Origin of the sequence: Catelliglobosispora koreensis DSM 44566 (assembly GCF_000379685.1) — a bacterium.
GTDB lineage: Bacteria > Actinomycetota > Actinomycetes > Mycobacteriales > Micromonosporaceae > Catelliglobosispora > Catelliglobosispora koreensis.
In genome coordinates, this window is record NZ_KB903251.1 from 230687 (window position 1) to 286698 (window position 56012).

Sequence of the window (56012 nt, forward strand, 5' to 3'; positions counted from 1 at the left end):
GGGCCGACCCGGACCACGGTCGCCGTCCACCAGCTGCCGCACCCGCATCTGCTGATCGAGATGCAGGCGGTGGCCGTAGTGAGGGAGAACTGATGGACAACCCGATCAATTTCCCGCAATGGCTTGGCGAGAACCAGCATTTGCTCAAGCCGCCGGTGGGCAATAAGCAAATGTTCCCGACCGGTGATGACTTCATCGTGATGATCGTAGGCGGGCCCAACGCGCGCACCGACTATCACGTTGACCCCTACGAGGAATACTTCTACCAAATCAAAGGCAACATGCACGTCAAGGTGATGACGCCGGATGGCCCGCAAGACGTGCACATCAACGAAGGTTCCATGTGGGTGCTGCCCCGCAACACCCCTCACTCGCCACAGCGCCCCGAGGCCGGATCGGTCGGCCTGGTCGTGGAGCGCGTACGGGCCGAGGGGACGCTGGAGAAATTCCAGTGGTACTGCCCGGAATGCAACGCCCTCGTCCACGAGGTTGAGCTGCAAGTGCGCTCCATTGTGGATGACCTTCCGCCGCTGTTTCAGGCGTTCTATGACGACGAGAACGCCCGCACCTGCGCCAACTGCGGCCATCTGCACCCGGGCAAAGGCTGATGCCGAAAGTCATCGACGTTCACACGCACATCGTGCCCAAGGGCTGGCCCCGCATGGACGGTGTGCCGTGGTTGCGGATCGACTCGGAACGCGAAGCCATGATCATGGTGGGCGAGACCGAGTTCCGGGCGATCACCGCGCAGTGCTGGGACGCCTATACGCGTGTCACAGACATGAGAGACGACGCGGTCGACGTGCAGGTCGTCTCACCCACGCCGGTGTTCTTCGGCTACGACAAGCCAGCCAGGGCCGCCGCCAACGTAGCGGCGATCTTCAATGACCTGACGCTGTCGATCACGCAAGGTGCGCCGGAGCAGTTCATCCCGTTCTGCCAAGTGCCCTTGCAGGACGCCGATCTGGCGTGCGAGGAGCTCGACCGGTGCCGAGCCAACGGTCACGTGGGGGTCGAGATCGGCAACCATGTGGGTGACCGCGATCTCGACGATGCCGGCGTCGTGCAGTTCCTCCAGCATTGCGCGGCAACGAATACGCCGGTTTTCGTGCACCCGTGGGACATGCAGACCGGCCCGCGCCTCAATCGCTGGATGGCCCAGTGGCTGACCGGCATGCCGGGGGAGACGCACCTGTCGATCCTGGCGCTGATCCTTGGCGGCGCGTTCGACCGGCTGCCAAGTGACCTGAAGATCTGCTTCGCTCACGGGGGCGGCAGCTTCCCGTTCTGGCTCGGCCGCGCCGACAACGCCTGGCACATGCGCAACGATGTGGTACGCGGTAAGTCTGAGAACCCGCCAAGCCATTACGTGGACCGGTTCTATGTGGACAGTGTCGTGTTCACCGAACCGTCGCTGCGGCTGCTGACCGACGTCATGGGCGAAGACCGGGTCATGCTCGGCAGCGACTACCCCTACCCGCTGGGCGAGCGGCCCGCCGGGAAAGTCGTCCGGGACGCGGGTTTCCTCAGCGAGGCCCAGCGCGAGAAACTGCTCGGCGGCAACGCGACAACGTTCTTAGGACTGTGATGGAAGACCGCTCTGTGCTCGAACGCGCCGCCCGGCCAGCGGACGCTGAGATGTATTTCGGCGACCCCCGGCGGCCCGTGATCGCCCTCATCCACGGTGGGTTCTGGCGCCCCGAATACGACCTGACACACCTGCGGCCGATGGCCTCAGCCCTGGCTGATCTCGGCTGGCCGGTGGCGCTGCTCGAATACACCCGCATCCCGGGACGGCCCGACCTCATGGTGGCCGACATCAAGCGCGCCATGGACAGCCTGCCCGACGACATCATCGTGATGGGACACTCCGCCGGCGGCCACCTTGCGCTGTGGGCCGCCGGTTACCGCGCCGGCCTGCACGGCGACAACACCAGCGGCCCGGCGACAGACGGCTCGGCGGCCGGCACTGTGACGAGCGGCCCGCCGGGCGGCAGTGCGGCAGCCGGTGAAGCGGTTGCGACTGGTGCAGCGGGAATGGCGGGCGGTCACGCGATGGGCGCCTCGGCGGCCGGGAATGAGGCAAGCGGCGAAGCGGGATCGGGTGCTGCGCAAACGGCGGCGGGCCGTGAGGCGATGGCGAGGCAGTCCGAAGGACCGCAGGTGCCGGTGATCGCGCTGGCGCCGGTGGCCGATCTTGAGCTGGCCCGTGAGCTGAATCTCGACGAGGGCGCTGTGCAGGACTTTCTCGGCGACCACAGCCCCGAGCCCTATCAGCCGGCCGTTTCCCGCGCGACGATCATCCATGGCGACGATGACGTCATCGTGCCGGTCAGCGTGTCGGAACGGTATTTGAGCCGTCATGTCGAGGGCCGGCTCATCCGTGTACCAGCGGCTGGGCATTTTGCTCTTATCGATCCGCACTCGGAAGCTTGGCCCGTCGTGATCGACGAACTCAACCGGCTGCTAGCGTGAAGACGTGTTTGAAGAACCTCAAGATTGGCTGATCTTCGCGGGGATTCCACTCGCGGTGATCGCGATCATCTTCGCGCTTGTTTACGCGGCGGGCGCGCGCGACGCCAAGAGGTACCGGCCGGGCCGCAACTACGCCTACGCGCCGGTCTGGTTCCTGGCTAAGCCGGGCACCGATGGCCCGCAGGCCGGTCGCGAGATCGAAGCCGCAGCCGGGGTGCAACACCCGGGTCTGACAGGAGGCGCAAGTGACCGCTGGTGATCTGTTGCCGACGACGGCCAACGCCGAGGTGCTGGACGGTCCGTTTACGACTCGCCAGCTCCTGCGCATCGATGAGGCACTACGCGCGGCGGACAGCAACACTGGCCTGACCTTCAGCGTCTTCGTCGGCACGATCGACGACCCGCTGCGGGAAAACGCCGAGAAGCTGCACGCTCAGCTGGCCGACCCGGCCAAGTCGGTGCTGCTCGCGATCGACCCGGACCGGCGTCAGCTGGAGATCGTTACCGGCTCCGTCGCCCGCAAGCGCCTGGCCGACCGTGACTGCAAGCTCGCGGCGCTGTCCATGGCAGCCGCTTTCAGCGGTGGCGACCTAGCCGGCGGCATCGTCAGCGGGCTGGCTCAGCTAGCCGACCACGCGGGCCGAAGCTAAAAGACGGCCGCCAATTGGCCCCTGGCTGCGTTGCTCCGGTCCTTGTGTACCAAGTGCGTACACGGAGGACCGGTGCGCCTTGCCAGATGACCAATTGGCGGCCGTTTTCTAAGAACCGGTGAGGAGACCGTCGAGTTCGAGTGCGGCTTGAACGGTTACGGTCTCCATGCCGCGCAAGTAGCGCTCCATCGCCTCTGGCGCCAGGACTTCGGTGTCCGCGAAGAGACACAATTCGATCGCCTGGGGCGCGGCGTTGATGTGCAAGAAGTAGCGCGCGCCATATTTCTCTAGCGGCGGGTCCCAGTGAAATGTGGTGGCGGGCAAGGCGTCTCGCACCTCTTGCGGCGACGTTTCGGTCACAGGACTTTGGCTGTCAAAGCGGCGGTCGTTGTAAGAGCACGACAAGTCCACGCCTAGCCGGTCGATCAGACTGTCTAAAGCCGACGGATCATACTGCGAATGCACATAGGCGTTCATCGACGCACGCATCGCCCGGCTCACGACTTCGGGAAAACTGCTCTCCCCAACGTGTACGACACACAGCCCGTCCTGCGCGGCCGGGCAAACCGCGTCGGCATATCCGCTGCGGAACCGGTTGCCCACAATGACTTGCACGACACTTTCCGCGCGGTCCGTCAGCTTGGTGAGCACGAAGCTCGCGGCGGCCAGCAAGACGGCCGCGCTGCTAACCCGTTGCCGGGCGGCGATCAGGCTGACCGCCTTGTCCATAGCGGGTGAGTTCAGGATCGCGTTCCAATAGCGGGGCTCTTGCGCCGCCACGACCGAGCCGAACCGTTGCGTGGGCACGTCTTGGAGCTGACGTTCCCAGTACCGCAAAGCTTTCTCGCTTTGCCGGAGCCCCGCTGCCGAGCCCTGATAGGCCGCCTGGTCCAGTGGCTGCGCGGCATCCAAGGGCGGCAACGGTTTTCCGGCCAGGGCGAGCAGCACGTCGCGCACGAGCGGGTTGAGGCCGCCGCGGTCGGTGGCCAGATGACAGACGATGAACACGGCATGCGTGATGTAGCCACCGCAGCGCACCGCTCCCACACGCAATGGCAACTCGGTGGCGTAGCTGAAACCTGGTTCCAGCAACCGTTCCTTCAGCGCGGCGGCCGCTTCGGCGGCGTTTTCCCTTGGCACATCAACGATGTCGATCGCGACTTCACCGGAGCGCCGCAGCACTTGATAGGGCTCACCCGCGTCGTCAAAACCCACGACCGTACGCAGTGATTCGTGCCGCGTCACGATGCTGTGGACTGTCTCGATCAGACGGTCGATCGTGGTGTTGACCCCGATGCCCTCGTCTTCGATCGCGGTGATCCAGCCCATGTTGAGCGCGTTGTCCCGGGGCACGAGCCGTTGGATGGCACCCCAGATCGCTCGCTGGCCCCAGCTGAGCGGAGCCTGACCATCCCGTGATCCATTGAAATATACGAAGGCCCCAGCCATGGGCACGACAATGGCAAAGTTTCTTAACAAGTGTCAAGCGGCCCACCGGATAGTGGGCCGCTTGATCAGTTCGCTATTACGCCGAGGCGTCTTTCAACCGGGCCTTGAGCGCACGCTTGACGCGGTCGTTGCCCTCGGCGACAAGGCGCCGCAGCGGGCCGGGGTGACCCTCTTCGGCCAGCCAGGCCTCGCCAGCGTCCAACGTCTCCTGCGACACCTGGTACACGGGGTAGTTGTAAGACACGAACTCCTGCGCGGGCTCGCTGTCGCGCAACTTCCACACGCTGGCCACATCGGCGAAGAACCGCGGCATGTACGGCTTGGTCAGCTCGACCTGGGCCGGGTGCTGGAAGCCGAAGATGTAAGCGCGGTTGAGCGAGTTGACCAGCTCAGCGTTGGTCGTCATCTCCTGCCACGCAAACTCCTTGGCTTCCGGCGTCGGAATGAGTGCCGTGGCCATGGTCGACCCGATCTGCCCAGCGGCCGTCTGGTCGGCGGCATACTCGGCGTCGATGTCGTCCTTGCCCAACTGGCCGAGCGCGGTCAGCGCCTGCACCAGCTGCCAGCGCAGCTCACCTTCGATGGTCAGGCCGGCCGGAACGTCCACTCCGGACAGCCAGTCCTTCATGCGTGCCAGGTCCTCGGCCGACCGGGCTGACGCGATGTAGGTGCGGGCCCACTGGAGCTGGAAACCACTGCCCGGCTCGGCCGCGTCCATGGCGCCGCGGGCGGTGCTGTTCAGCAGTGCCCAGCCCGTCGGTGTCCAAGCGGGATCGGCATATTGCGCGAGCACCAGCGAAGCCTGCCGCAAGGTCGTCGTCACCAGGTTGATGTCGGTTTCCTTCGGCAGCGACTTCGACACCAGCGTGACATAGTCACGGCCGGCCATCTCCGCGTCGCGCACCATGTCCCAGGCGGCGGCCCAGCACAGCGCACGGGTCAGCGACGACTCGAAAGTCGCGAGGTGACCCACCACAGTGGACAGTGACCGGTCGTCGAGACGCAGCTTGGCATAGCTCAGGTCTTCGTCGTTGAGCAGCAGCACGTCCGGCGCGCGTACGCCGGCGAGGGCGTGGATCGTCGTCGACGGCCCCGCGACGTCGGCCTCGATCCGGTCACGCAACTTCAGCGTGCCGTCAACAAGGTCATAGAGCCCGATCCCGATGCGGTGTGGCCTTAGCGTGGGGTATTCCTCCGGCGCCTCCTGCAGCACTTCAACTTCGGTGTACGTCCCGTCCGGGCCGACCGTGACGTCAGGGCGCAGTGTGTTGACCTGAGCGGTCTCCAGCCACGCCGCGGCGAACGCGTCGAGCTTGCGGCCAGAGGCGGCCTCCAGAGCGTTGAGCAGATCCGTGAAGGTGGCGTTGCCCCAGGCGTGATCGGCGAAGTATTGCCGCAAGCCAACGAGGAACGGCTCTAGCCCGACATAGGCGACCAGTTGCTTGATGACACTGGCACCCTTGGCATAGGTGATGCCGTCGAAGTTGACTTCCACCGCGCCCACGTCGGGCATCTCGCAGTAGACCGGGTGCGTGCTCGACAGCTGATCCTGGCCGTAGCCCCAGTTCTTGCGCAGCGACAGGAATGTCGTCCACGCGTCGGAGAAGCGGGTCGCCTCGGCGTTGCACCAGTGCGAGGCCCACTCGGCGAAGGACTCGTTGAGCCACAGGTCATCCCACCACCGCATGGTGACGAGGTCGCCGAACCACATGTGCGCCAGCTCGTGTGTAATCGTGTTGGCCCGCTGCTCGCGCTCGAAGTCGGTCACGGCCGAGCGGAAGATGTAGGAAGCGTCAGCGTGGGTCACACAGCCGAAGTTCTCCATCGCGCCGGAGTTGAACTCCGGGACCCAAAGCTGGTCGTACTTGGGGAGCGGATAACGCACCCCGAACTGATCGTGGAAGAAGTCGAACGCCTGCGACGTGATCTCGAACAGCTCGTCGCTGTCGAGGTGCGGCGCGTTCGAGGCCCGGCAGAACAGGCCGAGATCGATGCCGTCGTGCACCCGGCGCACCTCGTGATAGGGGCCCGCGCATAGCGCTGTCACGTAAGTTGACATCCGCACCGATGGTGCGAAGTGGACGGTCTTGTCGATGACACCGTCGTCGGTGGTGTCCACGACGGCGTTGGAGACGACCTTCCAATTATTCGGGACCCGGGCGTGCCACGTGTAGACCGCCTTGAGGTCAGGCTGGTCGAAACAGGCGAACACCCGCTGGGCATCGTTGGTCTCGAACTGGCTGTAGAGGTAAACCTCTTTGTCAGCCGGGTCGACCGCACGGTGCAGGCCCTGACCGGAGGAAGAAAACGGGAAGGTGGCCTCGACGACAAGGGTGTTGTCGGCCGCGAGATCGGGCAGCGGCAAGCCATCGTCTGCCGACCAGGTGCTCACGTCCAGCTCGGTGCCATTGAGCACGGCTCTCTGCACGGACTGGGCGGCGAGCTCTATGAAGGTCGACGTTCCCGGCTGGCGGGAACGGAAGCTGACTGTAGTGACGCTCCTGAATGCATTGACCCCGGGATTGCCTGAGCCATCAGTCAGGTCGAGGGCAATGTCATAAGCCGTCACCTCGATCAGGGCGGAGCGCTGGGTGGCCTCCGCCTGGGTGAGGTTGTGTATTCCGGTCACAAGAAGCAATCCTTTCACATCCTCGCGTCACTTCACGAACCCCTGTGGAGTTGGGTGTGCGTGGCAGAAAACAATGAGGCCCCGTGGCGGATGGAAGTCCCCGCCGAGGTGGTCGCGGAGAACCTAAGCGCCTTTTATGTCTGGTTTGACGACGAAGCTGTCGTGGTCGAGCCCGCCATGCCCGAACTCGTGGGGGCCCAGTAGCGTTACCGGGCGTGACAGTCGTGCACCCGATCGCCTCCGCTTGGCTCACCACCGGCCGCACCGGCGCGCAGAACTATGACGAGTTCGCCGACGATGCCGAGATCACCGAAATCATCGCCGCCAACCCGCTGAGCGCGCTGGCCGTCGAGATGCCACACAGGGCACCAGACAGCCTCGGCAAGTCGTTCACGCAATCGCTTCCAGACGCGGTGCGGCGTCTTTCCGATGCTCGCGACAGTGGCGCGTATCAGTCCTTTACCGACGTCGCGGTGCTTTACCGCATCAGTGCGGGCGGACAGGACGCCTACGGTCTGTGGTGCATGGCCGATACCTCGGAGATCTCGACCAGTGCCGACGAGCCGGGCCTGATCATCCGCAACGAGGACGTCTTCATCGAGAAGGTCCGCGAACGGGTAGCCCTGTTCCAGGCGCTGGGAACGCTGCTGTCGCCGGTGCTCTTGATGCAGACCGGCCGCGGCGATGAACTGCATGCCGCTCTTGCCAAGGCCTGCGCGGAAGCTGGTGAGCCGTTCGCCACCGACATGGACCCCTCGGGCCGTGTCCACTCGATCTGGCCGCTCACGGATGCTTCCTCGCTGTTGGAGATCGCCGGCGGTGGAGAGCTGGTCGTCGCCGATGGCAACCACCGCAGCCTGGCCGCGCAAACCGGTGGGCTGCCGCGCTTCCTGGCCGTCGTGACCACACCCGCGTCGGTCACCATCCAGCCCTACAACCGCCTGGTCCGCGACGTTTCTTTCGCTGGTACGCAGTCAGGCGGCCACATCCGGGTATACACCCGTGAGCACGGGTTGCGTGCGATCGCACTGGAACCAGACCCAGGACTGGGGTTCGTGGACAACATGGATCACGCGCTCGTCGAACGCGTCCTGTTCAAAGAACAGCTGGACTTGGACCCAGGCGACAAGCGCATCACTTACGTCGGCGGGGATTATCCCGAGTCGTGGCTGATTGGTGAGGTGGACGCTGGCCGGGCCGACCTCGCTGTCCTCATCGATCCGGTGACCGTGCCCGACTTCGTGGAAGTCAACCTCGCCCGGCAGAAGATGCCGCGCAAGAGCACCTGGTTCACCCCGAAAGCCCGGGCCGGACTGGTCCTAGCGGAGATAGGCTAACGATCATGCGCGTATATCTTGGCGCCGACCACGCAGGTTTCGAGCTGAAGAATCACCTCGTGGAAGCGTTGTCCAGCAAGGGTTTCGACGTTGTGGACGTGGGGCCGGCGGCCTACGACGCCGACGATGACTACCCGGTCTTCTGCTTCCACACGGGGGCGCGGGTCGTGGCCGACTCGGGCAGCCTCGGTGTCGTGATCGGAGGGTCCGGCAACGGCGAGCAGATCGCGGCCAACAAGGTGCCCGGAGTGCGGGCCGCCCTGGCTTGGAACCTGAACACCGCGACCCTGGCCCGTGAACACAACGACGCCAACGTGGTCGGCATCGGCGCCCGGCAGCACTCGACGGAAGAAGCGACCGAGATCGTGCTGACGTTCCTCAACACGCCATTCTCAGGCAATCCCCGCCACGCCAGGCGGATTAGCCAGGTCACGTTCTACGAGGACACGCACACCCTGCCTGACTTGCCGTAGCAGGGCTTCAATGATCCTGTGCGCGCGCCTGCTCGCGCGCCTTTCGTGATCCACATCCTTCGGGGCGTGATCAAACCGCCTGTTGATCACGTCTGGTGGGATGTGGATCAGTGTGCGGGCTGTGGATCACGATGAAGTCCACGGCGGTCCGGTAGCGTGTTCGGCATGCACGAGCGGCATGGCGACGATCACGACATTGAGCGTGGGCTGCGCGGCCTGATTGGGCCGGGCGCCTCGCAGGTCAGCATCTCGGCGGCGATGCGCGCACGCGACGCGGCCCGCCCGACGGACGAGGATCTGGCTCGTGCTGAAGCCGAGCTGGAAATCGTCCGCCGGGGCTGGCAGCCGCGCGATCCGTTGCGCTAGAACATCTCCAGGCCCACGGGCGTGACCGGCCAAGTGAACGCGCGGTGAGCGGCGGCGAGCGCGCCTGGCCGCCGCTCCTCGATCCGCCCAGCGGCTGCTAGCGCGCCAGCCGAACCGCCGCCGAGGTAAAGCCCACTCAACGTGGCGATATCCAGCGACAGGTCCGCAGCGTCCTGCGTCGGTGAGCCGTCGAGCCGGAAGCGGCCATTGTTTTCCGGGAACAGGTGATCGCTGACGTCGAGCACGACGTCGTCGTCACCTGAGTAGGAGCGGGCCGCCAGTGCTGACGGGATGTCCACGATGCGCAGCCATAGTCCGTCAAACAGTTGCGCACCAAGCCTTCTGGGCTCGTTCACCAGGTCGAAAACGGGCTCGTCGACGGCGGCGAAATCGACGCTGACTTTCCGTGTTAGGTCGATGTTGAGCAGGTAGCGCCACATTTCCAGGTATCCGGCCGGGGTGCTCGCCACGAGATGCCGCACCATGACCTCGCCGGTTGGCCCGGCGGTTTCCCAGTCTTGCCGCACCCGGAACAGGGCATAACTTTCCGCTCCGGAGGATCCGGAGTAGACAGCCACGCGCAGTGGGCCAGCGCCATGCCGGCGCACCTTCGGATCGCTGAGCAGAAAGTCCCACCATTTCTCGTCGCGGCTGGCGTAGCCGGGGCGCTCACGGCGTACCGACTCATAGATGGCGGCTAAGTCTTTGCGGAAGTCGTCTGGCCGGCCGGCCTTGATCGTTCCTCCCGCTGGCGGACGGTTGAGGCGAATCTCACGCGTATCGGCTAACAGGGTCGTGCGGCGCGATCCAAGCCCGTAGCCGAAACGCTGATAAATGCGCCCTTCGCTGGCCCAAAGCACGGCCGCCGGCTCACCGCGCTCGCGGATGTCAGCCAGCTGTTTCGTCAGGATCGCCGAGGCGATGCCCTGACGGCGGTGCGTGCTCGCGACGCCGACCATAGTCACGTAGCCAGCAGGGATAACACCGCCTGGGACGGTCAGCTCACGGGAGAAGGTGCCCGTGTGACCCACGATCTCACCAGCGTCCACGGCGACGAGAGAACGGTCTGGTTCAAACACCTGACGATCGATATCGGACAGTTCTTCGTCAGGCACGTCGTGAAACGCCACGAACAGCATTTGGAGGATCGGGTCGAAGTCAGCCGCAGTGGCCGTCCTGACGGTAAATGGCATAAACCTTTTCATATCGTGCTGCTATGTGTGGAGCAACCCGGTTACTCTTTTCGGCGTGAACGAGAGGCTGGACCGCACGCAGGAGATTCCCACCGAGCCGGTGCGCTTTACCCCGCCTAAGCCGCGGAAACCGGACTTTCAGCCGGGAAAGGCGACTGTTCCCCCCAAACGCATCGATTCCACCATGAGCTTCGAGCCGACGCTCCCGCCCGGCCGGATCGTCACCCAAGGACAGCTCAAGCGTCCTGCCAAACCGCTGCGGGAAAGGCTGCGCCTCCTGCGCTCCGGTGGCCGCTGGACCGCGACCGGGGCGATCGTCCTGCTTGTCTGCTGGGGACTGTGGGCTTCGGACAGTGGCGGTGACCTCGCGACCGAAGGACTCATGCTGGTCCTGATTTTCCTGGTGAGCCTGGGCCTTTTCGCCATCTCACGGCTCGCCGGCGGGGTCATCCTGGAGAAGATCTTCAGCCGCACGCGCCGCAGCGCGGTGCTATCGCACATGGCGATCGGGCTCTTTCTGAGCATCGTGGGCATCAAGCTGCTGACGCAGGTCAGCTGGGTCATCACGGCGGTTGGCTACCTGCGCGGCGTACGTTAACTGACTTTTTTCGCAACTCGGGCAATCCGCAGCGAACTGGCGCACGAATCCTTCAGTGACAGCCCACTGGAAGGGAAGTTTTGCCATGATCGCGTCAAAGAAACTGCTTGTTGCCGGGGTGGCCGTATTCGCGCTCGCGGGATGCTCCGCGATGGGTGCAGCCACGGCACAGCCCACGCCTTCGGGATCGGCCATGGTGGCCGATGGGGAGTTCGGGCCCGCGTGTTCCGCGATACCTACCGATCCATCCAATCCCGGAAGCCTAGAGGCGATGGCCAAGGTCCCGGTCGCGACAGCAGCGTCCGGAAACCCCGTGCTGTCCACTTTGGTCACCGCGGTCGGCCAGGCCAACCTCGGCGACTCACTGAACAGCGCGCAGGACATCACTGTCTTCGCGCCCTACAACGACGCCTTCGCCAAGATTCCGGCGGCGGACCTGAACGCGGTGCTTGCCGACAACGCTCAGCTCACCAAGATCCTGACTTACCACGTCGTGCCTGAGCGGCTCGCGCCCGAGGACCTCGCCGGAACGCACAAGACTCTCCAAGGTGGAGAGCTGACCGTGACCGGAAGCGGCACGGACTTCAAGGTGAACGACACGGCCGCCGTGATCTGCGGCAACGTGCAGACGTCCAACGCGACCGTCTACATCATCGACACCGTGCTCATGCCGATGTGATTTCGATGCGCCTTCGCTATGCGGTCACTGGTGTGATTGCTGCGGCTGGTGGTCTGGCGGCGGCAGAACTTGCCGCCGCCTTGACCAGGCCCGAAGCCTCACCACTAGTCACCATCGGCGGGTCGGTCATCGACGCGACCCCAACGCCCGTAAAGGAATTCGCGGTCCGCACCTTCGGGACAGCAGACAAACCGTTACTCCTCAGCGCAATCGTGGCCGGGGTCATCGCCGCGGCCGCCATCATCGGTCTCCTTGCCCGCCGCCGTCGCAAACTAGCGATTGTGGCGATGGCCGGCTTCGGCCTCATCGGCGCACTAGCCGCCCTTACCCGTCCCGCATCCGCGCCCTTCGACATCGTCCCCGCCCTGCTCGCCGGTGCCGTCGCTGCCGCCCTCCTCGCCTTCCTCACCCGCCACCGAACCGCCGAGCTTCCGCCTGCGCTTCCAGAGCCTGGCGCGCTTTCCGCGGCGGATCCCGAGGCGCTTCACGCCAGCCCGCATGCGCTTTCTGACGCGGATGCGGAGGTGCTTCACGCGGATCCTCCGGCGGCGGGCCAGCACCCGGAAGCGAGTCGGGCCACGGATCTGGAGGCGCTTGTGGCGGTGGGGAAAGCGGGATCGGCTGGGCCGCATGATGCGATGGGGCGGGCCGCGCTGGGTGCCGGTGCTGGCGCTGGTGCTGATGGTGGTGTGGGTGCCGGTGGTGGGACGGGTGCGCGGGCGGCGGTCAGGCGCAGGGAGGTGCTGATCGCGGGGGCGGGGGTCGCTGGGATTGCTTTGCTGGGTAAGGGAATCGGGACCTGGAAGGGGCGGTCCGTTAGCAGTGCGGTAACGCTGCCGGTGGCGGCGGACCCGGCGAAAACCAGGATCACCACTCCCGGGTTCTACACCGCCAACAAGGACTTCTACCGCGTGGATACCGCGCTCACGGTGCCGCGGGTCGCCGTCGATCGCTGGCAGTTGACGATCCGGGGAAACGTGCCGCTGACACTCAGTTTCGAAGACCTCATCAGGCTGCCGCTCATCGAACGTGACATCACGCTCAACTGTGTGTCGAACGAAGTGGGCGGACCGTACATCGGAACAGCCCGCTGGCTCGGCGTCCCGCTGGCGTCACTGCTCAAGCAAGCCGGAATTCCGGCTGGCGCTGACCAGATCGTCGCCCGCTCAACGGAAGGCATGACGATCGGCACACCGGTCGAAACTGTCCTTGATGGACGCGACGCCATGATCGCCATTGGCATGAATGGTGAACCACTGCCACCTGAGCACGGCTTCCCGGCCCGGATGCTGACGCCTGGGCTCTACGGTTACGCGGGAGCGTGCAAGTGGATCGCTGAACTGGAACTGTCCACATTCGACACGTTCGACGCCTACTGGGTGCGGCGGGGCTGGGCGGCCCGTGCCCCGGTCAAGACCGCTTCCCGCATTGACCGTCCAGCACCGTTCGCCAAGCTAGCGCCGGGTCAGGTCGCCGTCGCTGGCGTGGCGTGGGCTCAGCAACGGGGCATCGCGAAGGTGGAAATCCAGGTCGATGACGGCCCGTGGGCGCAGGCCACGCTGATGCCCGTTCCGTCCGCCGACACCTGGGTCCAGTGGACGTTCGCGTGGAACGCCACGGCTGGCGGACACTCGCTGCGCGTTCGCGCCACGGACGCACGCGGTGACGTGCAAACGCCTGACCGGCAGCCACCGTTTCCTGACGGCGCAACGGGATGGCACACGGTCGCGGTTACGGTGGCGTAAGCCGCATCATCACCGTGATCGACGTGCCGCCCGGCCCGGTATCGATATCGATGCTCTCGGCGAGCGACCGCGCCACCCAGATCCCACGGCCACTGACCGAATCGGGAGACGGCCGGACGATGCCCTTGGATTCCGCGTCGGGGATGCCTGGGCCTTCGTCGCTGACGCGGCAGTAAAGCGCTGTTCCGTTGCTCCACACGCGCACGCGCCCGCTGCCTCCCGCGTAGGCGATCGCGTTGGTGACCAGCTCACTCGCCACGAGTACCAGATGATCAGATTGAGCCGCTGACGCCCCGAGGCCGTTGGCGGACCTCGCCACGGCCGCACGCATCTCCGCCAGGCTCCCACGATCGAAGGCCTGATCTAGTACAAGGCGTGCCATACGCGGACTTTACCCGGGGATGGGGGCAACTACTCGTATCACACGGACATTAGGGAAGCCCAGGGCTGTAGCCTAGCCCTGGGCTTCGGGATGCCACCCATTTGCGCACGTCAGCGACATTTAAGCATGTGGATTAATTTGTAACCTAGTGCTCTGCCATTAAGCCACAGCCCCATGAGCGGGGCTGACGGGAGTCGAACCCGCAATCCCAAGGCTGCCGCACATGCGGTTGATCTGACGATCGGTGGCGAATGCTGAGTCTGGAGCAAGAGTCTGAGTTTCATCGTGGTTGCCTCTGCCAGTTGGGCTACCTCCGCATGAGGTGCGGAGGGCGGGACTCGAACCCGCACTTGTCGCCACGTTGGTCAGCTTGAGCTTCAGCTTCAGCTTGCGCTCATGCGCACCCCCGCGCTCTCGCGCGGGGGAGTCTGGTTTCGTTACTGGAACAGGTATCCGAACACTTTCTCGCCGGTCTTCGTGTCGACAGCCTGCGTGTTGTTCGCTTCCTCGCGGGCGAACTTGACCGCGTGCTGCACCTTCTCGATCCGGCCGAGCAGCTCGGCGACCCGCTTGGCCGGCAGGGCACCCGAGAACTTCACCGTCGTCCAGTACCCGACGGTCACGTCCTCGTGATAGACCTCGACCTGCGCGGGGTGCTTCTCGGTCGCCTCGGCCTTCACGTGGTTACGCGGGACCTTCTTGGTGCGCAGGGTGCGCACCGGCTCGGTCGACCAGCAGTTGGCGGAGTCGTTGTAGACCCACGACTCGGCGGCGTCGAGCACCGGCAGCTTCTTGACGAAGGTGTGCAGATCCGTGAGCTGCTTTTCCAGGAAGAGCAGGTAGCTCACCGGCACATCCGAAAGCAGCGGCTGGTCGTCGACAACGACGTTGGCCTTGGCCACGCAGTTGGTGGCGTCCTTCGTCGCGGTGACGTCGAAGAGCTTGGTGAGGCTGGCCGCGATGTCACGCAGCACCTCTTCGGAGCGCACCTGCACCTTGGTGGACTCTGGCGGCAGCTGCTCGCCCTCTTCGTCCTTCGGCTGATAGGTGCGTGCGAGACCGGTCAGCAAAGCGACCTTCTGCACCGCGTGGTGCGCCTCGGTTAGCTCCTGAAACGACTTGCTCTTGACGCCCTTTTCGACGGCGATGATCTGATTAAGCTTTGCCATGTCTGACTATTCCTCCTGACCGCAGAACCCTAGGCCGCAACGCGCTTGATGGCAAACGAATTGGTACCCCGCACGAATCACGCGGTTATGGAATCATTCGCCCATGGGGGAATTCCGGATAGTGCCCACAGACCGGCTGGACCAGATTGAGCTGGACGACATTCGCGCCCTGATGGACGACGCCTTCCAAGGCAGGTTCGACGACAACGACTTCGAGCATGGTCTGGGCGGTTACCACGTGATGTCCTATGTGGACGCACAAGTGATCGTTCACGCTGCTGTTGTCGCCCGGACACTTCACATCGGCTCACGGCAGGTGAAGGCCGGTTACGTGGAAAACGTTATGGTGCAGCCACAATTCCAGGGACGCGGCCTCGGCCACGCGGCCATGGTCCTGATCGGCGACCTTATCGCGAAGCATTTCGAGCTAGGTGCACTGAGCGCAGGCGAACGCGCACAGCGCGTTTACCGAAAGCTTGGCTGGCGCGTCTGGCTGGGGCCCACTTTCGTGGACGCGCCAGGTGGCCGCGAGCGCACCGCAGACGAAGACGGTGGTGTCATGGTGCTTGGCCCGCCAGACCTAGACCTGACCGAGCCGATCACGTGCGACTGGCGCAGGGGGGACGTCTGGTAGCTACGGCAGCAAAACGATTTTGCCCGTGGTGTGGCCGGATTCGAGTTCCGCGTGCGCGAGAGAGGCTTCGGCTAGCGGGAAGGTGTGCGAGACATGCACTTTCAGCGCGCCCTGGGTGACCAATGTGGACAGGTGCGCCAGCCCAGCGTGATCTGGCTCGGCGAGGAAATCAACGACACGGACGCCCAGAGAATCGCCAGCGTTGACGATGCCGGGGTCGGTGTCGCTCGTGAGCGTGACCATCAAGCCGCCAGGACGCAGGCAGGTGAGCAGATCTTTGGCTTGCGTGCCGACCAAGCCCAGCACCAGATCCATGTCCGTGGCCGCGGACGGCACGTCGGCGGACGTGTAGTCCAGGATCTCGTCAGCCCCCAGGGAATGGACGAAGTCGTGCTTGGCCGGGCTCGCGGTCGCGATGACATAGGCACCAAGGGCTTTCGCGATCTGCACGGCCACGTGACCGACTCCGCCCGCGGCGGCTGGCACGAGCACACGCTGGTCTGGTTCCAGGAGTGCGGTGTCGTGCAACACCTGCCACGCAGTCAGTCCCGCGAGCGGCAAGGCGCCGGCCTCCGTGTGCGACAACGTGACCGGCTTCGGAGCGAAATGCCTTGCGGGAGCGGTGACGTATTCCGCGTAGGCGGCCGCCTCGTGCGGAAACCGGGGCATGCCAAAGACTTCGTCACCGACGGCGAAACGCGTGACGCCACGGCCCACGGCCGTCACGGTGCCCGAGACATCCCACCCCACCGTGAACGGTGGCGAGCCAAGGAAACCGCCGCTACGCCGGACCTTCCAGTCGACCGGGTTGACGCCAGCCGCGTGCACCCTGACGAGCACCTCGGTCGGGCCGGGCTCCGGCACCGGAACCTCGGCCAGCCGCAGAACTTCTGGGCCGCCAAGAGTGTCCTGAACGATGGCGCGCATCAAGCCTCCTGGGTGAGCGGTAACTTCGCTTAACGTTACCGCTCATCCGGCACGTCTAAACGGCCCGAGCGACAGCGATCGTCGACGAACCGCGTTGCCCGGCCTCGTAGAACATGTATTGCACGCCACCGTCGGTGCCGAAAGATGGCGCCGCGCTGCGGTTGTTGTCTGGTGCGCCGCTGAGCGCGGAGTGGAAGACACCAAGGTGCACAGCGCGGTCGAAGCTGTTGCCGACCTCGGTGATGAACATGTCGCCACTGTCGCCGTGATAGACCACGTAACACGTGTTGTTGCGCTTGAGTAGGTGCGGGGCGCTGATGCTGACCTGTCCGTCATCGGAGGGCCAGATCAACGGCGTGGGGTCGAAACTGAACGTCTTGCCGTCGGCTGACCAGCCCCAGAAGATGCGCCGCACCCCGTCCTGCATGCCCATGAACAACATGACGTACTTGTTGCCCAGTCCCGGAATCGTGTGCTCGAAAACCCGGGCGTACGACGTCTCCGTGGTTCGGGGGATCACCCCTGTGTGCAGCACGACGCCGAAGTAGGTGAAGTTGACGCCGTTGGTCGACCAGGCCATCCGGGTCGTGTTGTTCTCGCCGTGGAAGTACATGTAGAACTTGCTGTTCGACGCGTTCCAGATGACGTGCGGCGAGGACACGTGGCTGACGGAGTAATGCGGCGACCACACCCGGGGAACGATGGGATTCGCCGCGTACTCAGTGAATTGCCCACCGAGTGAGTTGCCGTAGGCGAGGCAGATGCCGCCGGGGGCGTCGTGGGGAGCGTAGTAGAGGTAGTACCGGCCGAGCGGGCTGCTGATCTTGTCGTACACGCCCCGGACGCACGGGAAGATCAGCTCACCGGTCGGGTTGTAGCGCAGGTTCGCCTTGTTGAACGCGGTCCCGATGTACTGGTAGTCCGGGAATCCGGCTGGCGCTGACATCGCGGCACTCGCGGGCAGAAGTGCGCCCGCGGTGGCCGCGGCGGTGCCGAGAAGGACGGCTCGGCGATTGATCATGGGTTGGGCCTCCCATCTGACTCAAAGTAACCGGAAGTCTGTTGCGCGCTGATGCCCGAGTCAAGGGGCTAATACGAATTAGTAAAAGGATCTGGGGTTGACAAGGCGGCGGACTGTCATCAGGATGTCATCTCACCGGAACAAGCTAATGCGCATTAGTTCTCAAGATTGGACACTGACCGTGACAGGAGCCCGCCGGCGGGTAACCCAGCAGGACATCGCCAAGATGACCGGCGTCAGCCAGGCGACCGTGTCCGTTGTCCTGAATGGACGGTCCGACTCGGAGGTGAAAATCGCCCCCGAGACAAGGGAAAAGGTCCTGCGGGCGATCGCCGAGACCGGCTACGTGGCCGATCCGGTGGCGCGCCGCTTGGCGGCCCGTCATAACAAGATCATTGGCGTGTTCACGTACGAGCCGGTGTTCCCGTCAGCCAATAGCGACTTCTACCACCCGTTCCTCGTCGGCATCGAGCAGCGGGCCGAGTCCCTCGGCTGTGATCTGCTGCTGCTAACGAGCTCGCCGGTGGTCGAGGGACGGCGGCGCATCTTCCACCAGGACAACCGCATCCGGCTCGCCGACGGCTGTGTCCTGTTAGGACGATCGCTGGATCGTGATGAGCTGACCCGGCTCGTGGCCGACGGACTGCCGTTCGTGTCGATCGGCCGCCGTGACGCCGCCGGGGGGCCGGTGCCCTACGTGGGCGCGGCCTACGGCCCGGCAGTGGCGTCCCTGGTGGCCAGGGCCGTCTCGCTCGGCCACACGAAGCTCGCCTATCTCGGCGCCGGAGCGGGGCCTGAATCCTGGGCGGACCGTTACGCCGGCTTTACGGCGGCGGTCGAAACGGCCGGCGTGACCGGGAGCCGGTTCGCGCTCGACGGCACGGCAACACCTTCCGGCGGCTCCGCACGGGCCGGCACAGGACACGCGGCGGTTACGGGAGGCGCGGCGGGCGCGGGAAACGCGCCGGTCACGGTGGCGGTCACGGGAAACGCGGCGGTTACGGGAGGCACGGCGGGCGTGGGAAACGCTTCGGGTGCGGGAAACGTGGCCAGTGTGGGAGGCACGGCGGGTGCGGGGGTGTCGGCGGTCTTGGAAGCCGTTGTGGCGCAGGGGATTACGGCGGTGTTCGCTGAAGAGCACGCTGACGGGGTCGCGCTGTGGCTGGCGGCTGAAGCTGCCGGGATCGAACTGTCCGTCGCGACACTCGGGGAGCCGACGCGAGACGCCCCACCGTCGCGAGTGGAGTTTTCCGGGCTGCGCATCCCGCGCCAGGACATGGGCGCACAAGCGGTGGAGGTGCTCACCGCACTGATCGAAGGAACCCGCACCGAGATTCAGCGGCTGCTGCCGTGCGATGTCGTGACGGGCGAAACACTGAAGGAGAGGGCTTAAGCGTGCAGACCGAGATCCTGGTGACGGGGGGCGGATTGGGTGGCGTGGCCGCCGCCTTGGCCGCTCTGCGGGCGGGGCGCCGCGTTGTGCTCACGGAGGAGTACGACTGGCTCGGCGGTCAGCTCACCAGCCAGGCCGTGCCACCCGACGAGCACAGCTGGGTCGAACAGTTTGGCATCACGGCAAGCTACCGCGCTTTGCGTGACGGCATCCGTGATTACTACCGCCGCTATTATCCGCTGACCGATGAGGCGAGGGCTTGGCGTGAGCTGAACCCGGGCGGCGGTCACGTGAGCCGGCTGTGTCACGAGCCACGGGTCGCGCTTGCCATCATCGAGGCGATGCTCGCCCCCTATCGCGGCTCCGGCCAGCTAACGGTGTTGCAGCCGTGCAGGCCCGTCAGCGCGACGACAGACGGCGACCGGGTCACGAGCGTGACTTTCGACAACGGCATCACGGTCGAAGCTCTGTATACCTTGGACGCCACTGAGACAGGCGAGCTGCTGCCACTCACCGGCACCGAATATGTCACCGGATTCGAGTCCCAGTTCGAGACCGGCGAACCAAGCGCGCCATCGCAGGCACAGCCGATGAATATGCAAGCCGTCTCGGTCTGTTTCGCCGTCGATCACGTCGACGGCGACCACACCATCGACAAGCCTGCCGCCTATGACTTCTGGCGTGATTACCAGCCCGCGTTCTGGGGCGACAAGATGCTGTCCTTCGTCTCGCCAGACCCACGGACGCTGGGCACCTCCGTCAGATCGTTCACCCCCAACCCCGATGACGACCCGTTGAGCGTTGTCGCCGATCAGCGACTGAGCCCCGGCGACGGGAACCTGTGGACGTTCCGCCGGATCGCGGCACGCAAACTGTTCCGCGAAGGCGCCTATGAGAGCGACATCTGCCTGGTGAACTGGCCGATGATCGACTACTTCGAGAGCCCTGTTATCGACGTGCCTGACGCTAATGAGCACCTGGCGAAAGCACGTGACCTGAGCCGGTCGGTTCTTTACTGGCTGCAAACAGAGGCTGGGTTCAAAGGATTGCGCCTGCGCGGTGACGTCACCGGCAGCGCGGACGGGCTAGCTCAAGCGCCCTACATCCGCGAGTCAAGAAGGATCAAAGCCGAATACACCGTCGTGGAACAGGATCTGTCCCTGGCGGTGCGAGGCGACAAGGGTGCGGTGTCCTATCCGGACTCTGTCGGCGTGGGCATGTACCGGATAGACCTGCATCCGTCCACCGGCGGCGACAACTATATCGATGTCGCCTCCTGCCCCTTCGAAATCCCGTTGGGGGCGCTTATCCCGCGCCGTATGGAGAATCTCCTGCCGGCCGGTAAGAACATCGGCACCACTCACATCACCAACGGTTCCTACCGGCTGCACCCGGTCGAGTGGAATGTTGGCGAAGCCGCGGGGGCACTAGCCGCGTTCTGCTTGTCCCACAAGACAACGCCGCGTGCGGTCCGTAACTCGCCTGGTTTGCTCAGCGACTATCAGGCGCACCTAACGAGGGCAGGCATTGAGCTGCGCTGGCCCGACATTTCCGGTTACTAAAGTGGAGTCATACATGAGGAAGCTAGCCCTGGCTTGCGCGGCCGCTTTAGCCTTAACGGCTTGTGGCACGAACACTCCGGCCGCGGAAAGCACCGGCCCGGTGTCCCTGCGGATGACCGTCTGGACGTCCAACGAAGCACATTTGAAGCTCTTCAACGACATTGCCGCCGCCTACAAAGCCAAGAATCCACGCGTCACCGAGGTCAAGTTCGACCCGATCCCGTTCGAGAGCTACACCACCACGCTCACGACGCAGATCGCGGGCGGCAACGGCCCAGACCTAGCCTGGATTCTGGAGAACGCGGCACCTGACTTCGTCAGCTCCGGCGCACTGGTGGCTTTGGACGGTTACGACACCAGCGACCTGAGCCCGGCGGCCACAAAGCTGTGGCAGCAAAACGGCAAGCTCATCGCCTACCCGTTCTCGACCTCACCGTTCGGCGTGTTCGTGAACACCGACCTGCTCAAGGCGGCGGGACAGCCGTTGCCGGATGACCTTATCGCCCAAGGCAAGTGGAGCTGGGACAACGTCATCGCTTCGGCAGCCGCGGTCAATGCCGAGACGGGCAAGGCCGGCATCGTGGTGCGCGACTTCGACTACAAGTCGTGGGACAACCTGTCGACGGTGTGGCAGGGCTGGGGCGCGCAGGCCTGGAGCGAGGACGGCAAGACCTGTGGCTTCAACCAGCAGCCGATGGTGGACGCGATGACGTTCCTGCACAAGGGAATCTTCATCGAAAAGGCGTTTCCCGGCCCGGGCACGACCGCCGACTTCTTCGCCGGTGAGGCGGGGATGACGATCACTCAGATCTCACGGGCGTCGTTGTTGAAAGACGGCAAGTTCGGCTGGGACCTGGTGCCGCTGCCAAGTGGCCCGAAGGGCAAGTATTCCGTGATCGGGCAGGCAGGCCTGGGCGCGCTGAAGAAGGGCAAGAACCCCAGCGTCGCCGCTGACTTCCTTTCCTTCTTCACCAACGCGGAGAACTCCGCCAAACTGGCCGCCTACTTCCCGCCGCCGCGCAAGTCGCAGCTGACCGCTGACACCCTGGCGAAGACCAACCCGTTGCTCAAGCCAGACCAGCTGCAGTCGGTCGTGGTTGACGGCATCTCCACGGGCGTTGTCAAGCCAAGCCACAAGGGACAGGCCGAGATCGCGCAAGCCGTGCGATCGGCGCTTGACCCGCTGTGGAAGCCGGACGCCAACGTCAAGGCCGTGCTCGATGGCGTGTGCGGTTCCATCAACCCACTGCTGGCCAAGTGAACCAGCGTTTCTGGACAGGACGCCGGCGGGACAACCTCGCCGGCTACCTGTTCATCGCTCCACAGCTGGCGGGCTCGATCCTGTTCGTCTTCGTGCCGCTGGCACTGGTCGTCTGGTACAGCCTGCACGAGTGGAACGTGCTCGCCGGGACGTTTGAGTTCACGGGCGGCGCTAACTATGAGCAGTTGGCCAGCGATCCACGGCTGCCCGGAGTGCTTGCGGCGACAGGGCTTTTCTCGGCCGGGCTGGTCGTGCTCAACCTGACACTGGCGCTCCTGCTGGCTGTGCTGCTGAACCAGAAGTTGCGTGGCACCATCTTCTTCCGCACCGTTTTCTTCTCACCGGTCGTCGTCTCGCTGGTGGCCTGGACGATCGTGTGGGGATTCCTGTTGCAGGACAACGGCGGCATCAACGGTGTGCTGTCGTGGCTGGGGATCGCCGGGCCGAACTGGCTGCGCGGTGAGGGCACGGCCATGATCTCCGTGATCGTGGTGCAGGTGGTCAAAAACGTCGGGCTCAACATGATTCTGTTCCTTGCGGCGTTGCAAGGTGTGCCCGCCAACCTTTACGAGGCGGCGCGCATGGACGGTGCCTCACGGTGGCGCCAGTTCCGCAGCATCACTGTCCCGATGATCAGCCCGACGATTCTGCTCACGTCCATCATCACGGTCGTCGGATCGTTGCAAGTGTTCGCCCAGATCGCTGTGCTGACCCAGGGTGGACCGGGCACGTCAACGACGGTGCTCGTTTACTACCTGTATCAGCAGGCGTTCCAGTTCCACCACTTCGGTTATGGCGCAACGCTTTCCGTGCTGCTGTTCGCCATCGTGCTCACGCTGACCGTGGTGCAGTGGCAAATGCGCAAGAGGTGGGTGTTCCATGAGTCTTAGAGCTAAGACAGCGATGTATGGGCTGTTGTGCGTGCTGGCGATCCCTTTCATCTTCCCGACTTGGTGGATGGTGACGTCGTCGGTGAAGCCGGTTAGCGACATCTTCGCCTTCCCGCCTTCGATCATTCCCTCGGCGATCAGCTTCGACGCGTACAGGGATGTCTTTACGCTGCAACCGTTCGCGCAGCAGTACTGGAACAGTATGTATATCGCCATCGTCGTGACGATCGGAACATTGTGTGTCGCGTCGATGGCGGGCTACGCGTTCGCTCGCATTAAGTTTCCGGGCGCTAACGCTCTGTTCCTGGTTATCCTCACGGGACTGCTCATTCCGAGCGAGGTGACGATCGTCCCGCTGTTTCAGATGTTCAACAGCTGGGGCCTCATTGACACCCATTGGCCCTTGATCTGGGTACCCATCTTCGGCGCGCCAAGCGTGCTAGCCACCTTCATCATGCGCCAGTTCTTTCTCGCTCTGCCCAACGAGCTTGAAGAAGCGGCTCGCATGGACGGGCTGGGACGGTTCGCCATGTTCCGCCAGATCGCCCTGCCGCTGGCGCGGCCGGCTCTTGGCGCCGTCGCCATCTTCACCTTCTTGCACAGCTGGAACCTTTACCTGGAGCCGATTGTCTTCCTGTCCTCTTCGGAGAAATTCACGTTGCCGCAAGCGCTAACCCAGTTCGTGGACGCCTATGGCGGGCCGATGTGGAACATCCAGCTCTCCGCTGCCTCCTTGACGGCGATACCCGTGCTGGTAGTTTTCGTTATCGCGCAACGTCAGTTCATCGAAGGCCTGGCACATACGGGCCTGAAGGGATAGTGCAGATGCCCCTCGCCGAAACCAGCCCCGAGAAGTATCAGCCGAACCTGACCCGCCCTGACGATTTCGATAGCTTCTGGGCAACGACGCTCGCCGAAGCACGGTCGTTCGACCTGGACCCGGTGTTTGAACCGGTCTGGCAGCGAGCGATCGCCGTGCACGACGTCACGTTCAGCGGCTATGGCGGGCAGCGCATCAAGGCCTGGCTGGCCGTGCCACACGGCGCGGTCGACCGGCTGCCGTGTGTGGTGGAGTTCCCGGGTTATGGCGGCGGGCGAGGGTTGCCTCACGAATGTCTTTTGTACGCGGCAGCCGGGTACGCCCACCTGTTTGTTGATATCCGCGGGCAGGGCAGCGGATGGCGGGCTGGAGACACCCCGGACCTGGGAAATGACGGCGACCCGCAGCATCCCGGTTTCATGACCCGCGGCATCCAATCACCGGAGACTTATTACTACCGGCGTGTGATCACGGATGCGGTGCGGGCGGTTGAGGCCGCGCGCGCTCATCCGCTCGTGGACGAATCCCGGGTGGCCGTCACGGGTATCAGCCAGGGCGGCGGGCTGACGCTCGCGGCGGCGGCGCTCTCCGGTGACGTCGTCGCTGCCGCTTCCGACGTGCCCTTCCTGTGCGACTTCCGCCGCGGTGCGGAGATCTCGCTCGCCGGGCCGTACCCGGAGATCGTGGCCTATCTGAAAGTGCACCGTGGCCGTACGAAGCAGGTGTTCGACACGCTGTCCTATTTCGACGGTGTGCACTTCGCGGCCATGGCGAGCGCGCCCGCGTTGTTTAGCGTGGCGTTGATGGACACTACGTGCCCACCGTCGACCGTCTACGCGGCTTACAACGCCTACCGTGGCCCGAAAAGTATCGAAAGCTACGCGTTCAACGGGCACGAAGGCGGAGAAGCTGTGCACGCCGCGTCGAGGCTAGCTTTCTTCGACTCGGAGTTTTAAGTACGACGGACACCGTGTGCGATTGCAATTTGCATATTGCACATAGCGTGCGGCGGAAACTACAGGCAGTTGCCCTAGCTGCTCAGTTGTTTCCCCGGAGGCTGTGGTGATCAGTGTCGATGGATGTCTCCAGCGATCGATGGCGCTCAACGGCGCGCTCGGAGCCAGTGTCATCGATTTCACGACCGGGTCGATGCTCGCGGCGGAAGGATTCGTGCCCGCGGAGCGGCCATTGGGCGCGGAGATCTCCGTGCTCACCCAGGCGGCGATGCGCGCGGCGGCACTGTCCGCGCAGGGGAAGCCGCAGCAGGTGGACGACGTCGTCATAACGACCACAGACGCCTACTTCTTGTTGCGGCCGACGACACAGTCCCACTTGCTCTATGTCTGCCTCGACCGCGCTACGGGCAACCTGGCTGTTGCCCAGCGCCTGGTTCGTGAGATCGCCGCCGATCTGACCGCACGCTGAGCATGTTGCTTCGCGAGGTTCTGGAACCCTGGTGCGCGGCCGGAGTGAGCGGGGTGCTGCGGGTGCCGTTCCCGCCCGGCGGAGCCGTCTATGTGCACGACGGCAAGCTGGAATACGCGGAGTGCCCGCTGGCCGGTGGGGTCAAGCGTCTGCTCACGAGACCTGGCCGGCTCAAACTCGGCACCTGGCGGCAGGCTGTCGCGGCCGGGCGGGAGACCTCGCAAGTGGGCCAGCAACTCGTGGACACCGGTCACCTGACCCGCTTTGAGCTTGAGGCGACGGTCCTAACCGCTGTCTTCGACGCGGCCTTCTTCCTGTTCGACCTGACGGAGACCCGAGGTTTCGAGCCCGGGACGCGCAGCTATCTCGGGCACAGCCACGCCCTCGACGTCGCGGTCGTGGGCCATGAAGTTGACCGCCGCAAACGACTGCTCGCCGACGCGTGGCCGGACCCGGCCGTGGACACGATGGCCGTGCGGCCTTGCAAGCGGCTCAACGGCCACAGCGTCGCGCTGACCGCTCTGCAGTGGGAAATCCTGTCCCATTCGGACAGTCAGCGCACGGCTGTCGATCTGGCTCGGGTCTTGGGCCGGGACACCTACAGCGTCTTGCTGGAGGTTCGGCGCATGATCCGGGCCGGGCTGGTTGAACCCGGAGCTCCCGGAACCTCATCAGCGAACCGCGCCTTTGCCGTCTGGCGGCGGCGGGAACCGGTCAGCAGCCCAAGGCAGGAACGCGGAACGCCTGCGGCAAAGCCTGTTTCACAAGAGCCGGCCCTGTCCGGTGTACGCATTCCTTTACCGCGCCGGGAACCGTCGCGAAACGGTGTCGCCGCCCAGGGACCCGTGACGCCTCCGGTTTCCGAAGAGGTGCTGACCCGGTTGCTCGCCGGGCTGGGGGCGTGGTGATGAAGTTTTCCCTGCGGAGCAAGAAAAGGAGCGCCTTCTTGGCAATCGAGAGCGCCGTGCTCGAAGAGATCAAACAGCTGCGCAGCCGGCTGCCGCATGTCCACGGCGTGCTGGTGGCCAGCATCGATGGGCTGGTCATCGCCCACGACGTCAGCGGTTTCGACCCGGACACTTTCGCGGCCATGTCAGCCGCGCAACTGGGCCTCGGTCAGCAAATGGCGGGAGTCCTGCCCCCGGGCGACTTTCGTGAGTGCGTGACCGCGGCGACAAGCGGCTATGTGGCGACGTTCGCCGCTGGTGACCGGGCACTGCTGGCGATCGTCGCCGGGCCTGAACTCAACGTCGGCCGTCTGCACCACGAAGCCCGCCCGGCGGCGGCCAACGTCGCGGCGCTGATCGCACCACCGGCCTAAGTGGACACCCGTCAAACCGAAGAGGAGAAACATGACCGACATGGAAAGTTCGCTCAAAGAGGCGATGCAGATCGAAGGCGCCATTGGGGCGGCGCTAGTCGACTACACCAGCGGGATGGCTTTGGGCACCATCGGATCCAGTTCAGATTTCGACCTTTCGATCGCCGCGGCCGGCAACACCGACGTTGTGCGGGCCAAGCTGCGTACCCTCGAAATGTTGCGGTTGAAGGATTCCATCGAAGACATATTGATCACCTTGGGTACGCAATACCACGTGATCCGGCCGCTGACGAGTCACAAGACCCACGGATTGTTCCTCTATCTGGTGCTGGCCAAGTCGCGCGCGAATTTGGCGATGGCCAGGCACAAGCTGAAAAACATCGAAGAGTCGCTGCAGATGTGACCGGACGCCTTAGCCCTCGCTGACGAGACGCTGAAGCACCGGGGCGAACTGCTCGGGGTCTTCCAGCGAGGGCAGGTGACCGGCCCACGGCAATGTCACCAGTTGCGCGTCCGGGATTTCCGTGACCAGCATGTCGGCGATGAGCTGGAAGTAGTCAACGTCCAGCAGCCCCTTCACGACGGTTGTCTTGGCCGTGATCGCCTTGAGCGAGAAGTCAGCCTTGCGCGACGGCGGATAGTCCGCCACGGCGAGCTGAAGTTCAAAAGCGTGCTGTTGCATCTCGGCGATGAACGCCCGGGTCTCGTCGCTGGCGCGCGGCCCGGCGAAGGTGTCCACGTTGAGCTGTGTCGCGGCCAGCACGTCGCCCGCTTCGAGGAGCTCATCTTCCTTGCTGCCAAAGGCTTTGATGGCATCCGTGGGCGGAAAGTCGGCCGCGGCGCAAACGAGGCCAAGTTTCGTGACGCGATGCGGCCAGCGGGAGGCGATCTCTTGCGCGACGCGCCCGCCATAAGACGCGCCCACGAGCGTGACCGCGCCGAGCCCCAGCTGGTCGAGGACCTCGACGACATCCTCGGCCGCGTTATAAGGCTCGATGGGCGCGGGTGTGTCTCCATGACCCCGGAAATCGCACCTCACGACCTGGTAACCGGCGCCCAGGAGCGATTGCCACTGCTTGTCCCACATGCGCCGGTCGCACACGGAGGAGTGGAGCAGGACGATGGCGGAGCCGGTTCCGGCATGATCAAAGGCAAGGGTCATGGTGGCGAGACTATGACAGCCATCTAGCAGAACTCGCCTGAATTACCGACACTGTGACCCGTGACATTCACCCTGGGCATTTTCGATCTGTTTACCTACGCCATACCGGGCTCGCTGCAGCTGGCCTTCTTCACCTATCTGGCGGTGCGGCTGAATCTGGTGGAGCTGTCGGCGTTCGCGGCGATTCCGGGATGGGCGCTCGCCGTTGGCATCGCGGTGGTGAGCTATCTGCTGGGACAGCTCGTGTTCCTCGTCGCGGGGTCCGTTGTGGACGGTCTGTACCGCCCGCGCAAGGACGCTCACGTGGCTTGGACCGGCATCGCTGAGGACGCGGCTAAGGTCAGCGAGCGGGAGTTCAAGTTCGTCGACCCGATGCTGTTGCTGGCGCGGGCGGAGCTGCGTAATCGTGAAGTGGCCGTTGAGGTCTCGCGGCTGCGGGCAACGGGGCTGATGCTGCGCAGTTCGGCTGTGCCTACGGCGCTTTTCGCGTTTGCCGCGCTGGCTGAGATTGGTTTCGGCCCACATCGCGTGCTGGCCGCGGTGGCGATGGTCGTGCTGCTGCTGGCCGCCTTCGGTTTCGCCTATCACGGACGGGAACTGCGCCTGTGGGCTAACCGTAAGACCTATCAGATCGCATACTGGCTAGACGAAACCCCCGCCTCAGAAGCGAAGTAGCCTCGAGCGGCGCATGTCGATGAACCGGCGGAGTTTGCGGAGTCTGCCGCTGTCATAGGGCAGATCCATCACGTCCGCAAGCCACAGGTCGGCCCGTTCGCAGACTTCGCCAATCACTTGCCTGGTGGCCTTCGCCGGGACACCGGCACCTTCGCCGACCGTGACGAAGTCCTTGCCGCTCAGCTCATCGCCACGCTTGCTGTTGACGGACAGTGCCATTGTCGCGTCCACGCTGGGGTAGGGCTGAGAAGACGGCAAGTCGTAAGCGGCTGTCACACGCCATTCACCGTCAGGAAGCTGAAGTATGGCGAAGTTCTTCGCATGGGCGTCGCCATTGCCACTGAGGTAGGCGAAGATGCACTGGCGCAACAAGTCTCGGGCCGCAACAGGTCGCGCACGGCACAGCTCGCTGAGCGCCCGGATGAGGGTGGCCGTGGGAATGGCGTATTTGTCCGCGGGATACCGGCCGAGCACCTGGCAACCGTCTTCCACCGCTAACCGCCGTCCAGTTGGCGGCCTGTCAAAGCGGCTGATGAGCAAACCAGGCTCACCATCCTTATCGGACACTAGAGTGGCCTCAACGACGTTCAGCCCGCATAACCTGGCGGCACGAAGGAAGAAAGCTTCATTCTCGACCAGGTGGTGGAACTCGGGTGGGTTGAGCTTCAGAATGAAGTGTTGCGATTGGCTTGTCAGAGGCACCGAGATCATGTGGGCCGAGACTTTCTCTTGGACTCCCGGAAGTCCGACGCGGTCTGGTTCGCTGCCAACGACCTGCGCGAAGACTTCCTTGAACGAGATCTCCGCGAAGTCGCCCAGCAGAACGGGGGCGGCTGCGGCGGGCATTTCGCCGTGCGGAAACACTTGCACATCGCCGATGAGGTCGGAGCCCACGGCGAGCAGGATCGACAGGTCGTCATCGGCAGATGTCTTGATGTTGCGCCGAAGGGCGGTCAGGCGGCGGCCTTCAGGCAGCAAGCCAGCGAAGAAAGGCGGTGCGGCTCCGGCTGGAGTCCGGACCACCGCTTCGGTCTTGGGTAACGTCGTCGCGACCGGAAAGCCTTCTCCTGCAAGGTAATCGTCGAGATAGCGAAACGTCAGACCTTCGGCTGTGCGCGTCAGGGTGGCGGCCAGCCTGCCTTGTTTGTAGACATCGGCGATCTCGACATCGACGAGGCGTGGGAGCTCAATCGTCATGCGCTATCCGTCCCGTGCCTGGCACCACGCTTAGGTCTAGCCCGAGCACAGCCAGCACATCGAGGAGTTTGCCCACTTGAATGGTGGGCTTCGCCCGCTCGACGAAGGAGACGAAGCTCGTCGAGCAACCAGCGAGTGCGGCCAGTTCATCCTGACGCAGCCCCAGTGTTTCTCGTCGCGAGCGCACGGCTTGCGCCAAAGCCGCCAGCTTCGACGTACGTTCGTCGTTTGGAAGCTGCAATTTTCGTGGACGGACCATGCTTAGCCCTCTTCAACCTACGATCGTACTTTCTAAGTGCCTAACTGAGAGGCTAGCACGGTATCCGTCGCTTCAAACTACGATCGTACGTTTTCCAGGAACGCGAACGGCTCCTGAGATCGGGGGTTCCTCAGGAGCCGTTAGCGGTGAAACCGTTGCTAGGAAAGCTGAACCGGCAGGTGTTGCAGGCCCCGCAGAAGCATTCCCGGGCGCCAGGCCAACTCGGATTCAGCGGCCGCGAACCGCAACTTGGGGAAGGCGCTGAGCAGGCCACCGATGGCGATGCGGGCTTCCATCCGGGCGAGGGGGGCGCCCAGGCAGAAGTGCATGCCGTGACCGAAAGCCAGGTGCTGGGCGGCTTCGGTGCGGGAGATGTCGAAAGCATCCGGCTCCGGGAACACTGACTCGTCCCGGTTCGGCGACATCAGTCCAATGAAGACAAGGTTTCCGGCCGGGATCGAGACACCGCCATACTCGACTTCCTCCACCGCCATGCGCAGGGTGGCGGTCTTGACCGGGCTTTCGTAACGCAGGAACTCCTCGATCGCGTTCGGGATCAGATCGGGGTTCTCGCGCAGCGAGTCGGCGACCTCGGGGCGCTGCAGCAGCAGGAACATCGCGTTGCCGATGAGGTTGACCGTGGTTTCGTGACCGGCCACGAGAAGCAGGAAGACCAGGGAGGTCAGCTCATCCTCGTCGAGCTTGTCGCCCGCGTCACTGGCCTGAATCAGTCCACTGAGCAGGGCATCGTCGGGCTCGGACCGCTTGCGTGCCACGAGCGACTGGATGTAGCTCTCCATGGACTCGGCGGCCGCGACGGACTCGGGCGTGCCAACCATGAATTCGTCGAGCAGGATGTTGGACCACGAGCGGAAGTCATCGCGGTCGATCATGGGGACGCCGATGAGTTCACAGATGACCTGGAACGGCAGCGGGAAGGCGTAGTCGTCGACGAGGTCGGCGGATTCCTTTGCAGCCATCGCGGCGATCAGGTCGTCGGAGATCTGCTGAATGCGTGGGCGCAGGGCCTCGATGCGCCGGGGCGTGAATTCCAGCGACACGAGCTTGCGCAGGCGTGAGTGCTCAGGGGCGTCGGCGCTGAGCATGTGCTTGCTGAGCCCGGCCTTGACCATCTCTGGCGGCATGATGAGGTTGGTCGGCCCCTTCGCCAGGCGGGGGTCGGTCAGGGCACGTTTGGCATCTTCATAGCGGGTGATGAGGTATCCGTTGATACCGCTGTCGCCGAGAGGGATTTCAGCGACAGCTGTCTGCTGGCGCATCGCGGCGAAAACGGCGTGAGGATTCGCGGTCATCACGTCTTGGCTCAGTTGCATTTGGACAGTGTGAAGGTGACCTAGGCTCACATTCAAGTCTTGCTCACGTTAAGAGAAGTTGTATTACTCAGCGTGATCTGAGTACGGGAACTCAGGGCGCCAGCGCGCTGGACTGCGTCAATTGAGGGCATGACCGTTTATGTGACCGCCGCTGGGACGTATCTCCCCGGTGAGGCTCTGGACAACGAGGAAGCCGCCCGCCGCCTTGGTGACTCTGGGTCAGGGGCGGTCCGGCACCGGATTATGGCGGCGAACGGGATTCGCCAGCGCCACTTCGCCCTCGACGAGCAGGGCCAGGTCACGATGCTCAACGAGGAACTGGCCGCGCATGCCGTGCAAGCGGCACTCAAGGAGCGCGGTCTGGCGCTCGAAGACATCGGCATGCTGGCGACGGGGACGACGCAGGCTGATTTGCTGGTACCAGGCTTCGCGTCGATGGTGCACGGCCGGCTCGGGGGCGACAAGCTGGAACTCCTGTCCGCGGGCGGAGTGTGCGCCTCCAGCATGGCGGCCCTGGCGGCCGCTTCCCGGGCGATCCAGGCCGGTGACCATCAGCGGGCGGTCGTCGTCGGATCCGAGCTCGTGAGCCGCTCACTGCGCGGTCAGCGGACCCGGTCCATGGACACCGAGTTCCTGCGCTGGACACTTTCCGACGGTGCCGGTGCCCTGGTGCTGGAGAACCAGCCGCGGCCTGACGGTTTGAGCTTGCGGCTGGACTGGACGCACTCGGTGTCGTATGCGCACGAAAGAGCGGTCTGCATGTCAGCCGGCGGCGTCCCCTCAGCGGGCAGCACCTGGCTCGATCCGTCCACTCCCGACATTGGGCTCGTTCAGCTGCGCCAAGACGTGTCCATGCTGCCTGACCTGTTCCGCACGGGGGTACAAGAATTCCGCGAGCTTGTGCACGCGGGACGGGTCCAGGCGGGGGAGATCGATCACCTGCTGTGTCACTACAGCGCCGAGCGGTTCCGGGGCGACGTGTTCAAGCTGCTCGAAGAAGCTTCTTTGGTCATAGACGAAAGCAAGTGGTTCACTAACCTGCACACGAGCGGAAACACGGGCGCGGCAAGCATCTTCATCATGCTCGAAGAGGCCATGCGCACGGGACGCTTCGCGCCCGGGGACCGGATTTTGCTGGCCGTGCCGGAGTCGGGCCGGTTCACCTTCGCCTTCGCGCACCTGACCTGCGTTGCCCCGCAAGGGGAACTGCTCACCGAACTCGCCCGGGTGTGGAACGGGTTCGAGGAAACGTTGCGCGGCACCAGGATCGTGCGGCGCATCGAGGGCGGCACGGCTACCATCGACGACTACCGTCTGCTCCTGCTGCACCTGCGTCAGCAGGTCATCGAGGGTGGGCGCTGGATTTCCCGGGCGGCGTCGAACTTCTCGCCTGAGATGTTTGAGTTCCGCAGCGCGGCCATCAAGCACGCGGCCGACGAACACCGGGATTTCCGTTTACTGGAACAAGATTTTGCCGCGGCGGGTGGGGACTTGGCCGCGATTCGTAAGGGGCGCAAGAACATTGGTTCAGAAGCACTATCCGCGTTCATCTTCCAGCAAGCCAGCCAGCCAGATCCGGTTGACCTTCTGGGAGCTATGTTCATCATCGAAGGACTCGGCAACAGGCTCGCTCTGGGCTGGGCAAGACAACTGCAGCAACAGCTGGACCTCGCCGACAATCAGGTGAGTTTCCTGCGCTACCACGGGGAGGCCGACGAGGAGCACATCGGCGAACTCAACCACCTGCTCAGCCTGGTGCGGCCCGAGGATGTGCCGCGGATCGTGCGGACCGCCGAGGTCGTCGCCCGGCTCTACGCCTTCCAGCTTGAGGAGATGCGGGCATGAACGTGTGGACCGCCATCATGCTCGATCCCACGATCGAGGTTGACCGGCAAACGTTGCGCATGGTGGTGCACGACCAGCGGGGGTGGAGCCGCCGCTGGCTCTACCCAACGGCACGGGTGGTCTCCAAAGTGGCTGTCTGGGCGATCCGTTTCCTGAAGACCTTCGTATCGTTCCGGTTGCACACCACCATGGACCGGCTGTGCGTCTGGTTCCTGCACCGTTTCGTCTCGCCGACCGCGGGCGCCTTGCTCATCCGGCACTTTCAGGTCGAGACGAACTTGCTGAACTTCCTCATCCGCAACTCGGGTTCGGCGTTGCCCGAGGTGACGTTGCGGCCCACCACCTTGACGGAATTGGGTGACAGCGCGGTCATCCAGCACGACCTCAATGTCTACGACGTTCTCGCGGCGCTGAAACCCGTGGGGCAGCAAGCCGATCTCGACTACTCCATGCTCGCCGTCGATGAGATAAACCCAGGCCAGGGGGTGCGCCGTTGGCTGAACCTCGACATCCAAACCGCTCTGTGCTTGATGAACATCCCGTTCGCTTTTTGCCTGACGCGCTCGGAATACGAGCGGGCCGTCCACTCGCTACGGCTCGACGAGTCGTTGCTGGCGCTTCTCGCCGGGATGACGGGCGACGAGACGTTCCTTCGCTGGCGCCCAGGCACCAACGTGATCCGGGTCGACTCCAGCTTGGACGTGCCCCGGGCGGTCTATGAGCACGCGCTGATCTGTGAATACGCCCACGCTCACCTGCTCGCCATGGCGAGGCGCTACGGTAGCGTGCATGTCTGATCTTCGCGTTCACATGGTGGTGACCGACACCGACATCGAGGACTGGCGGCAGGTCCACAACGCCATCATCCCCGACGAGCTCGGCTTTGACGACGTCCGGGAACGCTTGCAGCGCAACCATCTCGATGTGGCCTACCTGGGCGAGGCCCTGGTCGCGTGCACGACGGTCCGCCCTCCATCGCCTGACTTAGCCGAGCCGATCGTCATCGTGCGTGTCCTGCCTGACTATCGCCGGCAGGGCATCGGCGCCACCCTGCTCGAACGCGCCCTGGGCCAGGCGGCCGAGTCCGGCGGCGAAGGCGTCGCGACCATCGTCTGGGAGCCCAATGTGGACGGTCTGCGTTTCGCGACCGCCCACGGCTTCACCGACGAGATCGACCGTTACGTCCCCGACGGCGAAACGTCCGCCTACCTCACCCTCCGCCGCACCAAATAGCATCGCCGGTCACGGGCGGCCGGTGCGGGTGGCTAGGGCACTGGTGAGGCGGAGAGCACCGAAGGTGCCGGCGATGCCAAGGGCAGCACAGGTCCACCACAGCACCGCCGGGCCGGCCGTCGTGATCAGGACGGTCGCCATGGCGGGGCCGACGAGACGGGCGACGCCCCAGGACCACAGGATCGCGCCCTGGTAACGGCCGCGGGCTTCTTCGGGGGCGAGGTCGGCCACGATGCCTCCAGCGACGATGCCGCCCGCGACTTCACCTGAGGTCCAAATGAGAGCGGCGGCGACGTAGGCCAGGGGAGTGTGCGCGAAACCCGTTGCGGCGACACCGATGCCGACGAGCAGGTAGGAAGCGGCCAGGACCTTGGTGCGGCCCATGGCGGCTAGCTTCGTGTAGAGCACGGGCTGCAAGACGATGACACCAATCGCGTTCACCACCGCGACGAGACCAAAGACGGTGGGCGGCAAGCCATCCAGGCGGATCGACAGTGGGATCGCGAACTCGGTCATGCTGTAGACGGTGGTGGCGGCCAGCGTCAGGGCGATGACGGCGAGCATCAAGCGGTCGCGCAGCACTACGGAGTACCCACTGGATGTCTTGGTGGCGACGGGCCTGGCCCCGCCCTTGATGCCAAAGGCGACGATGCCCGCGAACACGAGGCACGTCACGGCGTCGATGAAGAACAACAGCCCAAACCCGCGCCCGGCAAGGAATCCCGCCGTCGCGGCGGCCACGGCGGTGCCGATGTTGATAGCCCAGTGGATGAGGCTGAACGCCTTGGGGCGCTGCTCAAACGTGACTGAGTCAGCGATGAGGGCGTTGGCGGCGGGCAAGAACAGTTTGCTCGTCAGTCCTAATAGGACAGCCGCGGCCATCAGCGTGGGCAGCGACGGCGCGGCGAAGAGGAGTCCCAGGCTAGCTGGGGTCGCGACGAGACCGATGAGCAGCGCGGGCTTGCGGCCGATGCGGTCCGCTAGGAAACCTCCGAGTGCCGGGCCGGCGAATCCACCGACACCGAGAGCGACGACGACTGTGCCTGTTTGCGCCGCGGTGATCCCACGCGAACCGAGGAAGAAGACGAGGAAAGGGACGACCATGTCCCCGACGCGGTTGGCGATCGTGCCGCTGAAGACGATCCAGAACGCCCGCGGCAGTCCGCCGAAGCGCTGGGCGATGAACCCGGCCGGTACCCGAAGATCTTGCGTAACCATGCGATCAATCTGGCTGGCCGTGATCTCCGGCGGTATTGTTTTAGCTCCAGCCGAATCTTAGGGGGCGCCAGGTGCTGACAATCGCCTTTTCCGCAGGTGACGTGGCACGGATCAGGTTCGGGTTCTCGTGCCTGTGGGAGGTCGCGGCGAGCATCCGGGTGCTTCGCGATCCGGGCGATCACGCGGTGCATTTGCCGTGGGTGACACGGGCGCGCCAGCAACTCGACGGCCAGGACCTGCCCTTACTTGACGTGTTGATTTCCAGCGGCAAGACCTACATGCCTGATTTCCTGACTCCTGCCCCGCTGACGCTGGTCCCCGATCTCGACGATGAACTCGACGTGTTGCTGAACACACCCGAGGAGTTGGTCAAGGCCGATCTCGAACACATGGGCCGTCCGATTCCGCAGATCTTCCTCGACGATCCGCGCGCGGGGCTGGCTCAGGTGGCCGCGGAGATCAAGACGTATTGGCAGCTGGCGATCGCTGCGCACTGGCCGCGGATCCGGGCTCTGCTCGAGGCCGAGGTGTTCTACCGCGCCCGCCGCCTCGCCGAAGACGGCGCCGAGGGACTGCTCAATGATCTGCACCAGCGCGTGCGCTGGGAGGAAGGCACCCTGTCGATCGCCCACCGATACTGCTCGGGAACGACCGCGTTAGAAGGCGCCGGGCTGCTGCTCGTGCCATCGGCTTTCGTCTGGCCGTCGGTGCTGAGCGTTTCAAAGGCGGAGCAGCCCCAATTGGCTTATCCCGCAAGGGGAGTGGCCACGCTATGGGAGTGCCCGGCTGAGGCTCCCGACGCCCTGGTCGCGGTCATCGGCAAGACGCGGGCACAACTGCTTGCCGCCCTTGACGCGCCGGTGTCCACCACAGACCTGGCCCGTCGCACAGGACTGTCCGCTGGGGGAGTGTCGCAGCAGCTCAACGCCCTGCGGGCGGCCGGCCTGGTGACGGCACACCGTTCCGGGCACGCCGTGCTGAACACCCGGACCGCGGTGGCGGAGTCACTTCTCGCCGGAGCTGCCTTCTAACCGACGCCAAGTAGCGCGGGTGGTAGCTGAACCGTCACAATCTTCGGGTGCCTGACCCCTCGTTGCCTGACGCACTGACCTCCCTGGGCCGTGACTGGTCGGCCGCCACGCGGCTGCCGGTGACGTTTGACATCAGCCCGAAGGTCCCGGCCGTCCCGAGCGAGGTGCGAGCGGATCTGCTCTGGATCGCGCGCGAGGCGCTGCACAACATCGCGGCACACGCGCACGCCCAGCAGGTCTTGCTCATTCTGTCCTATCAGGACGGTCAGCTGCGGTTCACCATAACCGATGATGGACAAGGATTTTCGTTCGAAGGCGGGCTGACCGCGCTGTGGTCCGACGGCCGTCAGGGGCTCGCCGGGATGGACGAGCGGGCCCGGCTGCAAGGCGGAACGCTGGAAGTGCGCACGTGGCCGGAAAATGGCACGAGCATTACGGTCCGCATTCCGGTGGCGCTGCCGGCTCCGCCGCCGCCCCCGCCAGCCCGGCGCAGCCGGCTGCCCTGGGTCGTCGCCGCGGCAGTGGTCGCAGGGCTGATCGTCGTCGTCGCCCTCTTCCTGCGCCCGACCGCAGCTAGGCCCATCCTGACCGAACCGTCGCTCACGCCTTCTCCCACAACGTCTCCCGTGACCGTCCCGAGCCCCACGCCGTCGGTGTTGCCGCTCCTTTCCGCCCCGCCCAGTCCTTCCGCGAGCGTCAGCCCGGCCAAACCCGCCAGCGGTTGCACGGTCGAGTATGTTGTTCGCTCGCAATGGAATCCGGGTTTCGTCGCCGACGTCATCATCACGAACACCTCGGCTGTCCCCGTCGAGGGCTGGCGTCTCATGTGGACCTTCAGCGCGGCGCAGGAAGTCCGCAACCATTGGAACGCGACCATGACGCAGACCGGGGCGAGCGTCACCGCGATCAACGCGGGAAGCAACGGGCGCATCGAGCCCAAACAGAGCGTCAAGCTGGGCTTTGAGGGCGTGTGGTCGGGCGGCAATCCCCTGCCAGCCAGCTTTACCCTGAACGGAAGTCCCTGCGCTCTGGCATGATCGGGGCATGGGCGTGCGTTGCCTGGTCACCGGGGCCACCGGTTATATCGGCGGCCGGCTAGCGCCGCGCCTGATCGAGGCGGGCCACACTGTCCGCTGCTTGACGCGTTCCGCGCTGCGGCTGCGCGACGTCCCGTGGGCTGACCGTGCCGAAGTGGTGCAGGGCGATTTGCTTGAGCCCGCGGAGGTGCGCCAGGCGTTAGAGGGCATCGACGTCGCCTACTTCCTCGCCCACTCGCTGGGCTCACCTGACTTCGCCGACAAAGACCGCCGTGCGGCCGAGATTTTCGCCGAGGCGGCGTTAAGCGCTGGCGTTAGCCGGATTGTCTACCTTGGTGGACCGGAACCCGAAGGGACACACGCTTCCGCGCACTTACGTTCACGGGACGAAGTCAGCGAGATTCTCACCGCTTCAGGCGTGCCAACGGTGACGCTTCGTGCCGCGGTCATCATTGGCTCCGGGTCAGCCTCGTTTGAGATGTTGCGTTATCTGACCGAGCGGCTGCCCGTCATGGTGACTCCGCGCTGGGTGCATAACAGGATTCAGCCGATCGCGGTCCGCGACGTGCTGCACTATCTCGTCGCGTGGGCGTCTGTCACCGAAGAAGTCAACCGGGACTTCGACATCGGCGGCACGGACGTGCTCACCTACGCCGACATGATGCGCCGCTATGCGCGGGTGGCTCAGCTCCCGCCCCGCATCATCATTCCCGTGCGGACACTGTCGCCTTGGCTGAGTTCGCAATGGGTTGGCCTGGTTACGCCAGTGCCGGGGCGGATCGCGAAACCGTTGGTACTAAGCCTGATTCACGAGGCCGTGTGCCGTGAGCACGACATCGCCGCTTTCGTGCCTGATCCGCCCGGTGGGCTCAAAGGCTTTGACGAAGCGGTCCGCCTCGCGCTCGCCAAGGTGCGCGATGACGAGGTCGAAACCCGCTGGGCCAACGCGACCTGGATCGGAGCGCCCGCCGATCCTCTGCCCACCGACCCGCAGTGGTCGGGCGGGACGGTCTATCGCGATATCCGCACGCGCGAAGTTAGTGCCTCACCCGAGGCGTTGTGGCGAGTGGTCACACGCATCGGTGGCGAGACCGGCTGGTACTCCTTCCCGCTGGCGTGGGCGATTCGAGGCTGGCTGGACCGGCTCGTGGGCGGGGTCGGGCTGCGACGCGGACGGCGTGATGCCGATGAGCTGTATGCCGGTGAGGCACTTGACTTCTGGCGTGTTGAAGAGATCGAGCGCTTTGAACTTCTGCGCCTGCGCGCGGAGATGAAACTGCCCGGACAGGCCTGGCTGGAAATGAGGATCGGCGACGGCCCGGCCGGTTCGTATTACGAGCAGCGGGCGATCTTCGTGCCGCGGGGACTGGCGGGTCACCTCTACTGGTGGGCGGTCGCACCCTTCCACTCGATCGTCTTTGGTGGCATGGCACGCAACATGGCCCGGGCCGCCGAACGCCAAACGGAAGCGTGATTTCGTAGCGGTACGCTCGCAGATGTGGAGACCGTGGGGCTGAGCGCGGGCGCGGTGTCGCGGCGCCTGGGCATCGCCGTGACCACCTTGCGCACGTGGCACCAGCGTTATGGGCTCGGTCCCAGCGGGCACGAGGCGGGCAGTCACCGCCGCTATACCGAGTCCGATGTGGAGCGTCTGGAGTGGATGCGCCAGCTGACCGCGCAAGGCGTTCCCGCCGCTGAAGCCGCCCGTGTCGTGACGTCTCCGCGAGACGAATCGCTGCCGCTGTTCCAGGCCCGGGCCGGCGGTGGGCATGCCATCCCGGTCGGGCAGGCTGGCTCGGCGGCCCGCGGGCTGGCCAACGCGGCGATGCGGCTGGATCAGGCCATGGTGCGTCATCTCGTGCAGGAAGCGGTCGATACGCACGGGGTGTCCGGTGCCTGGGCCGAGGTGTTGTGCCCGGTGCTCATCGGGATCGGCAAACGGCACGCGGCCACCAACGAGCTAGTCGAAGTGGAGCACCTGCTCTCGCGCAGCATCGGCGATGTCCTCGGGTCGGTGTCGCAGCCACCGGCGCAGGCGACGGTCCTGCTCGCCTGTGCCGACGAGGAGCAGCACAGCCTCGCCCTCGAAGCGCTGGCCGCGGCGCTCGCTGAGCGCGGCATGGCCTGCCGCATGCTCGGGGCGCGCGTGCCTACGAGCGCTTTGCTCGCCGCGGTACGCCGGACCGGGCCAGCGGTAGTGGTGCTTTGGTCGCACGCGCACAGCACGGGCGACCCGGCGCAGCTGGAGGCGCTGCTCACCACGCGGCCGCGCCCGGTTCTGGTTCTCGCCGCTGGGCCCGGCTGGCCCGCTCGGTTGCCTGCTGGAGTGCTCACGCCCAGCTCGCTGGCTGACGCTCTCGCGCTCATCACTCCCGTCATCTGACTCTCCCGGGTCTTGCAGCTGGCCAAAGTGCGAGCAATAATCGACGCAGAAAACGACGCAATATTTCGCACCCATCCGTGGTGGGGGTGTCAACGAAGGACGGTTATGAGAGCCAGAAGGCAAGTCGCGGTGATCGGGTCCGGCGTGTCCGGGCTCACCGCGGCCTACGTCCTACAGCACACGGCTGACGTCACCCTCTTCGAAGCGGAGGCGCGGCTCGGTGGGCACGCGCACACGCACGATGTGCCAGTGGGCGCGAAGACCTGGGCGGTCGACTCGGGGTTCATCGTCCACAATGAACGCACCTACCCGCACTTGCTGCGGCTCTTTCGTGAGCTGGGAGTGTCCACGCAGGACACCGAGATGAGCATGTCCATCTCGTGCCGCGGGTGCGGACTGGAATACGCCGGGGCACGGGGCTTTAGCGGCCTGTTCGCCCGGCCCGCCAACGCTGTCACCGCACGCTACTTGCGCATGCTGACCCAGGTGCCCGTGTTTCACCGGCAGGCCCAGGCGCTGCTCGACGCCGGAGACGACAGCCCCACGCTGGGCGAGTTCCTGCGCCAAGGGCGGTATAGCGCCTATTTCATCCAGCACTTCGCCGTGCCGCTGGTGTCAGCCGTCTGGTCTTGCGAACCAAGGCTGGCGCTGGAATATCCGGCGCGCTATCTGTTCACGTTCCTGGCCAACCACGGCATGCTCTCGGTCAAAGGCTCGCCCCAATGGCGGACAGTCGTGGGCGGCTCGCGGTCCTATGTGGAACGCATCGCCAAACGCCTCACCGCCGTGCATTCGATGACTCCCGTGCGCGCGGTGCGGCGGCATCCAGCGGGCGTGGAGATAACGGACGATTCCGGGACTACCAAAGACTTCGCCGCTGCCGTCATCGCCACCCACGCCGACGACGCGCTGCGTTTGCTGGTGAACCCGACCCGGGCGGAGCGGTCCGTTCTGGGGGCGTTTCAGTATTCCCAGAACGAAACAGTGCTGCACTCTGACGAGCGGGTGCTGCCGCGCGCACGGGCGGCGCGAGCGAGCTGGAACTATCTGCTTCCCTCCTGCGATCCGGGGCCAGGCGCCGTGCGCGTCAGCTATGACATGAACCGCTTGCAGCGCCTGGACTCTGACACACCCTTCGTGGTGACCCTTGGTGGCGCTGAAAACGTGCGGCGCGTGCACGCCACCATGACCTACCGCCACCCGCTCTATACTCCGGAAACCCTTGCGGCGCAGCGCGACCTGCCCGGCTTGAGCACGCGTGAGCTGGCCTTCGCCGGTGCGTATCACGGCTGGGGATTCCACGAAGACGGCTGCCGTTCCGGCGTTCAGGCGGCCTGGCGCTTGGGGGCGGTGTGGTAGCCGTCCTCTACGAAAGCACGGTGCGGCACAACCGGACTGTCCCGTTCAAGTACGGGTTCGCCCACCGCACCTACTACTGGCTGGTCGACATCGACAACTTGCCAAGGCTGCGGTGGTGGATGCGGCCGGTGATCAGCTTTCCCCGCGACCTGCGCGCACAGCTCGGCCTGACCAGCGACCGGGTATTCCTGCTGACTCAGGCGAAAGTGTTCGGCCACGTCTTCAATCCGATCAGCATCTACTGGTGCTTCAAGGCCGATCAGACGCTGGAAAACGTCGTCGCCGAGGTGCACAACACGTATGGCGGTCAGCACCGGTATTGGCTGACGCCGAAAGAGGACGGCTTATTGCGTACCAGCAAAAGCTTTTATGTTTCTCCGTTCTTTGAAGTCGACGGTGAGTACCAGATGCGCTTGCCGTTGCCGGAAGAGTTGCTGCGCTTGCGCATTAGCCTCACCCGCGCGGGCGGCAGGCCGTTTCGCGCCAGCCTAACAGGACATGCCGTCCCAATGACCGCGCCAAAAGTGTTGCGGTTCATGGTGTCAGCGATGCTCGTGGCGGCACGGATCAGATATCACGGCGTGCGGCTGTATCTACGTGGTTTGCCGGTCGTCCCCAGGCCAAGGAGGAAGGCGGCATGAGGGCGGCGATCGCCAAGGCACTGGTGCAACGGACTGTCGAGCGGCTGCCGCTGCGCCTCGCGTTGCCTGACGGGACGCTGCGCGGTGGGGCACAGGGCGATCCTGTGCTGCGGCTCAACCGGCCGGAGGCGTTCTATGCCAAGCTGGGCCGCCATGGGCTGATCGGCTTCGGGGAGTCCTATCAGGACGGTGACTGGGACTGCGACGAGCTGCCCCAAGCGCTGGCGGTGCTCGCCGCGCACGTGGAGACCATCGTTCCCCGCGGACTGCAATGGATTCGCCGGTTCTATGCCGCCGCGCTTCCGCGCAGTGAAGCCAGCACGCTGGCTAACGCCCAGCACAACATCGCCCGGCACTACGACTTGTCCAATCAGTTGTTCGCCTCCTTTCTGGACGAGACGATGACTTACTCCTCGGCGCTTTTCGGCGAATCGCCAGCGACGTGGGAGGGCTTGGCTGACGCGCAGCGCCGCAAAATCGACCGGCTGCTCGACCTGACGAGCACGGGGCCGGGAACGCGGCTCCTCGAAATCGGCACCGGCTGGGGCGAGCTCGCGGTCAGGGCCGCCAAACGTGGCGCCATCGTGCACACGGTCACGCTTTCCGAAGAACAAAGGGCCTACGCCAGGACGTACGCCGAAAGCGAAGGCGTGGCCGAAAGAGTCGACGTGCGCCTGTGTGACTACCGCCTGATCCCGGGCGAGCAGGCGTATGACGTGATCGTCAGCGTCGAGATGATCGAGGCGGTGGGAGAGCGCTACTGGCCGGACTACTTCGCCGCGTTGCGCCGGCTGCTCGCACCCGGCGGAAGGATTGGGCTGCAAGCCATCACGATGGCCCACCACCGGATGCTGGCCACACGTAACACCTACACGTGGATCCAGAAATACATCTTCCCCGGCGGTCTCATTCCGTCCGTCGAGGCGATCGAGCGGCTCAGTGGACTGCCCGTCCTCGGCAAGCACGCTTTCGGTTCCGACTATGCCGAGACGCTGCGACTGTGGCGCGAGCGGTTCCTGGCGCAAGCGTCCTATGTGGACAGCATCGGGTTCGACGAGCGGTTCCGGCGCACGTGGGAGCTTTACCTTGCCTATTCCGAAGCCGGGTTCGCCTCCGGTTACCTGAACGTGCACCAGTTTCTGCTCGGCGCGCACGCGAGACTAAAGGTGGCGGCATGACGACGATCGCTCAGGAGCTAACCGGGCTGGCCGGGCGGATTCTCGGCTATCCGTTCCCGCTGCAGATCATCGCCTGGGACGGCAGCCAGGACGGTCCGTCAGAGGGGCCTGCCCTCGTGATAGCGGACCGCATTGCCTTGCGCAGGTTGCTCTGGCAGCCAAACGAACTTGGCCTGGCGCAGGCTTACGTTAACGGTGAACTCGACGTGATCGGTGACTTGGGGCAGGCGCTGAGCCTCATGCCGCGCGGCAAGGTCACCTTGCGCCCGGCGGTGCTGGCTAGCGCGCTGCGATCGGCGGCACGGCACGGGATCCTCGGCCCCAAACCGCCCGCGCCCACACGGCAAGCGCGCCTTGAGGGTCAGGTGCACAGCAAGGACCGCGACCGGGCGGCGATCAGCTATCACTACGACTTGTCCAACGAGTTCTACGAGCTGATCCTCGACCCGCACCTGGCCTACTCGTGTGCCTACTGGTCCAAGCCGTCGATGACACTGGAAGCCGCGCAAGAAGCCAAGCTCGCCCTCATCTGCCGCAAGCTGGGCCTGCGCCCGGGCATGCGTTTGCTCGACGTCGGCTGCGGCTGGGGATCGCTTTCCCTTTACGCCGCATCGGCTTTCGGTGCTCAGGTCACGGCTGTCACGCTCTCCGCTCAGCAGCACACCTATGTCAGCAAACGGATCGCCGAACGCGGGCTCACAGAATACGTCGAGGTCCTGCACCGGGACTACCGTGAGATCTCGTCAGAGCCGTTTGACGCCGTGGCGACCGTCGAAATGGGCGAGCACGTGGGCGACGACGCCTATCCGGCGTTCGTGTCGAAGCTGCACGCGTTACTGAAACCGGGCGGGCGGCTGCTCGTGCAGCAAATGTCGCGGGGCGCCAACGCTCCTGGCGGCGGTGCGTTCATCGAGTCATACATCGCGCCCGACATGCACATGCGGCCAGCCGGTCAGACGGTCAGCCTGCTGGAGCAAGGCGGCCTCGAAGTGCGCGACGTGCAGGCGATGCGGGAACACTACGCTTTGACAGCGGCAGCATGGCTATCCACTTTGGAACGCAAGTGGGATGACGCCGTTGAACTCATTGGTCAACCGGGCGCCCGGATCTGGCGGCTCTACCTGGCCGGAGGCGGGCTCGCGTTCGCCGCCGGGCGGATGGGCGTGGACCAGTTCCTCGCTGTGCGGCCATACGCTAACGGCAAGAGCGGCTACTGGGAGAATCCATGGTGACGAACTTCTGGGTCACGGCACTGGCCGCCGTGGCCGTGGTGCTCATCGCTTTCGCCGTCGGGGCGTCGCGTCAACTGCACCGCGTTATCGACATCGCGTGGGGACTCGGCTTTTCCGCCATCGCCGTGACCACGTTCGTGCTGTCGTCAGGGCACGGCCATCCGTGGCAACGCGGCATCGTCACCCTGCTGACCGTCATCTGGGGTGTCCGGCTGTCCGCCCACATCTACCTTCGCTCCCGTGGGCACGGCGAAGACCCACGTTACGAACAGTTGCTGTCTAAGGCCAAAGGGAGCCGCAACGCGTACGCGCTGAGAATGGTTTATCTCCTTCAAGCGGCGATTATGTGGTTTGTCTCGCTGCCGGTGCAGGTGGCGCAGTATGACCCCGGCCGTCCATCGTGGTGGCTAGCTGCCGGGGTGGCCGTATGGGCGGCCGGTTTCTTCTTCGAAGCGGTGGGCGACTATCAGCTGGCCCGGTTCAGCCGCGACCCTGCCAACAAGCGCAAGGTGCTCGACACCGGGCTGTGGCGCTTCACCCGTCATCCGAACTATTTCGGCGACGCGTGCGTCTGGTGGGGGCTCTACCTCATCGCGTGCGGTTCCTGGGCCGGGGCGGCGACCATCCTCTCGCCGCTTGTCATGACCTATTTCCTGGCTGGCAAGACCGGAAAACCGTTGCTGGAAAAGGGCATGGAAGAACGCCGGCCGGGATACGCGGACTACATCCGCCGAACCAGCGGCTTTATCCCATGGCCGCCCCGGAAAGCGTAGTGGCATGATCGGGTCATGGAACTCTCCCCGAGTCAGGCCATAGCGCTTTCCATTGAGGCGCATCAACGTTTAACCGATCAGATCAAGACACTGACAGACGAGCAGGCTCAGCAGCCGAGTCTGCTTCCGGATTGGACAGTCGGGCACGTGCTCACGCACCTGGCCCGCAACGCCGATGGGCACACGATGCGGCTCGCTGGCGCGTTGCGCGGCGAGGAAGTCAAGCGCTACCCCGGAGGCGGGCCGCAGCGAGACGCCGACATCGAGGCCGGCGCGACGCGCCCGGCCGAAGAACTCATCGCCGACGTGGCGCGGTCCAACCGTGAGCTGGAAGACATGTGGCGCCAGTGCGAGGAAGCGGGCTGGCCGAACGCGCATCTGATGGCCGGCGACTATTGGGGAATCACCGAAAGCCCTGTGCGCCGGCTGCGGGAAGTCGAAATCCATCATATGGACCTTGGTTTGGGGTACTCAGCGGAGCAGTGGTCCAGCGAATACACCGCCTGGGAACTGGCCCAGTGCCTGGCCAACCTGCCCGGCCGGCTCGACGCAGAACAGGCCCGGCAGATGGTCATGTGGCTGACGGGACGCCGCAAGACGCTGGATGTCCAGCTCGGCGATTGGTAGTAGTTTTCGCGCAGCGGGGTATGACAAGGGGCATGACAACCGTTCCGAACCCGTATGACCCACGCAGCAACAACGAAACCCTTGCGGGGGAAGATGATGCCCTGCTGCGCCAGCCTTCCGACGAAGGCCCGTTTGACCCGGATACCACCGAGGTGGCCGAACCGCACGGGGATGACGAGCCGACCGCAAGGTGACGTATCGTCGCGCGGATGGAAGCCTGTTTCTGCGTGATCTGTCTTGACGATGATCCCGGACGCGATGCCGGCATCGTCCAAACCGTGCGTGACCATGGCTGGTGCTCACTGCGCGTGGTGGGCACCCTCGATTTCGCCTATACCGTGGGACTTTGGCACACCTTCCGCCGTCCCGAAATCGTGATGTTCGGGCTCCAGGGCGAGAACATGCAGCATTGGCTCAACGATTTCGTCTACCTGGGCCGTGACCAGGGCTGGCCTGAACCGCTCGTGCCTTTCCCCGGCGTTCTGGGCGGCTTTGAAACCCAGCTGCGGCCGGTGCACGAGTCGTGGAACGACAGTCTCTTTGGCACCATCCACCGGTTCTATCGCACCTTTATGCCGGTACAGCAACTCGTGTGGCCCGATCGCAACGGCACCTGGCCGTGGGAGCCGGACGCCACGCCAAGCAGCCGCACGAGACAGGCGTTCGCGTGGCTGCCCGTCTCCGGGCATCCTGAAGGTGGCTGGAAACTCGTTGGCGAGATGGCGCCCGGCTTCCCGTTTCCGGTCGGCCCTGACGCGTGGGTGCTGACCACCCGCTCCGTGCTCGATGGCACTCGCCCGGTTGCCAGCGTTTCCAATGATGGCAACAGTTATGACGTGCTCGACGACCGTGGCTATACGGCTAACGACATCGTGCTCGCGTTTTTGGGTGAGCTGATGCGGCGTGTGCCAAGTGTTGGTGAATGCGCGGAGCTGCCAGACGGCCAGATCGCGACCGCTAACGCGGGAGGCTGGACGCATGCTGGACTGTCGGCAAAGGACCGTGAGCTAAGCGAATGGTGCTGGAAGCAGGCCGAACCGCTTAACGGTTAGTCCGGTGCGACCGACGCCGCTGGGGGACTGGTCGTCACGGCCGGTGTGGTCGGAGCCGCCGTGGTCGCGGGCGGGCTGGTGGTGACCGGAGGCGTGGGGCTTGGCGTGGGCGCCTGGGTCGTGGGCGCGGTGGACGGCGGCCGGGTCCCAGGGGTGCTGGTCCGGGTTGGCCCGGCTGACGGCTGTCCACTAACGACAGCCGTGCCGCTGATATCCGGCGCGGGAATCACGGTGTCGGGGCTGTTGGATAAACCCCACGCGACAAACGCCCCGAGGCCGGCCAGGAGCAGAATCAGCCCGGTCGCGATGGCGAGCCGGGGTGTCTTGCTGGACACGGGTGCCATTTCGGTGAGCGTGTCCGACGCTGGATCACGCGGCGGCGGTACGGCGGCGACCCCCGCGAACGACGCGAGCCGTTGTGTCGCATCGTTGTTCGTGTTAACCGTGGCTATCGCGTCCGCGAACGCCTGCGCGGTCGGAAACCTTTGGGCGGCATCCTTCGCCATGGCGATCGCGACCAGCTCGGCCACTCCAGCCGGGATGTCGGCGGGCAGCGGAGCCGGTGCGTCCTGCACGTGGTGGAGCGCGACCTCCACCGGTGTTTCGCCATCGAAGGGCGGCTGACCGGCCAGGCAGTGATATGCGACCGCGCCGAGGGCGTAGATGTCGGCCGCTGGCGTTACTTTGTGCCCTAGTGCCTGCTCCGGCGCCATATAGCGGGCGGTGCCAAAGACGCCCTGCGTCTGCGTCGCCTGGGTGCTGTCCGCGGACCGGGCGATCCCGAAGTCAGCGAGCTTCACCGTCCCGTCAGCGGTCAGCAGGAGGTTCGCGGGTTTGATGTCCCGGTGAATGATCCCCGCCGCGTGCGCTGCCGCCAGGGCTTTAGCCGTTTGGCCGATGATGTCGAGGGTGCGGGATACGCCAATTCGTCCTTCAGTGTCGATAATATCCGATAACGGAACGCCCTCGACACATTCCATGACCAGATAGACGGTTTGCGGGTCTTCAGTGCCGTAGTCGTAGATGCTCACGATGCCGGGATGGTGCAGGACAGCCATAATGCGGGCTTCGGTCAGGAAACGGGCTGTGAAGCTGTCGTCGGCGGCCAGGGCCGGGCGCAGAATCTTGACCGCCACCTCCCTGTTGAGCAGGACGTCTTTCGCCTGCCACACGTCGCCCATGCCGCCTGCCCCGAGCAGGTGGCCGAGCTGGTAGCGGTCACTTAGCAAGGTTCCAGGTTCCGGCACATCCTGGCTTTACCCCAGGGCGTGCCGGTCAAATCAGTAGACCGATCACTCATGCATCTTCACCTTCCGCGTGATTCATCCTCATGACTATCTATATGTTCTATGTTGCCCTGGTGGCACCCGCCCGGGATGCCCATCAGGGAGGATGGACATGGCACTGTCCAAACGCGGCAGAGCGGCTTTCATCGCAAGCTGCCTGCTCTTCACCAGCGTCGCGGCCGGCACCCCGGTCAACGCGGCACCGGTCGCCGGCCTCAACGTCCTGTACACGACGGACGCCGACTTCGACCAGGGCGTGCTCACCGACGTCAACCACGACGCCCCCAACAACAATCAGTTACAGCTCGACCGGGAAGAAGCGTTCTTCCCGTACGTCAACGTCGCGGCTTCCGCCCGCGGCACGATGGTGCGCATCGACGTCAACACCGGCGCGATCGTCGGGGAATGGCTGTCGGCACCGGATGGACGTGGGCGCAACCCTTCCCGCACAACGGTTGACCGCCGCGGCAACACGTGGCTGTCAAACCGCAACGAGAACGAAGGCGGGCGCGGCTCGATGACCCGCGTCGGGGTCATCACCGGGGGCACCCGGTCCAACGCGGACGGAACGCCGAATCCAACAGGGGATTACCTCAAGGGCCCGTTCTTCTACAACACCTGCCAGGACCGCAACCTCGACGGCTTGTACGCCACGTCCCGTGGCCTGGGCGACATCCGCCCGTGGACGAACACCGGTGGAGCCGACAACAACGGCGGCGTCACGACAGCCGCGGACGAATGCATCGTCAACTACACGCGGGTCGCCGGCACCAACACGCGAACCGTTGCCGTTGATGGCAACAACGACGTGTGGACGGGTGGAGCGGACACCGAGCACGAGAAGGTCGACGGCATGACCGGGCAAGTCATCCCGGGCACGCTGGTGAACTTCGGATGCGGTGGCTACGGCGGTCTGATCGACAAAGCCGGGACGCTATGGTCGGCGCGCTATGGGGCGAACCTATTGCGCTACGTCCCGGGCGGGGCCGGTGCCTGTCTTGACACCTCGCACGGCGACTATGGCCTTGGCATGGACCCGATCACGGGCGAGATCTGGCACACAAGCCTGTGCTGCGACCGGATCGTCAAGCTGGCTCCAAACGGGACAGTCCTCGCGAACTACACGCATGGATTCCCTTATGCCCAGGGTGTCGCGGTCGATAGCAGCGGCAACGTGTGGGTCGCACACTCCCTCAACGGTGCCACCACCGTGGGGCACCTGCGCACCGACGGCACCTACGTCGGCAACGTGACGCTGCCGGGTGGCAACGGCCCGACCGGAGTTTCCGTTGACAGCAACGGAAAAGTTTGGGTAGCGAACATCAACACGAACAACGCGCAGCGCATCGACCCGGCCGCGGGACCCATCGGCGGAGGCGGGTTCCCCGTGGGCGCCGTTGACTTGACGGTCGATTTGGGCGCTGGCGCCGGGCCTTACAACTACAGCGACATGACCGGCGCGGTCCTTGGGGAAATCACGGCACCCGTGGGCACCTGGTCGGTCGTGCAGGACGGCGGTCTCAACGGCAGGCCGTGGGGCAAGGTCACGTGGAACACCGAAGCCCAAGGCTCTGTCCCGCCTGGCACGTCGATCACCGTGGAAGCCAGGACCGCGGACACAGAAGCGGGACTGCCCGCCGCCCCGTGGACGACGGTCAGCAACGGGGTGCCGTTCTTGAAAACGGGACGGTACATCGAAGTACGGGCGACACTCACGGCAAGTCCTGCGGGCGCGAGCCCGGTGCTGTCCGACCTTCGCATCGAAGCTCTCGTGCGCAAGGGTGGATTCTCTTGTCAGGCAACGGCTTTGAACCTCGCCGGGATCATCGTCGCGCGGGCCAACCCGCAGGACATTCCGTGCGTGGACGACGACGAGATCGTGGCTCAGGTCAACCTGAACGCCGGCATTCTCAACGTGCAGGCGAAGGCGCTCGAAGCGCACACCACGGTCACGCCGGACAACCTCATCATCAACCCGCCAGCCGCCGGTGACGGAGCGACCGCTTCAGCACGGGTCGACTGGACCAAGATCACCGCGACCCTGGTGACGATCGAGATTGGCGTCATCTCGTCCAGCGCTTCGGTGACCTGTGTCGTCGGACCGCAGGGCGAGTTGACTCCGCAGTTCGCGAGCGCGTCGAACGTCGCGGGACTGAAGATCAACGGAGTGTCCATCACCGTGGGCAGTCAGCCGTTGACCATTCCGCTCGTGATCGGGTCGCTACGCCTCAATAGCACCACCAGTTCACCAGGCGTCCTGACTCGGCAGGCTGTCGTGCTCGACACCCTGCTGACCGATGTGATCATCGGCGAGTCGAAGGTGAACCTCGAAAACAAGCCGTGCAGCGTTTAACCAGCAAGTGATCGTGACCGGGCCGGTGAAACGGCCCGGTCACCGATGTGCCCTTGGCACTGCTTCCAGGCGACGGTCAGCCGCGAATACTTCACGCAGGTCTTCTAGCGCTTCCCTAGAAACTCACGCGCGGGACGGCTGAGGTGGGTCTTAGCATGGGCGGATGCAAAAGACCGGCAGCCGTAAGCTGATCGCCTCCAACAAGAAGGCGCGGCATGACTACACGATCATCAAGACCTATGAGGCTGGGATCGCGCTGCTGGGCACCGAAGTGAAGTCGGCACGGGCAGGCAAGGTCTCCATCGTGGAGGCGTTCGCTCAGGAACGTGACGGCGAGCTGATGCTGCACGGGCTCTACATCGGCGAATACGCCTACGGCAACCGGCTCAATCACTCGCCAAGGCGCATCAGGAAGCTGCTCCTGCACCGCATTGAGATCAACAAGATCCTCGACAAGGTACGCGATCGCGGTGTCACGCTGATTCCATTGTCGATGTATTTCGAGAACGGCTGGGCGAAGATCGAGCTCGGCCTCGCCCGTGGAAAGACCGACTACGACAAGCGCCAGGCGATCGCGGAGCGCGACGCCAAGGCTGAGATCGCCCGGGAGTTTGGCCGCCACTTGAAGGGCATCAAGCGCTAGGGCAGGATCTGCTCATGGTCCGGGCAATGCCGCTCGCCGCGGTTCTCCTACTGGCAGCCGGGTGCGGCACGGCACCTCCGGCGATGTCGCCGCCCGTGCCCACGCCGGCGTCTTCCGACAGCGTCGCCCCGGTTCCGTCACTGTCTCTGCCGGCGCCAAAGACACTCGTTGTCCCGCAAGGGGTGCACGCCGGAGTCGCCGTCTTCGACCGGCAGAGCGCGACGTTCACAGTGCAGGTCAATGCCGCCACCCGGTTTCGGTCCGCGTCACTGGTGAAGCTTTTGATCGCCATGGACTACCTGTGGGACAGGGGGCCAGGCTACGCACTGTCGAGTGAGGATCAACGTCAGCTGGAGATCATGCTGCGCGGTAGCGACGACAACGCCGCGACCTATTTCTGGCAGCGCATCGGCGGTGAGCCCGCGATCAACCGGATGATTTCCCGGCTCGGGCTGCAGGACACCAAGCCTCCGTCAGCGGTTGGGCTCAAGGGCTGGGGCTCAACCACCTTGAGCGCCAACGACATCGTGCGGGTCTATCAGCATCTGCTCGACAAGAGCCCTGCCGGACTTCGGGATCTGATGATGGGCCACTTGCGGCAGTCAACGCCATGCGGCACCGACCAATACCACCAGACGTTCGGCATTCCGGTCGCGTTTGGCCGCCCGTGGACGGCCAAACAAGGCTGGTGGGGTTTTGGCGACAAGCCGCCGATCGTGTGCACGGCACAGACACCGCCGCTGTCCGTCCCGGCGACGGCACCGGTCTTCAAGGGCGCCAAGCCGGCGTTGATGGACGGGCGGGTGCTGCACACGAGCGGCACCGTTGGCGAAGGCGACCGCTACATCGTCGCCGTGCTCACGCAATATCCGTCAGGCACGAGTTTCCCGGACGCCTTCGCCGCGATCACTTTGCTGACGCGCTCTTTGCCCGGCCCGCCTTCGGCGGCTTAGCGGGCAGGATTTCACCGAGCAACTCGGCCGCGTCGTTGAGCACCTCCCGGTCACCGGTCAGCAGCAAGTCGAGCAGCAGCCCACGTGTCGCCGCGATGCCGAGGCGGGTGCGCCGCCGGGCGTCAGCGGCGCTAAAGCCGTTGCGCTGTAACAGTTCGCTCACGGGAGCTTCCCAAGCCGTGATAACGGACCGCCGGAACTCGTGCGTCCAATCACGACCGTAGAGCGCCTGTGCATAGATCTCGAAGAACAGGCGTTCAGCCGGAGCCAGCGCGGGATCGCTGACCCGTTGCCAGAACAGCCTTCCGACCTCGGCAAGATCGCTCTCGTGCGCGGCCAGGCTCGCGAGCGCTTCCCGTTGCTCGGCTTCAACCCGTGCCACGACTTGGGCCAGCAAACCTTCCCAGCTGCCGAAGTGATAAATGAGCATGCGGTGACTCGTGCCAACGGCTGCCGCCAGCTCGCGTAGGCTGAGCTGACTGAAGCCGTTGCGCTGCAGCACTTCGACGCATCTGGTGAGCAGGGCTTGCCCCGCCTCAGACACGATGGGATTCGCTTGCCGCCTTGAGCCCGGCCGCTTCCAGCTTCAGATAACGCCGCGTCTTGCCCGCGGTCAGCGCGCCCACGAGCCAAGCGAGCGGGCCGGTTTGCGTGATGCCAATGGCGATCTCCGTGCCGTCAGGGCGGGAGGTGAGCCGGTGGAACGCCACGGTATGCACGCCAGGTGCGCGGTTGACCCACACGAACGACTCGCCCTCCTTGACTTCGGTCACCTCCCAGACGGCCTTCGGCAGCCCGGGCTGCGTCACACGAAACCGGTTGCCCGGCTTGAGGTTTGGCCCGTCCAGTCCAGCCACCTCCGTCATGGAGGTGGTCCACTGTGGCCACGTCGCCACCTCAGACAGGGCGCTCCAGCAGGTGTCGCGGGGAGCTGTGCTCACGATGCTTTCGGCGTACTCCATGTACCAAATGGTACACCCATCGCCCGGCGCGTGACACCGGCCAGCAAGCGGCCGCTGAGCAGTCCGTTTCCTAGACCCAACTCCACGAACGTATCGAAGACCGCCTGATCGTCGGCTGCCGCGCGAATCCCCGCGTCGGCGATCCACGGTGCCGCCGCGAGCTTGGCGGTCAGCGTCGTGTGCCGCAGGTGCCGCGCCAGCTGGGCTCGCAGCCGCCTGCTGTAGTAGTGCGCGGCGAGCGGACCGGCCATCGCGGCCGCCTCCCCGGCGAAGGCTCCGGACACGAGCGCGTAGTAGATGCCCTCGCCGGTAAACGGATTGATGAGCGACAGGGCGTCGCCCGCGAGGAGAATCTGGCCCCGCCCGGGACGCGGCCGCCACGTCGACAACGGCAGCAAATGCGCGCGCAGCCCATCGATCTCACCGAGACCGGGCAACAAGGTCGTGAGCCGGTCGAGCAGATGCGCCCGTGACGTTGGCTCGCCCTGGATCAATTCTCCGTAGCCAACATTGCGCCTGCCGTCGCCGATCGGAAACGACCACGCGTAGGCGGGCCAGTGCCGTTTGGCCAAAACCAGGCGCTGGCTTAGTTCCGCGGCCGCTGGCTGTGCGGCGTACCCGCGAATGGCTATCGCGATATGGCCCGGCGGATTCTGTTTGACGCCAAGGAACTTGCGGACTACCGAATTCGCCCCGTCGGCTCCGATCAGCGTGCGGGCCCGAATCCCATCCACCTCAACATGATCGCCGTCGCGGCGGATCTGCCGCACCACGTGCCGCCGGAACTCAGCGCCCGCCTCGATCGCGGCACTGACGAGGCGGGCATCGAAGACCGTTCGCGGGATCACATGGGCGGGCCGTCGCATGGGCCGCTTGGCCTGTGTCCCATTCGGGCTTTCTAAATGCAGGACATTGATTTCGGGGTACCCATCGAGCACGCCCGTGATCCCTAGCTCCCGCACGACATCAATCGCATGTGGAGCGATGCCGTCGCCGCAAGCCTTGTCCCGGGGGAAGTCGTAGCGATCGAGGAGCAGCACGCGCGCGCCGGCGTGAGCGGCGGCGATCGCCGCAGCGGCGCCAGCCGGCCCTGCTCCGGCGATGGCCACATCGAACACCACTCAAGCGTAATGCCTGCGCGGGAGCGTTCCCCCGAACGAGTGTGTCCACGACGGACAGTGACTGTCCGTCGTGGACACTTTCATGTTCAGCAGTAGAGGTTGTTACCGGCCGTCGTGCCGAGGATCGAGACGAACTGCTGGTAGGCGTTGACCCGGCTCTGAACCTGCGCCGGGTTGCCGCCGTTGCATTCGATCGAGCCGTTGATGCTGCGGATCGTCTCACCGAAGCCAGCGCCGTTGACCATCGCGTTGTGTGGGGTCATCGTGCCCGGGCCACTTTGCGTATTCCAGTACCACAAGGCGGTCTTCCAGGCCACGGCCGCGTCGTTTTGCACGAGCCACGGGTTGGTCAGCAACGGCAGTCCGAGCGCGTCACCGGCGGCCTTGTAGTTGAAGTTCCAGCTGAGCTGGATCGGACCACGGCCGTAGTAGGCGGCCTGGCCAGCCGGACACCCGTAGGACTGACCCCAGTCGCAGTAGTGCGGGTAGTTAGCCGTGTTCTGCTCCACGATGTGGACCAGGCCGCCGGTCTCGTGATTCACGTTGGCCAGGAAGGCCGCCGCTTCGCGCCGGCGCACCGTGTCCGTGCCTGTCGTGGTGAACGCCGGATAGGCGCTCAAAGCGGCGACCAGGCCTTGGTAGGTGTAAAACGGATTGCGCCCCGGGAACATCTGGTTGAACTGATCTTCGGTCACGATGAAGCCGCCGGGATGGGGCGGCGGTGTCGTCGGTGGCGTTCCGCTGCAGGTGAAGGGGTCCCAGTACCAGGTGCTGATGGTGGGATCGTAACCCGGGTTCCCGTGCTCAGCGATGTAGTACAAGCCGTTGGTGTAGCGGACGATGGCACCAGCGTTGTACCACGTTCCCGCTGCCCAGTTGGGATAGGTGCAGCTGCCGCCCGGAGGCGGTGCCGTCCCGCCGCACATGCCCTGGTCTTCCCAGACGCCCGTGGTGCCGGGAGGCGCTTCGCCTTGCGTCCACCACTTGGCCCGCCAGTTGTGGCTGTTGTGGGAGGCGGGCATCCCTCCGGTGTAGACGGCCGACGAATTCCATGCGGCGGCACAGTCAACGGCTGACGCCTGGGTCATGGGCAAAACCACGGCCAGGGTGCCGACCACCATCATGGTGGCCGCTGTCGCGATGGTGCGCAGTCTCCACATGTGTACTCCTTTCGGTGTACATGTATCGATGTCAAAACACCGTAACAGCTATTAAGAAAGCTTCCTAATAAAAGTTCTGGAGTGGATCGTCAGTGCAAGGTCATAGGCTGACGGCGTGCTGCACACGCTCGCTGTCGAGAACTACCGGTCACTGCGCCGGCTCGTGCTGCCGTTGCGCCGCCTTAACGTGATCACAGGAGCCAACGGCAGCGGAAAGTCCAATCTCTACCGTGCGTTGCGGTTGCTGGCTAACTTCGCCAACAATGGCGCGGTGTCCGCCCTGGCACACGAAGGCGGGCTGCCCTCGACCATGTGGGCCGGCCCGCAGCACGTCACTAAGGCCATGAAGCAAGGCAAACAGGCCGTTCAGGGGACGGTGCGCACCGGGCCGGTGAGCCTGAAACTGGGGTTCGCCGGGGATGACTTTGGCTATGCGGCTGACCTTGGCTTACCAGTACCAGCTGACACGGCTTTTGGTCTTGATCCTGAGATCAAAGTGGAGTGTTTGTGGGCGGGGCCGGTGCTCAGGACATCCGGCATCATCGCGTCTCGTGGCGGGCCAACGGCCAAGGTGCGTGACGCTGATGGACGCTGGCACACGATCCGCGAAGCGCTGCGTCCCTTTGACAGCATGCTCAGTGAACTCGCCGATCCCGTGCGCGCGCCCGAACTCATGCGCATGCGAGAGCGCATCCGCTCCTGGCGGTTCTATGACCACCTGCGCACCGACGCCTTCGCCCCCGCACGCGCCGCCCAGATCGGCACGCGGACTCCGGTTCTGAGTCACGACGGAGCCGACCTTGCCGCCGCTCTGCAAACGATCGCCGAGATCGGCGACGCCGCCGCGTTAGAGGAAGCCATCGATCTGGCCTTCGAGGGCAGCCGCTTATCGGTGCGCA

At 64.8% G+C, this 56012-nt stretch carries 61 protein-coding genes (2 of these 61 running past the window's edge); 44 read left to right on the forward strand and 17 right to left on the reverse strand.

Annotation, left to right across the window (positions count from 1 at the left end):
- The 6 genes in view from A3E1_RS0111675 to A3E1_RS0111700 are tightly spaced (at most 4 nt apart) and all read left to right on the forward strand, a layout consistent with a single transcriptional unit that may run on beyond the window.
- Positions 1 to 93, forward strand: partial view of a RidA family protein gene (locus A3E1_RS0111675; RefSeq protein WP_026208335.1) — the 3' portion only. Its footprint begins 309 nt before the window's first position; 93 of the gene's 402 nt are visible here — the last part of the coding sequence; its start codon lies beyond the left edge, outside the window; the stop codon is at positions 91 to 93.
- Positions 93 to 608 (forward strand): 3-hydroxyanthranilate 3,4-dioxygenase, encoded by a 516-nt coding sequence (locus A3E1_RS0111680; RefSeq protein WP_020520950.1) that lies wholly within the window; start codon positions 93 to 95, stop codon positions 606 to 608. Before A3E1_RS0111675 ends, A3E1_RS0111680 begins: the two co-directional genes overlap by 1 nt.
- Complete coding sequence (locus A3E1_RS0111685; RefSeq protein WP_020520951.1) at positions 608 to 1588, forward strand: amidohydrolase family protein; 981 nt, start codon at positions 608 to 610, stop codon at positions 1586 to 1588. The genes A3E1_RS0111680 and A3E1_RS0111685 overlap by 1 nt, the downstream gene beginning before the upstream one ends.
- Positions 1588 to 2475 carry an alpha/beta fold hydrolase gene (locus A3E1_RS44620; protein WP_020520952.1) on the forward strand — a complete coding sequence of 296 codons (888 nt, stop codon included), beginning with the start codon at positions 1588 to 1590 and terminating at the stop codon, positions 2473 to 2475. Before A3E1_RS0111685 ends, A3E1_RS44620 begins: the two co-directional genes overlap by 1 nt.
- A 4-nt stretch (positions 2476 to 2479) precedes the next feature.
- The gene (gene ctaJ, locus A3E1_RS0111695; protein WP_020520953.1) at positions 2480 to 2734 is read left to right on the forward strand and encodes an aa3-type cytochrome oxidase subunit CtaJ; all 255 of its coding nucleotides are present in this window, start codon (positions 2480 to 2482) and stop codon (positions 2732 to 2734) included.
- A complete protein-coding gene (locus A3E1_RS0111700) occupies positions 2721 to 3125 on the forward strand; it encodes a DUF5130 family protein (protein ID WP_020520954.1) in 405 nt (134 codons plus the stop codon). The genes ctaJ and A3E1_RS0111700 overlap by 14 nt, the downstream gene beginning before the upstream one ends.
- 108 nt (positions 3126 to 3233) lie before the next feature.
- Here the strand turns inward: A3E1_RS0111700 and A3E1_RS0111705 are convergent, their stop codons facing one another.
- On the reverse strand, positions 3234 to 4574 hold the full coding sequence (locus tag A3E1_RS0111705) for a condensation domain-containing protein (protein WP_020520955.1): 1341 nt from the start codon (positions 4572 to 4574) through the stop codon (positions 3234 to 3236).
- A gap of 76 nt (positions 4575 to 4650) precedes the next feature.
- Positions 4651 to 7194 (reverse strand): aminopeptidase N, encoded by a 2544-nt coding sequence (pepN, locus tag A3E1_RS0111710; RefSeq protein WP_026208337.1) that lies wholly within the window; start codon positions 7192 to 7194, stop codon positions 4651 to 4653.
- Between the two features lie 69 nt (positions 7195 to 7263).
- Between pepN and A3E1_RS47050 the strand changes: the two genes are divergently transcribed.
- The 4 genes from A3E1_RS47050 (at position 7264) to A3E1_RS39935 (ending at position 9379) form a co-directional block, all read left to right on the forward strand.
- Positions 7264 to 7407: a hypothetical protein gene (locus A3E1_RS47050; protein ID WP_157631460.1), complete on the forward strand. Its 144-nt coding sequence runs from the start codon at positions 7264 to 7266 to the stop codon at positions 7405 to 7407.
- A gap of 11 nt (positions 7408 to 7418) precedes the next feature.
- Complete coding sequence (locus tag A3E1_RS0111720) at positions 7419 to 8540, forward strand: DUF1015 family protein (protein WP_020520958.1); 1122 nt, start codon at positions 7419 to 7421, stop codon at positions 8538 to 8540.
- A 5-nt stretch (positions 8541 to 8545) separates the two neighbouring features.
- The gene (locus A3E1_RS0111725) at positions 8546 to 9013 is read left to right on the forward strand and encodes a ribose-5-phosphate isomerase (protein ID WP_020520959.1); all 468 of its coding nucleotides are present in this window, start codon (positions 8546 to 8548) and stop codon (positions 9011 to 9013) included.
- Between the two features lie 156 nt (positions 9014 to 9169).
- Positions 9170 to 9379, forward strand: a complete 210-nt coding sequence (locus A3E1_RS39935) for a hypothetical protein (RefSeq protein ID WP_020520960.1) — start codon at positions 9170 to 9172, stop codon at positions 9377 to 9379.
- Here the strand turns inward: A3E1_RS39935 and A3E1_RS0111735 are convergent.
- Positions 9376 to 10572, reverse strand: a complete 1197-nt coding sequence (locus A3E1_RS0111735; RefSeq protein WP_020520961.1) for a GNAT family N-acetyltransferase — start codon at positions 10570 to 10572, stop codon at positions 9376 to 9378. The two genes, A3E1_RS39935 and A3E1_RS0111735, sit on opposite strands and share 4 nt — an antisense overlap.
- Before the next feature lie 55 nt (positions 10573 to 10627).
- Between A3E1_RS0111735 and A3E1_RS44625 the strand changes: the two genes are divergently transcribed.
- The 3 genes from A3E1_RS44625 (at position 10628) to A3E1_RS0111750 (ending at position 13594) form a co-directional block, all read left to right on the forward strand.
- A complete protein-coding gene (locus tag A3E1_RS44625) occupies positions 10628 to 11170 on the forward strand; it encodes a hypothetical protein (RefSeq protein WP_020520962.1) in 543 nt (180 codons plus the stop codon).
- An 85-nt stretch (positions 11171 to 11255) separates the two neighbouring features.
- Entirely contained in the window at positions 11256 to 11849 is a 594-nt protein-coding gene (locus tag A3E1_RS0111745; protein WP_020520963.1) for a fasciclin domain-containing protein, read from the forward strand.
- A 5-nt stretch (positions 11850 to 11854) separates the two neighbouring features.
- A complete protein-coding gene (locus A3E1_RS0111750; RefSeq protein WP_040390736.1) occupies positions 11855 to 13594 on the forward strand; it encodes a molybdopterin-dependent oxidoreductase in 1740 nt (579 codons plus the stop codon).
- Here the strand turns inward: A3E1_RS0111750 and A3E1_RS0111755 are convergent.
- Together A3E1_RS0111755 and A3E1_RS0111760 are read right to left on the reverse strand one after the other, a co-directional pair.
- Positions 13581 to 13976, reverse strand: a complete 396-nt coding sequence (locus tag A3E1_RS0111755) for an ATP-binding protein (RefSeq protein ID WP_083929453.1) — start codon at positions 13974 to 13976, stop codon at positions 13581 to 13583. The genes A3E1_RS0111750 and A3E1_RS0111755 overlap by 14 nt on opposite strands.
- Positions 13977 to 14413: 437 nt before the next feature.
- Positions 14414 to 15145, reverse strand: a complete 732-nt coding sequence (locus tag A3E1_RS0111760; protein WP_020520966.1) for a DUF7873 family protein — start codon at positions 15143 to 15145, stop codon at positions 14414 to 14416.
- 103 nt (positions 15146 to 15248) lie between these two features.
- Between A3E1_RS0111760 and A3E1_RS0111765 the strand changes: the two genes are divergently transcribed.
- Positions 15249 to 15779: a GNAT family N-acetyltransferase gene (locus A3E1_RS0111765; RefSeq protein WP_020520967.1), complete on the forward strand. Its 531-nt coding sequence runs from the start codon at positions 15249 to 15251 to the stop codon at positions 15777 to 15779.
- Here the strand turns inward: A3E1_RS0111765 and A3E1_RS0111770 are convergent, their stop codons facing one another.
- Both A3E1_RS0111770 and A3E1_RS0111775 read right to left on the reverse strand, forming a co-directional pair.
- Entirely contained in the window at positions 15780 to 16706 is a 927-nt protein-coding gene (locus tag A3E1_RS0111770; RefSeq protein ID WP_020520968.1) for an NADP-dependent oxidoreductase, read from the reverse strand. It lies immediately after the preceding gene.
- Between the two features lie 55 nt (positions 16707 to 16761).
- Positions 16762 to 17727, reverse strand: coding sequence for a glycoside hydrolase family protein (locus A3E1_RS0111775; protein WP_020520969.1), 966 nt, complete (start codon positions 17725 to 17727; stop codon positions 16762 to 16764).
- A 181-nt stretch (positions 17728 to 17908) separates the two neighbouring features.
- Here A3E1_RS0111775 and A3E1_RS46020 point away from each other — a divergent pair, with 181 nt between their 5' ends.
- The 10 genes from A3E1_RS46020 (at position 17909) to A3E1_RS0111825 (ending at position 26802) form a co-directional block, all read left to right on the forward strand.
- Positions 17909 to 19120: a LacI family DNA-binding transcriptional regulator gene (locus A3E1_RS46020; protein ID WP_026208338.1), complete on the forward strand. Its 1212-nt coding sequence runs from the start codon at positions 17909 to 17911 to the stop codon at positions 19118 to 19120.
- Between the two features lie 2 nt (positions 19121 to 19122).
- Positions 19123 to 20682: an FAD-dependent oxidoreductase gene (locus tag A3E1_RS0111785; RefSeq protein WP_020520971.1), complete on the forward strand. Its 1560-nt coding sequence runs from the start codon at positions 19123 to 19125 to the stop codon at positions 20680 to 20682.
- 13 nt (positions 20683 to 20695) lie between these two features.
- Positions 20696 to 21943: an ABC transporter substrate-binding protein gene (locus A3E1_RS0111790; protein ID WP_020520972.1), complete on the forward strand. Its 1248-nt coding sequence runs from the start codon at positions 20696 to 20698 to the stop codon at positions 21941 to 21943.
- Positions 21940 to 22833: a carbohydrate ABC transporter permease gene (locus A3E1_RS0111795; RefSeq protein ID WP_020520973.1), complete on the forward strand. Its 894-nt coding sequence runs from the start codon at positions 21940 to 21942 to the stop codon at positions 22831 to 22833. Before A3E1_RS0111790 ends, A3E1_RS0111795 begins: the two co-directional genes overlap by 4 nt.
- Positions 22823 to 23653, forward strand: a complete 831-nt coding sequence (locus A3E1_RS0111800; protein WP_026208339.1) for a carbohydrate ABC transporter permease — start codon at positions 22823 to 22825, stop codon at positions 23651 to 23653. The genes A3E1_RS0111795 and A3E1_RS0111800 overlap by 11 nt, the downstream gene beginning before the upstream one ends.
- Before the next feature lie 5 nt (positions 23654 to 23658).
- Complete coding sequence (locus A3E1_RS0111805) at positions 23659 to 24609, forward strand: acetylxylan esterase (protein WP_040390781.1); 951 nt, start codon at positions 23659 to 23661, stop codon at positions 24607 to 24609.
- Between the two features lie 106 nt (positions 24610 to 24715).
- On the forward strand, positions 24716 to 25078 hold the full coding sequence (locus A3E1_RS0111810) for a hypothetical protein (protein WP_157631462.1): 363 nt from the start codon (positions 24716 to 24718) through the stop codon (positions 25076 to 25078).
- 5 nt (positions 25079 to 25083) lie between these two features.
- The gene (locus A3E1_RS39945; protein WP_157631463.1) at positions 25084 to 25986 is read left to right on the forward strand and encodes an ADAM 12 protein; all 903 of its coding nucleotides are present in this window, start codon (positions 25084 to 25086) and stop codon (positions 25984 to 25986) included.
- Positions 25987 to 26024: 38 nt separating this feature from the next.
- Positions 26025 to 26399 (forward strand): roadblock/LC7 domain-containing protein, encoded by a 375-nt coding sequence (locus A3E1_RS0111820; RefSeq protein ID WP_026208341.1) that lies wholly within the window; start codon positions 26025 to 26027, stop codon positions 26397 to 26399.
- A 31-nt stretch (positions 26400 to 26430) separates the two neighbouring features.
- Positions 26431 to 26802 (forward strand): hypothetical protein, encoded by a 372-nt coding sequence (locus A3E1_RS0111825; RefSeq protein WP_020520979.1) that lies wholly within the window; start codon positions 26431 to 26433, stop codon positions 26800 to 26802.
- A gap of 9 nt (positions 26803 to 26811) precedes the next feature.
- On the opposite strand, the gene A3E1_RS0111830 is transcribed toward A3E1_RS0111825, so the two are convergent.
- Complete coding sequence (locus A3E1_RS0111830) at positions 26812 to 27561, reverse strand: alpha/beta fold hydrolase (RefSeq protein ID WP_020520980.1); 750 nt, start codon at positions 27559 to 27561, stop codon at positions 26812 to 26814.
- A 60-nt stretch (positions 27562 to 27621) separates the two neighbouring features.
- Between A3E1_RS0111830 and A3E1_RS0111835 the strand changes: the two genes are divergently transcribed.
- On the forward strand, positions 27622 to 28236 hold the full coding sequence (locus tag A3E1_RS0111835) for a hypothetical protein (RefSeq protein WP_020520981.1): 615 nt from the start codon (positions 27622 to 27624) through the stop codon (positions 28234 to 28236).
- On the opposite strand, the gene A3E1_RS0111840 is transcribed toward A3E1_RS0111835, so the two are convergent.
- The 3 genes from A3E1_RS0111840 to A3E1_RS0111850 all read right to left on the reverse strand — a co-directional run bounded on the left by A3E1_RS0111840 (position 28222) and on the right by A3E1_RS0111850 (position 31026).
- Positions 28222 to 29433, reverse strand: a complete 1212-nt coding sequence (locus tag A3E1_RS0111840) for a type II toxin-antitoxin system HipA family toxin (protein ID WP_020520982.1) — start codon at positions 29431 to 29433, stop codon at positions 28222 to 28224. The two genes, A3E1_RS0111835 and A3E1_RS0111840, sit on opposite strands and share 15 nt — an antisense overlap.
- Positions 29423 to 29692 (reverse strand): helix-turn-helix domain-containing protein, encoded by a 270-nt coding sequence (locus A3E1_RS0111845; protein ID WP_020520983.1) that lies wholly within the window; start codon positions 29690 to 29692, stop codon positions 29423 to 29425. Before A3E1_RS0111845 ends, A3E1_RS0111840 begins: the two co-directional genes overlap by 11 nt.
- Positions 29693 to 29850: 158 nt before the next feature.
- Entirely contained in the window at positions 29851 to 31026 is a 1176-nt protein-coding gene (locus A3E1_RS0111850; protein WP_020520984.1) for a cytochrome P450 family protein, read from the reverse strand.
- A 129-nt stretch (positions 31027 to 31155) separates the two neighbouring features.
- Here A3E1_RS0111850 and A3E1_RS0111855 point away from each other — a divergent pair, with 129 nt between their 5' ends.
- From A3E1_RS0111855 to A3E1_RS0111865, 3 genes are read left to right on the forward strand one after another with little or no spacing between them, the layout of a single operon-like run.
- Positions 31156 to 32871 carry a 3-oxoacyl-[acyl-carrier-protein] synthase III C-terminal domain-containing protein gene (locus A3E1_RS0111855; protein ID WP_020520985.1) on the forward strand — a complete coding sequence of 572 codons (1716 nt, stop codon included), beginning with the start codon at positions 31156 to 31158 and terminating at the stop codon, positions 32869 to 32871.
- Positions 32868 to 33668 carry a DUF6999 family protein gene (locus A3E1_RS0111860; protein ID WP_020520986.1) on the forward strand — a complete coding sequence of 267 codons (801 nt, stop codon included), beginning with the start codon at positions 32868 to 32870 and terminating at the stop codon, positions 33666 to 33668. Before A3E1_RS0111855 ends, A3E1_RS0111860 begins: the two co-directional genes overlap by 4 nt.
- Entirely contained in the window at positions 33661 to 34104 is a 444-nt protein-coding gene (locus tag A3E1_RS0111865) for a GNAT family N-acetyltransferase (RefSeq protein WP_020520987.1), read from the forward strand. Before A3E1_RS0111860 ends, A3E1_RS0111865 begins: the two co-directional genes overlap by 8 nt.
- Positions 34105 to 34113: 9 nt before the next feature.
- Here A3E1_RS0111865 and A3E1_RS0111870 read toward each other — a convergent pair whose 3' ends face one another.
- Positions 34114 to 35322 (reverse strand): MFS transporter, encoded by a 1209-nt coding sequence (locus A3E1_RS0111870; RefSeq protein ID WP_020520988.1) that lies wholly within the window; start codon positions 35320 to 35322, stop codon positions 34114 to 34116.
- Between the two features lie 71 nt (positions 35323 to 35393).
- Here A3E1_RS0111870 and A3E1_RS0111875 point away from each other — a divergent pair, with 71 nt between their 5' ends.
- The 12 genes from A3E1_RS0111875 (at position 35394) to A3E1_RS44630 (ending at position 46635) form a co-directional block, all read left to right on the forward strand.
- Positions 35394 to 36353 carry an ArsR/SmtB family transcription factor gene (locus A3E1_RS0111875; protein ID WP_020520989.1) on the forward strand — a complete coding sequence of 320 codons (960 nt, stop codon included), beginning with the start codon at positions 35394 to 35396 and terminating at the stop codon, positions 36351 to 36353.
- 47 nt (positions 36354 to 36400) lie between these two features.
- Entirely contained in the window at positions 36401 to 37390 is a 990-nt protein-coding gene (locus A3E1_RS0111880; RefSeq protein WP_020520990.1) for a cellulose binding domain-containing protein, read from the forward strand.
- 13 nt (positions 37391 to 37403) lie between these two features.
- Entirely contained in the window at positions 37404 to 38864 is a 1461-nt protein-coding gene (locus A3E1_RS0111885; RefSeq protein ID WP_026208342.1) for an SDR family oxidoreductase, read from the forward strand.
- Between the two features lie 24 nt (positions 38865 to 38888).
- On the forward strand, positions 38889 to 39773 hold the full coding sequence (locus A3E1_RS0111890) for a MerR family transcriptional regulator (RefSeq protein WP_020520992.1): 885 nt from the start codon (positions 38889 to 38891) through the stop codon (positions 39771 to 39773).
- Positions 39774 to 39878: 105 nt separating this feature from the next.
- A complete protein-coding gene (locus A3E1_RS0111895) occupies positions 39879 to 41132 on the forward strand; it encodes an NAD(P)/FAD-dependent oxidoreductase (protein ID WP_040390738.1) in 1254 nt (417 codons plus the stop codon).
- On the forward strand, positions 41126 to 41773 hold the full coding sequence (locus tag A3E1_RS0111900) for a DUF1365 domain-containing protein (RefSeq protein ID WP_020520994.1): 648 nt from the start codon (positions 41126 to 41128) through the stop codon (positions 41771 to 41773). The genes A3E1_RS0111895 and A3E1_RS0111900 overlap by 7 nt, the downstream gene beginning before the upstream one ends.
- The gene (locus tag A3E1_RS39950; RefSeq protein WP_020520995.1) at positions 41770 to 42951 is read left to right on the forward strand and encodes an SAM-dependent methyltransferase; all 1182 of its coding nucleotides are present in this window, start codon (positions 41770 to 41772) and stop codon (positions 42949 to 42951) included. Before A3E1_RS0111900 ends, A3E1_RS39950 begins: the two co-directional genes overlap by 4 nt.
- On the forward strand, positions 42948 to 44183 hold the full coding sequence (locus tag A3E1_RS0111910) for an SAM-dependent methyltransferase (RefSeq protein ID WP_020520996.1): 1236 nt from the start codon (positions 42948 to 42950) through the stop codon (positions 44181 to 44183). Before A3E1_RS39950 ends, A3E1_RS0111910 begins: the two co-directional genes overlap by 4 nt.
- Positions 44177 to 44956 carry a DUF1295 domain-containing protein gene (locus A3E1_RS0111915; RefSeq protein WP_020520997.1) on the forward strand — a complete coding sequence of 260 codons (780 nt, stop codon included), beginning with the start codon at positions 44177 to 44179 and terminating at the stop codon, positions 44954 to 44956. The genes A3E1_RS0111910 and A3E1_RS0111915 overlap by 7 nt, the downstream gene beginning before the upstream one ends.
- Positions 44957 to 44971: 15 nt before the next feature.
- Complete coding sequence (locus tag A3E1_RS39955) at positions 44972 to 45583, forward strand: maleylpyruvate isomerase N-terminal domain-containing protein (protein WP_020520998.1); 612 nt, start codon at positions 44972 to 44974, stop codon at positions 45581 to 45583.
- 32 nt (positions 45584 to 45615) lie between these two features.
- Entirely contained in the window at positions 45616 to 45777 is a 162-nt protein-coding gene (locus A3E1_RS47055; protein ID WP_020520999.1) for a hypothetical protein, read from the forward strand.
- 15 nt (positions 45778 to 45792) lie between these two features.
- Complete coding sequence (locus A3E1_RS44630) at positions 45793 to 46635, forward strand: DUF4262 domain-containing protein (RefSeq protein ID WP_020521000.1); 843 nt, start codon at positions 45793 to 45795, stop codon at positions 46633 to 46635.
- On the opposite strand, the gene A3E1_RS0111935 is transcribed toward A3E1_RS44630, so the two are convergent.
- Positions 46632 to 47864, reverse strand: coding sequence for a serine/threonine-protein kinase (locus tag A3E1_RS0111935; RefSeq protein WP_026208343.1), 1233 nt, complete (start codon positions 47862 to 47864; stop codon positions 46632 to 46634). The genes A3E1_RS44630 and A3E1_RS0111935 overlap by 4 nt on opposite strands.
- Positions 47865 to 48033: 169 nt before the next feature.
- On the opposite strand from A3E1_RS0111935, the gene A3E1_RS0111940 reads away from it, so the two are divergent.
- The 3 genes from A3E1_RS0111940 (at position 48034) to A3E1_RS39965 (ending at position 51870) form a co-directional block, all read left to right on the forward strand.
- Positions 48034 to 50274 carry a Vgb family protein gene (locus A3E1_RS0111940; RefSeq protein ID WP_020521002.1) on the forward strand — a complete coding sequence of 747 codons (2241 nt, stop codon included), beginning with the start codon at positions 48034 to 48036 and terminating at the stop codon, positions 50272 to 50274.
- Between the two features lie 163 nt (positions 50275 to 50437).
- Positions 50438 to 50917, forward strand: a complete 480-nt coding sequence (smpB, locus tag A3E1_RS0111945) for an SsrA-binding protein SmpB (protein ID WP_020521003.1) — start codon at positions 50438 to 50440, stop codon at positions 50915 to 50917.
- A 14-nt stretch (positions 50918 to 50931) separates the two neighbouring features.
- On the forward strand, positions 50932 to 51870 hold the full coding sequence (locus A3E1_RS39965; protein WP_020521004.1) for a serine hydrolase: 939 nt from the start codon (positions 50932 to 50934) through the stop codon (positions 51868 to 51870).
- On the opposite strand, the gene A3E1_RS0111955 is transcribed toward A3E1_RS39965, so the two are convergent.
- From A3E1_RS0111955 to A3E1_RS0111970, 4 genes are all read right to left on the reverse strand, one after another.
- Complete coding sequence (locus tag A3E1_RS0111955) at positions 51824 to 52414, reverse strand: TetR/AcrR family transcriptional regulator (RefSeq protein ID WP_020521005.1); 591 nt, start codon at positions 52412 to 52414, stop codon at positions 51824 to 51826. The two genes, A3E1_RS39965 and A3E1_RS0111955, sit on opposite strands and share 47 nt — an antisense overlap.
- Entirely contained in the window at positions 52407 to 52832 is a 426-nt protein-coding gene (locus A3E1_RS0111960; RefSeq protein WP_020521006.1) for an SRPBCC family protein, read from the reverse strand. Before A3E1_RS0111960 ends, A3E1_RS0111955 begins: the two co-directional genes overlap by 8 nt.
- Positions 52808 to 53953, reverse strand: a complete 1146-nt coding sequence (locus tag A3E1_RS0111965; RefSeq protein WP_020521007.1) for an NAD(P)/FAD-dependent oxidoreductase — start codon at positions 53951 to 53953, stop codon at positions 52808 to 52810. The genes A3E1_RS0111960 and A3E1_RS0111965 overlap by 25 nt, the downstream gene beginning before the upstream one ends.
- 86 nt (positions 53954 to 54039) lie before the next feature.
- The gene (locus tag A3E1_RS0111970) at positions 54040 to 55113 is read right to left on the reverse strand and encodes a glycoside hydrolase family 19 protein (protein WP_020521008.1); all 1074 of its coding nucleotides are present in this window, start codon (positions 55111 to 55113) and stop codon (positions 54040 to 54042) included.
- 115 nt (positions 55114 to 55228) lie between these two features.
- On the opposite strand from A3E1_RS0111970, the gene A3E1_RS0111975 reads away from it, so the two are divergent.
- Positions 55229 to 56012, forward strand: the 5' portion of a protein-coding gene (locus A3E1_RS0111975) for an AAA family ATPase (RefSeq protein WP_020521009.1). 383 nt of this gene lie beyond the right edge of the window; only the first 784 of its 1167 coding nucleotides appear in the window; it begins with the start codon at positions 55229 to 55231; the stop codon falls past the right edge of the window.

Coding starts and splice junctions, on each gene's coding strand:
- A3E1_RS39955 (WP_020520998.1), top strand. CDS start 44,972: ATGGAACTCTCCCCGAGTCAGGCCATAGCGCTTTCCATTGAGGCGCAT.
- A3E1_RS44620 (WP_020520952.1), top strand. CDS start 1,588: ATGGAAGACCGCTCTGTGCTCGAACGCGCCGCCCGGCCAGCGGACGCT.
- A3E1_RS0111760 (WP_020520966.1), bottom strand. CDS start 15,145: ATGGCAAAGCTTAATCAGATCATCGCCGTCGAAAAGGGCGTCAAGAGC.
- A3E1_RS0111855 (WP_020520985.1), top strand. CDS start 31,156: ATGACCGTTTATGTGACCGCCGCTGGGACGTATCTCCCCGGTGAGGCT.
- A3E1_RS0111840 (WP_020520982.1), bottom strand. CDS start 29,433: ATGACGATTGAGCTCCCACGCCTCGTCGATGTCGAGATCGCCGATGTC.
- A3E1_RS0111960 (WP_020521006.1), bottom strand. CDS start 52,832: ATGGAGTACGCCGAAAGCATCGTGAGCACAGCTCCCCGCGACACCTGC.
- A3E1_RS0111705 (WP_020520955.1), bottom strand. CDS start 4,574: ATGGCTGGGGCCTTCGTATATTTCAATGGATCACGGGATGGTCAGGCT.
- A3E1_RS44630 (WP_020521000.1), top strand. CDS start 45,793: ATGGAAGCCTGTTTCTGCGTGATCTGTCTTGACGATGATCCCGGACGC.
- A3E1_RS0111970 (WP_020521008.1), bottom strand. CDS start 55,113: ATGTGGAGACTGCGCACCATCGCGACAGCGGCCACCATGATGGTGGTC.
- A3E1_RS0111940 (WP_020521002.1), top strand. CDS start 48,034: ATGGCACTGTCCAAACGCGGCAGAGCGGCTTTCATCGCAAGCTGCCTG.
- A3E1_RS0111860 (WP_020520986.1), top strand. CDS start 32,868: ATGAACGTGTGGACCGCCATCATGCTCGATCCCACGATCGAGGTTGAC.
- A3E1_RS47055 (WP_020520999.1), top strand. CDS start 45,616: ATGACAACCGTTCCGAACCCGTATGACCCACGCAGCAACAACGAAACC.
- A3E1_RS0111870 (WP_020520988.1), bottom strand. CDS start 35,322: ATGGTTACGCAAGATCTTCGGGTACCGGCCGGGTTCATCGCCCAGCGC.
- A3E1_RS0111685 (WP_020520951.1), top strand. CDS start 608: ATGCCGAAAGTCATCGACGTTCACACGCACATCGTGCCCAAGGGCTGG.
- A3E1_RS0111805 (WP_040390781.1), top strand. CDS start 23,659: ATGCCCCTCGCCGAAACCAGCCCCGAGAAGTATCAGCCGAACCTGACC.
- A3E1_RS0111915 (WP_020520997.1), top strand. CDS start 44,177: ATGGTGACGAACTTCTGGGTCACGGCACTGGCCGCCGTGGCCGTGGTG.
- A3E1_RS0111865 (WP_020520987.1), top strand. CDS start 33,661: ATGTCTGATCTTCGCGTTCACATGGTGGTGACCGACACCGACATCGAG.
- A3E1_RS0111790 (WP_020520972.1), top strand. CDS start 20,696: ATGAGGAAGCTAGCCCTGGCTTGCGCGGCCGCTTTAGCCTTAACGGCT.
- A3E1_RS0111825 (WP_020520979.1), top strand. CDS start 26,431: ATGACCGACATGGAAAGTTCGCTCAAAGAGGCGATGCAGATCGAAGGC.
- A3E1_RS0111830 (WP_020520980.1), bottom strand. CDS start 27,561: ATGACCCTTGCCTTTGATCATGCCGGAACCGGCTCCGCCATCGTCCTG.
- A3E1_RS0111895 (WP_040390738.1), top strand. CDS start 39,879: ATGAGAGCCAGAAGGCAAGTCGCGGTGATCGGGTCCGGCGTGTCCGGG.
- A3E1_RS0111725 (WP_020520959.1), top strand. CDS start 8,546: ATGCGCGTATATCTTGGCGCCGACCACGCAGGTTTCGAGCTGAAGAAT.
- A3E1_RS0111910 (WP_020520996.1), top strand. CDS start 42,948: ATGACGACGATCGCTCAGGAGCTAACCGGGCTGGCCGGGCGGATTCTC.
- A3E1_RS0111770 (WP_020520968.1), bottom strand. CDS start 16,706: ATGCGCGCCATCGTTCAGGACACTCTTGGCGGCCCAGAAGTTCTGCGG.
- A3E1_RS39950 (WP_020520995.1), top strand. CDS start 41,770: ATGAGGGCGGCGATCGCCAAGGCACTGGTGCAACGGACTGTCGAGCGG.
- A3E1_RS0111745 (WP_020520963.1), top strand. CDS start 11,256: ATGATCGCGTCAAAGAAACTGCTTGTTGCCGGGGTGGCCGTATTCGCG.
- A3E1_RS0111755 (WP_083929453.1), bottom strand. CDS start 13,976: ATGGCACGCCTTGTACTAGATCAGGCCTTCGATCGTGGGAGCCTGGCG.
- A3E1_RS0111750 (WP_040390736.1), top strand. CDS start 11,855: ATGCGCCTTCGCTATGCGGTCACTGGTGTGATTGCTGCGGCTGGTGGT.
- A3E1_RS0111775 (WP_020520969.1), bottom strand. CDS start 17,727: ATGATCAATCGCCGAGCCGTCCTTCTCGGCACCGCCGCGGCCACCGCG.
- A3E1_RS0111845 (WP_020520983.1), bottom strand. CDS start 29,692: ATGGTCCGTCCACGAAAATTGCAGCTTCCAAACGACGAACGTACGTCG.
- A3E1_RS0111765 (WP_020520967.1), top strand. CDS start 15,249: ATGGGGGAATTCCGGATAGTGCCCACAGACCGGCTGGACCAGATTGAG.
- A3E1_RS0111850 (WP_020520984.1), bottom strand. CDS start 31,026: ATGCAACTGAGCCAAGACGTGATGACCGCGAATCCTCACGCCGTTTTC.
- A3E1_RS39965 (WP_020521004.1), top strand. CDS start 50,932: ATGGTCCGGGCAATGCCGCTCGCCGCGGTTCTCCTACTGGCAGCCGGG.
- A3E1_RS0111800 (WP_026208339.1), top strand. CDS start 22,823: ATGAGTCTTAGAGCTAAGACAGCGATGTATGGGCTGTTGTGCGTGCTG.
- A3E1_RS0111735 (WP_020520961.1), bottom strand. CDS start 10,572: ATGCCATTTACCGTCAGGACGGCCACTGCGGCTGACTTCGACCCGATC.
- smpB (WP_020521003.1), top strand. CDS start 50,438: ATGCAAAAGACCGGCAGCCGTAAGCTGATCGCCTCCAACAAGAAGGCG.
- A3E1_RS0111680 (WP_020520950.1), top strand. CDS start 93: ATGGACAACCCGATCAATTTCCCGCAATGGCTTGGCGAGAACCAGCAT.